The organism is Nocardia sp. CC227C, assembly GCF_030767025.1.
Classification (GTDB): Bacteria; Actinomycetota; Actinomycetes; order Mycobacteriales; family Mycobacteriaceae; genus Nocardia.
Genome location: NZ_JASITE010000016.1, coordinates 57,672 through 114,781 on the forward strand (window position 1 = coordinate 57,672; position 57,110 = coordinate 114,781).

Here is a 57,110-nt window from a genome sequence, read left to right on the forward strand (position 1 = left end):
CCGGCTTCGAGAACCACCGTGGCGGAACGAAACTCGGCGGCGAGGCCACCGGTCTGGCCCGCGTCACCCGCGGTGTCGGCAATGGCGTCGGCGACGGACTCGAGGGCGTGGTGCAGGGCTCGGTCATCGGCACCTACATGCACGGTCCCGCCTTGGCCCGCAACCCCGAACTCGCCGACTATCTGCTCGCCGAGGCCCTCGGCGTCGATTCCCTCCCGGCCCTGGATCTCCCCGAGGTGGACCAGCTCCGCCGCGAACGCCTCCGCGCCTGATCGGATGCGTTTCCCGCGCCGCACCGAGCCTGGTGTCCGGGTGGGACATTGCGAACGTGTTGAGGTGCGGGCGACGGCCCGGTAGTGTCGCGCGCGGCCATTGGTTGATGAGGAGGTGGCCGGTTGCGCAGGCGCGCCGTATTGAAGGCTGCCGGGCTGGCGGCTTTGCTGGCGGGCGTCGGGACGGGAGCCGCCATGCGCGGCGCCGGACCGGCGTCGGCGAATTTCCTGTGGCACGCGCTGTTCGAGGCTTGGGTGCCGGAAATCTTTGCGCCGCTACCGGATCCGCCCGAGCACACCGAGGCCATCGTCATCGGGTCGGGGTTCGGCGCTTCGGTCACCGCGCTGCGGCTGGCCCAAGCCGGGGTGCGGAACACGGTGCTGGAGCGCGGATCCCGGTGGCCCAACGACCCGTGGCGGGAGATCTTCACCGGCGACGACCTGCCGGACGGCCGCGGGTTCTGGCATCGGAACACCTTCACCGGTGTGACCAAGGTGCCGATGTCGTTCGCCGGCTTCGGCGGCGTCCTCGATGTGACCGAGTACCCGGGCATCGACGTGTGGCGGGCCGCGGCGGTCGGCGGCGGGTCGGTGATCTTCACCGGGGCCATGGTCGCGCCCGAGCGGCATCTGTTCGACGCGGTCTTCGGCGGCGTCGTGAACTACGACGAACTGGACCGCGTCTACTACCCGCGCGTCCGGCAGATGCTGCGGCTGAGCCCCATGCCCGCGGATGTGTACGCCTCCGCGCCGTTCACGCACTCGCGCATCTGGGACCAGCAGGCGCGGGCGGCGGGCTACCAGCCCACCGCCAACGACTCCATCTTCGACTGGAACATCATTCGCGGTGAGCTGGCGGGCACCACCCGCGCCTCCGCGATCGCCGCGCGCAGCAATCTCGGCAATTCCAACGGCGCGAAGTTCGATCTCAACCAGAACTACCTGCGCTACGCCGAGGCCACCGGCAAGACCGGCATCTATCCCGGACACCGGGTGGACGCCATCGCGCAGGACGGCGACCGGTACGTGGTGACGGTGACCAAGCTGGCCCCCACCGGCCGGGTGCTGTCCACCCGCACCCTCACCTGCGACCGCCTGTTCCTGGGCGCGGGGTCGGTGGGCACCTCCGAACTGCTGGTGCGCGCCCAGGCGACCGGTGCGCTGCCGCGCCTCAACGAGCACATCGGCGACGGCTGGGGCACCAATGGCGACGTGGTGCTGGCGCGCGGCGCGAACGCCCTCACCGGGGTCGGCAACGGTGTCCCGAGCGCCAGCCGCATCCTGGACGAGTCGGGTGTGCCGCTGACCCTCGAGAACTGGTATGTGCCGGGCATTCCCGTGGACACCGGCGCCATCGCATCGCTGGGGATGGTCCTGGACCCGACCCGCGCCCGCTTCGGCTACGACCGCGCCGCCGACCGGGTCGGTCTGAGCTGGCCCGCGCACGCCCAGACACAGGTGCTGGCCGCCTGCCGTGCCGTCGACGACCGGATCGCCGAGCGCGGCAACGCGATCGTGGACTACACGCCCATCGGCTACGACGCCCAGGCGTTCTTCACCGCCCACCCGCTCGGCGGCGCGGTGTTGGGCCGCGCCACCGACGCCTACGGCCGTGTGCACGGCCACCCGGGCCTGTATGTGATGGACGGCGCGGCCCTGCCCGGCAGCACCGCCACGGTGAACCCGTCGCTGACGATCACCGCCGTCGCCGAGCGCAATATCGAGGCCATCCTCCGCGCCGGACGCTAGCCGGGTTCGACACGAAGCGGTGGGCGCGCAGCCTCGGCCCGCTTCGGTTCCGCCCGCGGCACCGAAGCGGCAACTACTCTCGGCTTGGCTGTTTCGAGGTGGAAGGGGCCGTTGTGAGCCAGTTCAGCGGTGCGAAGGGCGAGTACCCGCGCAAACCGCCCGTGCTGTGGACAGATTTCGCCATGCTGGCACTCGCCGTCGTCTCGGTGGTGCTGGTCGGCTGGGTGACGTTCTTCCCGGTGGCGGACAGCACCTATCGGACGATCGTGGTGCTGGACTGGATCATCTGCGGCATCTTCGCGATCGAGTTCGTCTGGCGCTGGCGGCGCGAGGGCTGGCCGTGGTCGTTCCCGTTCGTCTACTGGTACGAGGTGCTGGGCATGATCCCGGTGACCAGCCCCTTCTTCCGCGGTTTCCGACTGCTGCGCATCGTGGTTGTCGTGGTGCGGCTGGCGCGCATGGCCGACCGGGCGTTCGGCGACCGGGTCACCGCCGCGGTGGTGAACCGCTCGGTCGGGACCATTGTCGAGACCATCAAGCGCCCGGTGACCGTGGCGGTCATGGACGAGGTCGCCCAGGTGTTGCGCACTGCCCATTTCACCCGCAATATCTCGGCGGCGCTGGCGGAGAACCGGGGCGAGCTGGATCAGATGATCCTGGAGACCATCCGCAGGGATCCGCAGTTGGGCCGCGTGCGCTACCTGCCCTTCCACGAGGAGATCATTCGCGGCATCGCCGACGCCAGCTTCCGGGTGGTCCTCGACGTGCTGGCCGACCCGCGCACCGACGAGCTGGTCGCTGATGTGTTGCGGGAGAACGTGGATCAAATGCGCGAGGCGGTGCGCGCGGGTGTGCGGGTGCCGGATTCGTTCGACCATCGGCCGCCGACCGCCCCGGACCGGTCGGCAATGCTCGAACGCTGACCGGCCCGAAAGACGCGGACCTCCGGCGGATTTCCGCCGCTGGCGAAATGGGTCAGGCCAGGCCGGGCTCGAACGATCCGCCGTACAGCGGCCCGGAGTACCCGCGCGCCTCGTACGCGCCGTCGGCGTAGGGCTCGGCCTCGGGCTCCGGCTCGATGCCCGCGTAGTCCTCGATATAGGCGATGAAGTTCTCCACCAGCGTCTCGCTCTCGCGATTGGCGGTGCGTTTGAGCAGCATGCCGGGCACCGGAATCGGCAGGTAGATCTCGGAGTGGTACCAGACCTCGGTGCCGTCCTCGGTGTCGGTGACCTCGAACCAGCCCTTGCCGCCCGCACCGGCGCTGGATTCGGCGACCTTCCACTCGATTCGGTCCTGGCCGCAGGTGTATTCGACCACCTGCCGGTCGGGTCGGCCCATGAGGTTGGCCGACACGTAGACCCGCTTGGGCCGCCCGTAGTCGTCGCGAGTCGCGACACGCACATCCTGGTGGGAAGGTGACCAGTCGGGCAGCCGCTCGACCGTCAGCAGCGCCTCCATCACCTGTTCGGGATCGACGTCGACAACGAATCGGTGATCTGTTTTAGTACGCATTCCAACCCTCCAGCTTCAGGGGCCGATTGTGACGAGCGTCGCTCTAGGAGTCAACCTACCGGTCCGGTAGCTGGTACCTGCGGGAACTGGTACATGAGCGAATTTCGCTGTCCGGCAACGGGATCGGACGACGCTGGGGGTCTTCGAGAATCTTCGGGAGACCGCGGTGAACTACGCGGAATCCCGGGTTCAGCCCGGTGCCTTCACCTCCCAGTCCGGACCGGGGAACACCAGGCTCTCGTGGCCGTCGTCGAAGCGCACCACATAGGGCGGTGCGCCGTCGTCTCCGCGTACTTCGACGATCTCGCCGGTGCGTTCCCGCAGTCCGACGGCGTGGGTGTGGACGACAAGCTGGTCACCGACATTCGCTCGCATGATGTGCATTATCGGTCGTCCGTGACGCGCGTCACAAGGGTGGGCGAGCCTCGAAACCTTCTTGACACCACTTTGGGTGTAGTACTACGTTCCTAATCACTACGAATGAAGTACAACAAATGAGGCGGTAAAAGTATGCGCAACCTGGTCTACTACGTGGGCGTCTCTCTCGACGGCTACATCGCGGGGCCGGGCGGGGAGGTCGACTTCTACCCCCTCTCCGACGAGATGACCGCGTGGATCACACAGCGGTACCCGGAGTCCTTGCCCACCCACGTTCGCGGGCACGTCGGACTCGCGGCCGACGCGCCCAACCGGGAATGGGACACCGTGGTGATGGGCCGCGGCACCTACGACCCGGCCTACCTGCACGGCATCACGAATCCGTACGCCCACCTGAAGCAGTACGTCGTCTCGACGACGCTCGGCTCCGTGGACGACCCGAACGTGACCGTGGTCGACAGCGATCCCGTCGAACTGGTGCGACGGTTGAAGAAGGAAGCGGGCAAGAACATATGGCTGTGCGGCGGCGGCAAGCTGGCGGGGCAACTCGTCGACGAGATCGACGAGCTGATCATCAAGAGCTATCCGGTGATCGCGGGGACCGGTATCCCGGCGTTCACCGGCAGCTTCACTCCGACCCGGTTCCGGCCCGCTCAGCGGCGGGAATTCGACAACGGGGCGCAGGTCACCTGGTTCAACCGGGCGTGACCCGTGAGGTCACGCCGGATCGGCGAGGAAGGAGAGCCGTATCTTCCGGGTCGGGTTATCGACGTTGAGGTCGACGAACGCGACGGACTGCCAGGTGCCCAGCGCCACCGCGCCGCCGAGCACCGGCACCGTGGCGTAGGGCGGGATCAGCGCGGGCATGACGTGCGAACGGCCGTGCCCGCGCGATCCGTGCGCGTGCCGCCAGCGGTCGTCGGCCGGCAGCAGATCGCGCAGCGCGGCCAGCAGATCGTCATCGCTGCCCGCACCCAGTTCCATGATCGCGATACCGGCCGTGGCGTGCGGCACGAAGATGTGCAGCAGTCCGTCGCCGCCGCCCGCGGCATCGCGTAGGAACTCCTCGCACAGCCCGGTGATGTCGTGCACCGCCTCGCTGTGCCCGGTCTTCAGCTCGAGCATCGTGCTCTTCATGGATCGCCCTCCCGAATCCGCTCATCGCCATGGTCCCGCCGGACCGTGTTCTCGCCAATAGAGGCTATGCATGAAACCCGGTCGCGTGGTCGCGACCGCACCGGTGACGGGCGGGTGCCGCCGTACCCGCGTCACCACCGAAGTCAATCTGTTCGTCATATTCGCGCGGCATTACATGGGTCACAGGCGGGAGGTAGGCGCAAAACCCCTGGACGCTCATCGGTAGGCTGGGTGCTCGATAGCAGCAATTTGTCGATCTTGGAGGATTCCACCGTGGCTCTCGTCGTTCAGAAGTACGGAGGATCTTCGCTCGAATCGGCCGAGCGCATCCGACGCGTCGCTGAGCGGATCGTCGAGACCAAGAAGCAGGGCCACGACGTCGTGGTCGTCTGCTCCGCCATGGGTGACACCACCGACGAGCTCCTCGATCTCGCCCAGCAGGTGGCCCCCGCGCCGCCCGCCCGCGAGATGGACATGCTCCTCACCGCCGGTGAGCGTATCTCGAACGCGCTGGTGGCCATGGCCATCCATTCGCTCGGCGCGGAGGCCCGCTCCTTCACCGGCTCCCAGGCCGGTGTCGTCACCACCGGTGCGCACGGCAACGCGCGCATCATCGACGTGACGCCGGGTCGCCTGCGCGAGGCCCTCGACGAGGGTGTCATCGTGCTGGTGGCCGGATTCCAGGGTGTCTCCCAGGACAGTCGGGACGTGACCACGCTGGGTCGCGGCGGTTCCGACACCACCGCGGTCGCGCTGGCCGCCGCGCTCGAGGCCGATGTCTGCGAGATCTACACCGATGTGGACGGCGTGTTCACCTCGGACCCGCGCATCGTCCCCGATGCGCAGAAGCTCGAACAGGTCTCCTACGAGGAGATGCTGGAACTGGCCGCGACCGGGGCCAAGGTGCTCATGCTGCGGTGTGTGGAGTACGCGCGCCGCTACAACGTGCCCGTGCATGTGCGCTCGTCTTACACCGACAAGGTGGGCACCTACATTTACGGATCGATGGAGGACATCCCCTTGGAGAAAGCAATCCTCACCGGCGTCGCGCACGACCGCAGCGAGGCCAAGGTGACCGTCGTCGGCATTCCGGACGAGCCGGGCTACGCCGCCAAGGTGTTCCGCGCGGTCGCCGATGCCGAGATCAATATCGACATGGTGTTGCAGAACATCTCGAAGGTGGAGACCGGCAAGACCGACATCACCTTCACCCTGCCCAAGAGCGAGGGTCCGCGCGCCGTGGAGCTGCTGACCAAGCGGCAGGGCGAGATCAACTTCTCCCAGGTGGTGTACGACGACCACATCGGCAAGGTGTCCCTGGTGGGTGCGGGTATGAAGTCGCACCCGGGCGTCACCGCCACCTTCTGTGAGTCGCTCGCGGACGCGGGCATCAATATCGACCTCATCTCGACCTCCGAGATCCGCATCTCCGTGCTGGTCAAGGACACCGACCTGGACGAGGCCGTGCAGGTGCTGCACCGCGCCTTCGATCTGGGCGGCGACGAGGTGGCGGTCGTGCACGCGGGAACGGGGCGCTGACATGAGCGGGTCAAGCGCGCAGGCGGCAGCGGAGCGTAACCACGGAGCGCTCCCGATCATGTCGAAAGGACACTGAGCACAATGGGTGTACGCGTAGGTGTCGTCGGCGCGACCGGTCAGGTCGGCGCCGTTATGCGGAAGCTGTTGGAAGAGCGTGATTTCCCGGCCGACCAGGTGCGGTTCTTCGCGTCCTCGCGCTCGGCGGGCAAGACCCTGCCGTGGCGCGGCACCGAGATCGTGATCGAGGACGCCGAGACGGCGGACCCGACCGGGCTGGATATCGCGCTGTTCTCGGCCGGTGCCACCATGTCCCGGGTGCAGGCCCCGCGCTTCGCGGCGGCCGGTGTCACGGTCATCGACAACTCCTCGGCCTGGCGCAAGGATCCCGAGGTGCCGCTGGTCGTCTCCGAGGTGAACCCGGAGCAGACCCGGAACCTGCCCAAGGGCATCATCGCCAACCCCAACTGCACCACCATGGCCGCCATGCCGGTGCTGAAGGTGCTGCACGACGAAGCCGGACTCCAGCGCCTCATCGTGTCCAGCTACCAGGCGGTGTCGGGCTCCGGCCTGGCCGGTGTGGAGGAACTGGCCTCGCAGGTGCGCGCGGTCATCGACGATGCCGAGAAGCTGACCCACGACGGTTCGGCCGTGGACTTCCCCGCGCCGAACAAGTACGTCGCGCCCATCGCCTTCGACGTGATCCCGCTGGCGGGTTCGCTGGTCGACGACGATTCCGGCGAGACCGACGAGGACCAGAAGCTGCGCAACGAGTCCCGCAAGATCCTGGGCCTGCCGGAGCTCGCGGTGAGCGGCACCTGTGTGCGCGTCCCGGTCTTCACGGGCCACTCGCTGTCCATCAATGCCGAGTTCGCGCAACCGCTCTCGGTCGAGCGCGCCACCAAGCTGCTGGAGAACGCCCCGGGCGTCAAGCTGGTGGACGTCCCCACCCCGCTGCAGGCGGCCGGTATCGACGAATCCCTGGTCGGCCGCATCCGACAGGATCCGGGCGTCCCCGACGGCCGCGGTCTGGCCCTGTTCATCTCGGGTGACAACCTGCGCAAGGGCGCGGCGCTCAACACCATCCAGATCGCCGAGGTGCTGCTCCAGGACCGCTGACGCGGCGGGTGGACACCGAGCCGTCCGATCCAGGAGGGTCGGACGGCTGCTCGTCTCTAGCGGCTCGCGTCGAACGGGATGCTCTGCGCGAGTATCTGATTCGACACCGGCATGCACTACGCTTGATAGCGCAATGCCTACGGTGGTGTCTGCCATGCTGAGGGGGGTCATGCGGGTACGTAGTCTGAGGGGATGGGATTACGGGACGGCGGGGGCTTGACTTGTCTCGCCCGAAGCCGACTCCGCTCTTCCATTTCACGCATATCGACCACCTGCAGACGCTCGTCGCGTGTGGCTTGCTGGCAGACGCCTACGCCCAGCAAGCTGGCTGTATCAGATATGAAGCTGGCAACCAGGGCATCAAGCGGAAGCGCCGGAGCCGATCGGTCCCCATTGGGCCGCAAGGTGTCGTCGCGGACTACGTGCCGTTCTACTTCGCACCCAGAAGCCCGATGATGTTCTCGATACACATGAACAACGTGGAGACCTACGGAGGGTGCGACAGCGACCTCATCTATCTACAGACAACCGTCGAAGACCTGGTCGCGCACGGTTCGAAGCTGGTGTTTACCGACCGGAACGCCACGCTGGAGGTGTGCAGGTTCTCGGATGATCTCGCATCCCTCGACTCGATGATCGACTGGCCACTGATGAGGGCGCGTATCTGGAAGAACACAGAGGACGATCAGGAGCGCCGAGAGCGGCGAATGGCTGAGTGTCTCGTGCACGGTCACGTACCTTGGTCAGCTATCAGTGAGATCGCCGTACACAGCAAGCAACACGCAGACAACATCAACCGGACGGGTAGCCTGGGAAACAGACCATCCGTTTCTGTCAGACGCAACTGGTACTTCTAGCATATGGAGTCGTTCGCCGTGATCACTCAGGCCACAGGCAACCTGCTCCGCGCCGACACGGATGCGTTGGTGAATACAGTTAACACCGTCGGTGTGATGGGCAAAGGTATCGCATTGCAGTTCCGCCGCGCGTATCCGGAGATGTTCCAGGCGTATCAACAGGCCTGTGAGCGTGGCGAGGTCCGTGTCGGCAAGATGTATGTTTGGGAAACCGGCGCGCTAGAAGGCCCTCGGTACATCATCAACTTTCCGACAAAGCGGCATTGGCGTGCACGATCGCGGGTAGAGCACATCAAGGTCGGTCTCGAAGACCTTGTCGCGGTGATCGGCGATCTGGGCATCACCTCCATCGCTATCCCACCCCTGGGGTGCGGTAACGGCGGATTAGCTTGGTCACAGGTCGAGCCGTTGATCGTTTCCGCACTCCAGCCGTTGGCGAGCCTCGACGTACGCCTCTATCCTCCGGGCGATACACCCGCTGCTGGTGACATGGTGAACGCGACTCCTCGGCCTGATATGACGGTTGGTCGAGCAGCGCTGATCGTACTTCTGAGTCGGTACTTGCGAAATGCCCTCGAGGTGACCCCGCTCGAAATTCAGAAGTTGATGTACTTCCTGCAGGTGGTCGGTGAACCCCTGAGGCTGGAGTTCTCCAAGGGGCGCTACGGGCCGTACGCCGATAATTTGCGACATGTACTAATTCTGGTCGAAGGTCATTTTCTTACCGGCTACGGCGATGGTTCCTCGCGGACCTTGGAGGCCGCATCGGTACGACCGCTTGCTGGGGCGACTGAGCAAGCTTCCCTGGTACTGGCGGATCGACCTGCAACGCGTCAGCGAATCGCTTTGGTAGACAATATTATTGACGGCTTCGAGTCGATGTACGGCATGGAGTTGCTGTCGACTGTCCATTGGCTTGTAACGCACGACCGCGGCGCTGCCATGGATTGGCGGGTGGCCGCCGATCTGGTGCGGGAGTGGACTCCTCGTAAAGCTGAGATGTTCACGGATGACCACGTCAAATCAGCCTGGGAACGGCTGCGTCAGTATGGCTTGACGTCCTGCGGCACGACGATCGATACCGTCTTGCACGGTGCTGCAGCCGCACCTCGGGAGCGGAGGGTTGTATCGGAGCAGGTCCTTCGAGGTGAGTTGGGAGCCAGGCTCGTCGAGATGATCGGTCGGTCTGGCTTCCCGTGGTCGGATATTGCGGTCATCACGTCGACGATGGGTGAGGCTGAGCAACTGCAGCGAGTCCTCGATCATGCCTGCATACCGACACTGTCTCTCGACAAGTTCGACGGGACGTACCAGAACGCGGTGAAGGTGGGAACAGTGCGCCGCGCGATCGGGGCTGAGTTCGCGGCCGTGTTCCATCCGACGCCCGCGGTTCCCCAGTCGGCTGACCAGCTGACGACCGATGAGCGAACGGCGGCGGAACTCGCAGCGCGGCAGGCATCAGCCGCAATGACCCGTGCGCGTGACTACCTCTGGGTGGGAATTGTCAAGGATGAGGACTCCCGTGAACTGACGTAGCAGGAGCTAGGCTCCACATTCACTCCGTCGCCAGTGGGCCGTGCCGGTCCAGGTGCAGGTAGGTGTAGACGGTGGTGATCAGGCAGACGATGGTCGCCAGCAGCAGGAGCCCGAGGCCGTCGGTGACCATGTTCATGAGTCCGCCGATGAGCCCGCCCAGCAGGAATGACGACCAGATCAGGAAGTGGCCCAGCCAGGCGGCGGCGGTGGTAGCGCCCGCGAGGTGGCGTTCGAGCCCCTGCCCCATTTTCACCAGGGCACCGGTGAAGTAGGTGATCGGCACCGACACCTCCCCGTTCTTCACGAACGAGGTGTTCAGCGCCCCGGTGCCGAAGGCCACGAACAGGATCGGCACCAGTTCGATGTCCGGCGCTCCGGCGGGTGTCTCCGTGCAGTAGTCGATGACCGTGGCGATGGCGAGGCTCGCCGTGGTGAGCAGTGTCGGCCCGTGCGGATGCTGGTGCCAGAAGTGCCGTCGGCACCAGGACGCCACGAATACTCCGGCCACGAAACTGACGATGAGCAGGACGGCGGCCAACGCCATGGAACTGCGCCCGTCGAACCAGTTCACGACGGCGCGCTCGGAGTTGCCGGTCATGAAGGTGACGAAGTAGCCCTCGGTGTGCAGGAGTGCCGCCGCACCGATGACACCGGCCATGGCCGCGAGCACCCAGGACAGCCGTGCTTCCGCGTCGAACATGCCCGCGTAGGGGCTGTCATCCGTTTCCGGCACAGGTAGAGCTCCTTCCGGGGGATGTGAGCGCTACCAGTCTTACCGATGCATCCTGAGAATCAGCTGTCGCCAGGCTGCATTGCTAGCAAGTTGCTATCAATCGGTGGGTGAGTGGGGGTGAATGTGAATCGGAGAATTCGGTCATCTGGGCGATGCCCGATGTGCCGGAGAGTTTCCTTTCGCGGTGCGCGCCGAGAGGACTCCCTCGCGCTCCAGGCGGGCGGTGATGTTCTGTACCGTCGGTCCCTCGCCGAAGCCGGAATACTTGGTGGTCGTCACCGCGCAGGCCGCGAACCACATTGCGGCACCACCGATTCCGAGTCCGAGTAGGAAGAACCACAGTTCGCCGGGCATGCTCACCTCTTGACGTCCGTATCGTCCCTGTCGATCGACAGCTCCCACCTATGACGTTAAACACAGAAAAATTGCGGTGCAATAAGAAAAATCCATGTTCCATACTGTGCGCCGTAAGCTCGCCCGGTCTGCAATCCTTGTCGGCAGATCCGATCGGAAGGAGTGAGCATGGATTCGTTACGGAGGCGCTGCGGGATCTGCCGGGCGCACACATCGATCCTCTGGCGGTGATCGCCGGGAAAGCCCATCAGGTAGAAGGAGTTTGACCCGGTGGCCGAAAGTACCCTTGGGGCACGGGTAGCGGAGTTGCGCCGGCGTAGAGGGCTATCGCAGAAAGAGCTGGGCGCCGCCATCAGGCGGTCGGAAAGCTGGGTGTCGCAGGTAGAGCGCGATGTACTGCCGGTCGAGCGACTGTCGGTACTGCAACGACTCGCCGATGTTCTCGGAGTCGCGGTCCGAGATCTGCGGCCGGAAGCGGCCGAACCGTTGTCGACCGATCGCGCGGGCGGCGAACGCGTGGGTTCAGCGGTCTTCGAACAGCTGCGACTCATGCTCACCGGCCATCCGGCGCTGGACCGGCTGTTCGGCGACGAGACCGGTCGCGAGCCGGTCGAGGTTCCGCAGCTGGCCGAACGCGTCGATCTGGCCTGGCAGCTGGCACACGAGTCACGGCTCGTCGAAGTGGGCAGCAGTCTGCTGGAGCTCATTCCGGATCTGGAGCAGGCGGCACGCGTCGCGGCGACGCGGCGGGAGGTGCTGGGCCTGCTGTCGCGCGCCTATCAGGCGGCGGCAACGGCATTCACTAGGCAGGAGGAGGTCGACGCCGCGTGGGTGGCGGCCGATCGGGCGCTGGCCGCGGCCGAGCGCTCCGGCGATCCGCTCAGCGTGGTGGCCGGAACCTACCGAATGGCACAGGCGTTCCTGCGGCTACAGCGGTTCGAGCAGGCCGCGCAGGCCGCGCGGACCTCCGTGGCGGCACTGGAACCGCTGGTGGACGACGATCAGCGGAGTACACCGGAGATATTGTCGCTCTACGGATCGCTCCAGCTCATGCTGGCGGTGATCGCGGCGACGGAGGGCAACCGCGCACAGTCGCGGGCGGGGCTGGCCGCCGCACGCGGGGCGGCCCTGCGGATCGGAGACGACCGCAACGACTTCGACACCGAATTCGGGCCGACCAGTGTCGCCGTGCACGCGGTGGCGGTGGCCGTCGAATTGGGCGATGCCGGTGAAGCCCTCGATATCGCGCGGGCCGTGAACGCCTCCATCCTCACCCCGGAACGACAAGCGCGTTTCCTGGTGGACGTGGCGCGGGCGCACGCGCAGCGGCGGCAGGCGCATCAGGCGCTGGAAGCCCTGCTGACGGCCGAACGGCTGACGCCCGAACTCGTACACACCCATCATCGAGCCCGGGAGGTGATGCGCGATCTGCTGCAGTTCGCGGGTCGCCGACCGTCGGAGGAATTGCGGGAGTTGGCCGGGCGCGCCGCGGTGACCCCCTAGTTCCCGGCCCGTATGCCCGGAGTGCGTGGGTCGGGGCCGAGGCATGCCACGATCAGGCAGCCCGGTGGTGCGTCGGCGAAGGGCGGCGCGAGCGGAATGTTCAAGCAGGACAGCACATTGCAGCCCGGATAGGCGGCCGGTCCGAGGCCGAGGATGGCGAGTGCGATATCGCCGTCGAAGTACCGGCGCGGGTCCAGGCGCAGGGGCGGCTCCACGTAGCGCCCCGGGTCGGGGATCCGGCTGTCCCGGAACCCCCGTAGCAGCCGCCGGAAGAATTCGTGCGGCACCTCCACGCCGTACTGCAGAATTCCGCCGACCCCCCGGTCGGTGTGGGTGCCGAAGACGCCGGTCCACACCACCATGAGATCCAGGCTGGGCACGATGTAGACATGTTGTAGTCCGAGTCCGGACATGGAATACACGTCGTCCGGGAGGAATTCCGGATTTTCCGCGCAACCCGGACCGAGCCAGAACAGATAGCCGTAACAGGAACTGGTCGCCGACGGCGTGATCGCCTGTCGCAGGTACGCATCCGACACGATGCGCCGCCCGCCCCAGTCGCCGCCCGCGGCCACCATCATGCCGATGCGGGCCAGATCGTTCGGCGGAATCATGAGATGCGCGTACCCGTAGGTGTTTCCGGAACGGTCGCGCGCCCAGTAGTAGTCGGTCGGCGGAATGCCGAGCGGATCGAACAGTTCCCGCTGGGCGAAGCGCTGCAAAGGTTCACCGACCGCCAGTTCGATCACATACGCCAGCAGGTCGACATTGCGCTGGCTGTAGACGAACCGGGTGCCCGGCTCGTAGTCGAACGGGACGCCCAATGCCTGCACCGCGCTGTTCGGGTCGATGGGGATGACGCCGGTGAGCCCCTCGGTGACGACGCCGATGCGCAGCCCGGAGGATTCGGTGAGCAGGTGCTCCACCGTGAGGGAGCGGTGCTTCGCGCTGCCGAGCCCGGGCGGCAGATAGCGGTCGATGGGCGCTTGGATGTCGAGTCTGCCCCGATCCCAAGCGATTCCGGCGAGCAGTGAGACCACGCTCTTGGTGATGCTCCAGACGTTCCAGGCGGTGGTGCCGGTCCGGTCGTTGGTCGGTCCCTCGCCGATCAGGCAGTTGTGCCGGAAGACCTGGACGTTGAGCCGATTGCGGGTGGCGGCGAAGGCGAGGGCGTCGGCGAGCCGGGCGGAGTCCACACCGGTGGATTCCGGTCGGGCGCGTTCGAATTCGCGTCCCGACGGCATGGCGCACGCGGCGCTGGCCCGCGGGTCGGGGCCGGGTTCGGCCCGCGCGGTGCCGCCGACCAGCGATCCCGCCGTGAGTAAGAGTGCCGTGACCGTCGCGAGCCCCCTGCGCACCATGTGCACAGGCTATCTGTCAAGCCCCCTGGGCAGCGGTAGAAATACCGGTCACCGCCGGGCGAATCGGCGAATCGCGTACACCCCCGCGCCCGCCGCCAGCACGGCCGCGCCGGTGAGCACCGAACTCGTCGGCAGCGACAGCCCGACCACCACGCAGCCGATCGCGCCCAGCACCGGAATCGCCCGGGGCGGACGGTTTTCCGCGGCCGTGAGGGTGGCGGCCGAGACATTGGCGATCAGGTAGTAGACCAGCACCGCGAATGAGGAGAACCCGATGGCGGCCCGGATGTCGAAACTCGCGGCCACCATCGCCACCACCACGCCGACCGCCAGCTCGGCCCGGTGCGGAACCCCGTAGCGCGGATGCACCGCCGCCAGTGCCCCCGGCAGGTGCCGATCGCGGGCCATGGCCAGGGTGGTCCGGGAGACGCCGAGCACCAGCGCGAGCAGCGATCCGGCCGCCGCGATCACCGCGCCCGCCCGCACCACCGGGGCGAGTTCCGGAACCCCCGCCGCGCCGACGGTCCGCGCCAGCGGATCGGCGTGCTCCGCCAGCCCTTTCGACCCGAGCACCAGCAGCACCGCCACCGCGACGAGCGCGTACACCGCGAGCGTCAGCCCGAGCGCTAGCCCGACGGCGCGGGGGATGGTCCGGCGCGGCTCCCGCACCTCCTCACCGAGGGTGGCGATGCGCGCGTATCCGGCGAAGGCGAAGAACAGCAGACCCGCGGCCTCGAGCACGCCGCGCGCCCCGATCTCGCCGTCCAGCCGGGCCGCGCCGCCGTGCTCGCCGAACAGGCACACCCCGACCACGGCCGCCAGCACCGCCAGCACCGCGGCCACGATGAGCCGCGTCGCCAGCGCCGACTTCCGCACGCCCACATAGTTGATCGCGGTGATCGCGACCACGGCCGCCACGGCCACCACCCGTGCGTGCTCCGGCCACGCGTAGGCCCCGACCGTCAGCGCCATGGCCGCGCAGGACGCCGTCTTCCCGACCACGAATCCCCACCCGGCCAGATATCCCCAGAACGGCCCCAGCCGCTCCCGGCCGTACACATAGGTGCCCCCCGACACCGGATACAGCGCCGCCAGCCGCGCCGACGACGTGGCGTTGCAGTACGCGACCACCGCCGCCACCCCGAGCGCGAGCAGCAGCCACGATCCCGCCGCGGCGGCCGCCGGGGCCAGGGCCGCGAATATCCCCGCCCCCACCATCGACCCGAGCCCGATCACCACCGAATCGCTCAGCCCGAGCCTCCGATGCAGCGCACCGTCCTGATTCGCCATGCCCACATGGTCGCCGCCCCGCCCTGCCCGCGCGACTCGACCCGCGCACGGGCCATCGGTCCCGGACATGCGAAGCGCCGCCAGTCGGGGGATTTCCTGGCGGCGCAGCTCTCGCAGCATGACTGCGAAGGGGTGTCGACGTCCCACAAGCGCCTCTCGGCGGGTGGTCGCTCGCAGCGACGAAGGGTGCGGCCCGGGGCTGTCCGGACGCCGACAGTGGTTCACAACGGCGAGGGTGCGCACTCTATTCCGCCGATCGAGATGTGATGTGCGCAACCGAAACCCGATGGTTCCCTGTCGGTGTGACCGTCTAGCATTCGGCGGGTACGACTCATCGGGCTGATCGCCCGCGCTGCTCCTGGGGGGATTGTGACCGACGATCCGGTGCTCGCCGAACTGCTGTCCGTGCTCGACGGCAGCCCCGATCTGCTGCCGTTGCGCGTGCGGGTCATCCAACTGCTGGCCGACCGGCGGCGCTATCCCGACGCGCTCACCCATTGCGCCGCCGCGCTGGAGCAGGATCCGGGTAACACGCAGGTGCTGGAGCTGCTGCAGCACTGCACCGCAGCGCTGGCCGGCACGTCCGCGCAGCGCCCCGACTCACAGCGGACCGAGACCACAGCCGCGTCGCCGGTGCACCCCGCCGCGGCGACGGCGGGAGAGGTGGAGTCCGATGCCGATCGGCATCGGCAGGCCTCGCACCCGGCGGGTTTCGACTGGGCGGCGGCCGAACTCGAGGTCGACGACATCATCGCGCCCGCCTTCGTCGACAGCGGTGAACCGGTGCTCGCGGCCGCCGGAGATGTCGGCTTGTTCGAACGGTCCAGGGTCACGCTGGCCGATGTGGGCGGCATGGACGATGTCAAGCGCCAGCTCGAGCTCTCCCTACTGGGTCCGCTGCGAAATCCGGAGCTGGCCAAGGCCTTCGGCACCAGTGCCCGCGGCGGCCTGCTGTTGTACGGTCCGCCCGGCTGTGGCAAGACCTTCCTCGCCAACGCGGTCGCCGGGGAGCTGGGCGCGAACTTCTATCCGGTCGAGATCGCCGACATCCTGGATATCTACACCGGGGCGAGCGAACGCAATCTGCACGGCATCTTCGAGGTGGCCCGCCGCAACGCCCCCTGCGTCCTGTTCTTCGACGAGGTGGACGCCCTCGGGCACAAGCGCAGTCAGATGTCGGGTTCGGCGACCATGCGCACCGTGGTGAATCAGCTGCTCACCGAGCTGGATTCGGCCACCAACGACAATGACGGCGTCTACGTCCTCGGCGCGACCAATCACCCCTGGGATATCGATGTCGCCCTGCGCCGGCCCGGCCGCTTCGACCGCATGATCCTGGTGGCGCTGCCCGATCCACAGGCCCGCGTGTCGATCGTGCGGCACCATCTGAAGGACCGGCCGGTGGCGGGTATCGACCTGGCCGCCATCGCGAACCGCACCGAGGGGTTCTCAGGCGCCGACCTCGCCCACATCTGCACCTCGGCCACCCAGCTCGCCATGGCGGACGCGATTCGCACCGGCACCGTCCGCCCGGTGCGCATGGCGGACATCGAGCAGGCACTCGCCCAGATCCGGCCCAGCGCGGGCTCCTGGTTCGAATCCGCCCGCAATGTCGTGGAGTTCGCCAATACCGATGGAACCTACGACGAGTTGGCCCGGTACATGAGGGAGTCGAGACCGCGCTGAGCGACGGCCCGGAGATATGCACACCGATATCGAGCGGGCGCGGGTCCTCGCCCAGCTGAACCGCCCGGAACAGGCGCGGGCCCTGCTGGCCACGGTGATCGGCGGTGAGCCCGACAATGTGGATGCGCTCGAGTTGCTCGCTGCCGTCGACTACGAACTCGACGACCTCGAGCGGGCGCTCGACCACGCGGCGTCGGCCTTGGCGCTGGCACCCGAGAACCCCTTCCTGCTGCGGGTAACGGCGCTGGCGTATCTCTCCCTCGGGTTGCGGTCACCGGACGGTTCGTCGGAGCGCCACGAACTGCTGTCCCGAGCGGTGGGCGCGGCGCGTTCGGCCGTGGAGCTCGATCCCTGGGATCCGGAATGCCACTACACCCACGGATTGGTGCTGGTCGACGCCGAACAGGACGACCACGGCGCCATGGCGGCCTTCGAGCGCGCGCTGGAACTCGATCCACACCACATCAACACCTTGCTGGTGCGGGCCTCGGTCTCGCGTCTGCGCCTCGCCGATCTCGGACGCGCCGAGGCGGACCTGCGTGAGGTGCTGCGTCTCGATCCGGAGAACGGCGGCGCGCTGTACAGCCTGGCCATGGTCGACGCGGAGCGCGGCCACTACAGGGCGGCTACCCGACGGCTGCAGGAGGTCGCGCGTCTGGACCCGAGCCGCGCCGACGTCGTGCGCGCTCGACTCGCCGAGCTGGCGGATGCCCATTCCGTCCGGCGGCGTGCCCGGCGGACGGTCGCCGAGCCCGCCGAGTCCGGTGCGGCGGTACCGGAGTCGACGCGTTCGCCTCGCTGGGCGCGGTGGGTCGCCGTCCTTATCGTCTTCCTGGCGATTCGCGGCGTGATAGCCGTGGTGTCGAACGAGGGCGGCTCGCATGAGTCGCCCACCCGTACCCCCACCACCACCTACAGTCGGCACCCTGGGTACCTCCCGCCTATGCCGCCGACCTATCTGCCACGGCCGCCGACCTTCCCCACGTACCGGCCGCCCGTCTTCCTCCCGCCTGCACGCTGAGAACTCCGCCTATCGGGGCGCACCCGACCGGCGGCAGGGCTGTCTACCTGAGGCATATGCTTTTCTGGAAACACTCAAGAATATTTTCTTGACTTATTCCAGATTAGAGGGAGACTGGGTTCATGCACACCGGGTACGACGCGCGGGAGCGTTTGCGCGAAGTCGGCCTGCGGGTTACCGCCCCGCGGGTCGCGGTGTTGGACGCGGTGGTCGCGGCGCCGCATTCGGATGCGGATTCCGTGGCCGCCACGGTGCGGGAACGGCTCGGGTCGGTGTCCACGCAGGCTGTGTACGACGTACTCAGGGCGTGCGTGGGGGCCGGGCTGTTGCGGCGGATCGAACCGGCGGGCTCGTCGGCGCTGTACGAGGCCCGCACCGGCGACAACCACCACCATCTGGTGTGCAGGAGTTGCGGCACGGTCGTGGATGTCGACTGTGCCGTGGGCGCAGCCCCCTGTTTGGAACCAGCCTCGACCCACGGCTTCGCCATCGATGAGGCCGAGGTCGTCTTCTGGGGGCTGTGCCCGGCCTGTCGTCCATAAGTTGCCTCGCAGCCCGAGGCAGCACAGCCGAGGAGACGTCGAATGACCAAGCCGACCACGACCAACACCGGTATCCCGGTCGCCAGCGACAACGAATCGCTCACCGCGGGTACGCAGGGCCCGATCCTGCTGCACGACCACTACCTGATCGAGAAGCTGGCCCAGTTCAACCGCGAGCGGGTGCCGGAGCGGATCGTGCATGCCAAGGGCGCGGGTGCGTTCGGTGAACTGGTGATCACCGGTGACGTCAGCCGATACACCAAGGCCAAGCTGTTCCAGCCGGGTGCGCGCACCGAGTCGCTGGTGCGGTTCTCCACCGTCGCCGGTGAGCAGGGCAGCCCCGACACCTGGCGCGATCCGCGCGGGTTCGCGGTGAAGTTCTACACCGAGGACGGCAACTACGACATCGTCGGCAACAACACGCCGATCTTCTTCATCAAGGATCCGATCAAGTTCCCCGACTTCATCCGCTCGCAGAAGCGCCTGCCGGGCAGCGGACTTCGCGATCACAATATGCAGTGGGACTTCTGGACCCTGCGCCCGGAGACCGCGCACCAGGTCACCTGGCTGATGGGCGACCGCGGCATTCCGAAGACTTACCGTCACATGGACGGCTTCGGTTCGCACACCTACCAGTGGGTCAATGCCCAGGGCGAGCGCTTCTGGGTGAAGTACCACTTCAAGACCGACCAGGGCATCGAATTCCTGACCCAGGCCGAGGCCGACCGCATCGCCGGGGAGGACGCCGACTTCCACCGCCGCGATCTGTGGGACGCCATCGAGCGCGGCGAGTTCCCGAGCTGGACGGTGAAGGTCCAGGTCATGCCGGTGGACGAGGCCGAGGGCTACCGCTTCAACCCGTTCGACCTGACCAAGGTGTGGTCGCAGCGGGACTACCCGCTCATCGAGGTCGGCAAGTGGACGCTCAACCGCAATCCCGGCAACTTCCACGTCGAGATCGAGCAGTCCGCCTTCGAACCGTCGAATGTGGTTCCGGGCATCGGCTTCTCGCCGGACAAGATGCTGTTGGGCCGCGTCTTCGCCTACGCCGACGCGCACCGCTACCGCATCGGCGCCAACTACGCGCAGCTGCCGCCCAACCGCGCCAAGGCCGCCGAGGTGAACTCCTACTCCAAGGAGGGCCCGATGCGCTACGACTACAACCCGGCGGATGTGCCGGTGTACGCGCCGAATTCGTTCGGCGGCCCGCATGCCGACCCGGAGCGGGCCGGTGACGAGGGCCTGTGGACCTTCGAGCCGACCGCGGTGCGCGCGGGCTACGTGCAGCACGCCGAGGACGGCGACTTCACCCAGGCGGGCACCCTGGTCCGTGAGGTGCTCGACGACGCCGCGCGAGATCGCCTGGTGGCCAATGTGGTCGGCCACGTGCTGGGCGGCGTTCAGGAGCCGGTGCTGAGCCGGGTCTTCGAGTACTGGAAGAACGTGGACAGCGATCTCGGCAAGCGCATCGAGGAGGGCGTGCGCGCCGGGCTCAACGGTCACTGAGCGAAATACGTGCTGCCCCCGGCCCTTCCGGCCGGGGGCAGCCGTCTGTCCGGGCCGCGGTCACCGGCCGCGGCGCGCCTCGAGTCCGTCGATGATCAGCTCGAGTTCGGTGTCGAAGAACTCGTCGCGACTGCGCGCCGAATCCAGCTCCCGGTGCCGGGCGTAGCTGCGGTGCAGGCGCGGGTACGGCTCGCTCATCCGCTCCGAGGCGATCATGATCTGTTCCATCCACTCCTGTTCGCCCAGCCCGCTGCGGGTGACCGTGGTGATCATGGCGGTCTCGGTGGTGGTTGCCCCGACCAGGTACGCGAAGAGGGCGTTGGTGGCGCGGTCGGAGGTGGTTGCGTCGAATCCGGCCGTCTCGAGAATGCCGAGTAGTCCGTCGGTCATCCGCATCACATTGGGGCCGAGGTAGACCAGTCCGGCCGTACTCAGCACGGCGGGCATCCACACGTGCCGCAGCATGGTGGCGCGCATGCTCCGGCTGAACCTCATGATATCGGCGCGCCAGTGCTCCGCCTCGCACCGCTCGGGCAGCCATATCTCACCGAAGATCTCGTCCACGACGAGTTCGAGCAGTTCCTCCTTGTTCGCCACATGGGTGTAGAGCGAGGTGGCCCCGGCATGGAGTCGGGTGCCGAGTTTCCGCATGCTGAGCGCGTCCAGGCCCTCGCTGTCCAGCAGTGCGATGGCCTCCGCGACGATCTGCTCCCGGTTCAGCGCCGGGGTGTCGCGTCGGGTGCGGTGCGGGCGCGTCCATACGGTCGGAAACTGCTCAGCCTTCGCTGTCATTGCCTCTCCTCTTCGGTCCGCGGTCAGCATAACCGCTGTTGGAACGCTGTTCGATGGTCCGAACAATGTCCCCCTTGCGAACACTGTTCGTTCGACCGTACAGTGTTCGCTAGCGCCGAACAGTGTACGGCGAATGAGTTCGAAGAGGGGTACGAGATGCGTGACATAGCCGGTGCGGCGGTGAATACCGAAGTGCACCAGAGAAATCCGAAACGTTGGTGGATTCTGGTGGTGCTCTGCCTGAGCTCCCTGGTGCTGGTGATCGACAATATGGTGCTGAATGTCGCCATCCCGCAGATCTCCACCGAACTGGGCGCGACCGCCCAGGACATCCAATGGATCATCGACGCCTACATCCTGGTGTTCGCCGGTCTGCTGCTCACCTCGGGCAGCCTCTCCGACCGCTTCGGGCGACGGCTCGTCATGCTGGTGGGTCTGGTGATCTTCGGCGCGGCTTCGGTGCTGGCCGCCTATGCCGACACCCCGGAACTGCTGATCGCGGGCCGGGTGCTGATGGGTATCGGCGGCGCGCTGATCATGCCGAGCACGCTGTCCATCCTGATCACCGTGTTCGACGAGCAGGAGCGGCCGAAGGCCATCGCGTCCTGGAGTGCGGTGGCCATGGTCGGCATGGTCGGCGGCCCGATCGTGGGCGGCCTACTGCTGGAGCACTTCTGGTGGGGTTCGGTGTTCGTGCTGAACGTGCCGATCGCCGTCGTCGCCATCGTCGCGGCGCTGGCGCTCATGCCGGAGTCGAAGGGGCCGTGGACCAAGCCGGACCTGTCGGGCATGGTGCTGTCGATCGTCGGCACCACCGCGCTGGTGTGGACGATCATCGAATGGCCGACAGCGGGGATCGAAGGCACTTGGGGCGCACTGCTGATCGCGGTGGCCGGTCTGGCGGCGTTCGTGGTGCGGGAGCTGAAGGCGGAGCATCCGATGGTGCCGTTGCAGCTGTTCCGCAACCGGGTGTTCACCGGCTCCAGCTTCTCGCTGGTGCTGGTCACCTTCGCCAATGGCGGCCTGTTGCTGGTGCTCACCCAGTACCTGCAATTCGTGCTGGACTACTCGCCGATGCGCACGGCGCTCGCCTTCACGCCGTTCGCCCTGATGGCGCTGGTGTGCAACGGCGTCGGCGCGGGCCTGGTCGGGAAGGTCGGTGTGCGCTCGGTGATGCTGGTCGGAATGACCGTGCTGGCAGGCGGTTTCGTGGTGCTGTCGCTGCTCACCACCGACTCCGGATTCTGGAAGCCCGCCCTGGCGATGACCTTGGTCGGCGCCGGCGCCGGTCTGGCCATGCCCGCCGCCATCGGCGCGCTGATGAGCGCGATCCCGCCGGAGCGGGCGGGTGTCGGCTCCGCGCTGAACGACACCATCCAGCAGACCGGTGGCGCGCTGGGCGTGGCGGTACTGGGCGCGGTGCTGGCCGGTACCTACGCCGAGGGGATGCCCGCCACGGCTCCCAGCGCCGCGCGCGAAAGCATCGCTCCGGCCCTGACCAGCGGCGACAGCATGCTGATCACGGCGGCCAAGGACGCCTTCACCACCGCCATGTCCGCCACCTTCCTCGGCGGCGCTGCCAGCGTCCTGGCCGCGACGGTCATCGCCTTCTTCCTGATGCGTGGTGCGAAAGCCGCCGCGGGAGAGGGGGTTCCGCCCGCATCATCCGTACGCGCGGATGCGTCGGCTGATGGCGAGGAGGAGTTGGCGACCTCCGGGTAGCGCCGAACGAGTACGGAGGGCGTGGTCAGGGGCGACGGTGATTCGCGTGCTGACACACGGCGACGAGGGCGCGGCCGCGTTCTGCGAGCAGATCGCGGACGCGCTGGTCGCTGTGGCGCGGATGCCTCAGCGCAGCAACCCGAACCAATAGATCAGGGTGGCCAGAACGAAGACGACCACGGTTTCCATATCGCTCCCACTTTTCTTGCCGCACTTGTTTCCATGATGCCCCCAGGCACCGGCGGCCGACCAGGCCATCCATGAATCAAGATCGTGCGGCGACCGGATCGTGATACACGAAAGAGCCCGCCGGACCCGATCGGCCCGGCGGGCTCTACCCTCCGCCCGCGAAACCCGACACCCCTCGTGGCCGAGTCCCGCGTTCCCACCCCGACCCGCCGCCGTCGCTCCTCCCCGAGACGACCTGGGCGGGTGCCCCCCGTGGGGCCGTCGGGCTCGGCACCTCCCCGTGCCCGAGCCCGTCGGCTCCCGCTGTGCCCGTCCTGCCCGCCGCCTCCCCGCGGCCGAGCCTTCCGGGCATCCCCCCGGTCTTCCTGCCACCGCGGCGCCGGACCCGACACCCCTCGTGGACGGGTCCGACCGACAGTGGTGGTTCGTGTTGCCCGGGCACGACCCGACACCCCTCGTGGACGGGTCGTGCCCCGGCTCCCACCCCCGGTGGTGGCTCAATGGCAGACCGCGGCGCCGTCGTCGGGCGGCTGCGCGATCATCGTGTGTCCCTTTCGGTGTTCCGGGGTGGTACCGGGTGTTCCGGTATGAGACATACGATGTCGCGCTCGGCTTGGCACCCCCTTAACAAGATCTTGCAGCCTGGAAACGGCTGGGCCCCAACAGCACCGGCGTGGCCCCCGGCACCGCGGTCCGGCTCGGGGAGCGATGCGGCGTCGGTGTGTAGCTGTCGGATAGCGGTGCACTGGGGTTCCGCGCCCGGCAGGTCAGGGTGAAGGCAAGTGTGGTGAGCGTCGGATTCCTCGCGTGCATGGCATCTGTGTAGCAGAAACGCAGGTAGATACGTTCTGGACACGCACGTACGGCGTGGCGCGCGAAACGCCGATTCCGGCGGGTCGCGGCGTGTCTTCGTCTGCTGCTCGGCGTGTGCCGATTGGTAGCGAGTTGGTAGCGAGCTGGCGCAGCCGGATTGGGTATCGTGCGCGGCGAATTCGCTCGGAGAACTTCCTATTTCAGCATCGGCGGCATTTCACATGCCGCCGATGCCCTTTCGTATGCGCACCCGAGGAGGACCTGTTGAAGTTGTGGCGATCGCGGTGGTGGCACCCCGTGCTGCCGTTCGCCGTCCCGGTCCTGGCCGTCGCGGCCGGATCCGCACCGGCGCAGGGCGAGGTGATCACCGACTACCCCGTGGTCATCGATGTCAGCACCACCCCGGGCGGCCTGTGCGACGGCCCGCTCCGGGGCACCACGTCGGTCTGGTACCCGCCCGGCATCCCGCTCCGGGCCGATATCGAATGGCGGGTGCGCGCCGGTGACCGGCTGCTGCGCGGCGGTACCGCGCGCGTGGACGGCGAGGTGCTGACCATTCCGTTCGAGATCGCCCGGCACGAACTCCCCGCCTCCGGGCCGCTGCGGGTGGATGCCCGCGCCCACCTCCCCGGCGGCGCGGTCACCGAGTTCGGCATCCCGTGGCCGCTGCATCCGGTCCGGGAATGCGATGCGCTGCACGTGGTCTCGGTCGGCGACGCGGTCACCTGGGGTCAGGTGCTCGACCTGGAACACAAGTTCGCCCACCTGACCGCCGAAACCCTGGGCGCGCGGACCGGCCGCGCCGTCGAGCTGCACGACTACTCGGTGTCCGGCGCGGTCCTCGACGCACCGACCGTGCCCGCGGGCAATGACGACGCGGGCTGTCTCGACCAGCATTACGCGCGGGAGGTGTACGGCGAAGTCGCGATGGAGTCGGTGCCGCTCGACGAACGCGTGCCGGATGTGTTCTGCCAGTTGGAGCGCGCCGCGTCGGAGGCGGCGGCGGGCGGCTACCGGGTGGACCTGGTGCTGGTGAACGGCTGTGTCAACGATCTCGACCCCTTCTACGGCATTCCGCTCGGTGTCACCCCGGGCAGCGCCGACCTGGTGAGCGCCGTGCGCCGCGAATGCGGCGGCGAGGGTGCGGATCCGGCGAATCCGGCCGCCGACGTGCCCTATTACAGCGGCGCCAAGCTCGGCTACGGCGGCCGCGGCATGCGCGCCGCCCTGGAACGCGCGCACGGGCTGCCGGGCGCGCCGAAAGTGCTGGTGTCCAACTACTTGCACGGCTTCGACGCCGAACTGCCGCCGGACGATCTGCCCCGCTGGTCGGAGTTCGTGCGATTGTCCGCGGACGCTTTCGAGCGGGCGGCGCGTGAGGCCAATGCCGCCGCCGGAGTCGATTTCGCGGTGGCCGCGGACGGACTGGTGGCGCGCACCGGGGTGCCCGGCGGCACGAGTCGACTATGGCTGAACCCCTTCGGCGACGAGTCGGTCACGCTGCGGGCGCTGACCTGTCCGGAGTCCGATCACGAGGCCCCGCAGTGCCGTATCCCGGTACTGGGGACGCCCGACGTGGAAGGGGCGCGGGAGTACGCCGAGGCGTTCCTGTTGAATCCGCGCATGCGGGAGTGGTTCGGCGGGGGCGGGCCGGCGGGGGAGGGCTTCACGGTCTCCCACGAGTCCGGGCCGGTCGGGCAGACGGTGCATTTCGACGCCGCGGCGGCGGGTAGCGCCGCCCGCGAGTACGACTGGTATTTCGGGGACGGCATCCACGTCACCACCACCGCGCCGACGGTCTCGCACACCTACACCGGCCGCGGACCCCATCGGGCTCGGCTGGTGGTGACCGATGTGGAGGGCAACCGCACCATGTACGAGGCGGGTGCGTCCATCATGATCGGCTGACGGCTCCGTCGCGCAGCGCGGCCGCCAGTTCGGCGATGGCGGCATCGGTGACCGGATAGCCCGGGAAGTAGCAGCACACCCGGGAGATGGTGTCCCCGAACCGCTCTCGGATGGCGGCCGCGCACGCGGCTGGAGTGCCGCTGACGGTGATGGCGTCGACGAGGTCGTCGTCGATGCGCGCGGCCATCTCCTGCCAGCGTCCCTGTTTGGACAGCAGATTGAGTTCGGGCTGCAACTCGGCCCGCCCCTCCACCTCGAGGACCGGTCGATACGCCGGGGTGGAACCGTAGAAGGCCAGCAGATTCCGCACCGCCCGCCGCGCGGTCTCGATCTCCGCGTCCGTGGTGCCCATGGCCACGATGGCTTCGGCGATGATCTCGAAGGGACGCTCGGACCCGTCGAGGCCCTCGGCCACGGCGGGCAGCGTCCGCTCCCGGTAGTGCCGAGCGCTGTTGAACGGCATGACGAGCACGCCGTCGGCCACCTGCGCGGCCATCTCGGTCATCCGCGGCCCCAGCGCGCCGACCAGCACCGGCGGCACCCCGCACGGATTCGGTCCCGGGGAGAACTGCGGCGGCATGAGCGTGTGCTGCCAGAACGGTCCGCGATGGTCGAGCCGCTCCCCGGTCTGCCAGGATCGCAGAATGGCCTTGACCGCCAGCACACTGTCGCGCATCCGCTCCACCGGCCGCGACCACGTGCTGCCGTAGCGCTTCTCGATGTGAGTCCGGATCTGGCTGCCCAGCCCGAGCCGGAATCGCCCGTCGGACAACAGCTGTAGATCGTAGGCGGCGTGCGCGAGGTGAACGGGACTGCGCGGGAACGCCATCGCGACATTGGTCATGAGCGCGAGCTCGGGCACCCGGGTCGCGGCGACCAGCGGGAAGAACACATCGTTCGGACCCTCGAAGGTGAAGACGCCGTCCACGCCCAGTGCGCGCAGCTGCGCGGCCCGGGTGCCCGCCTCCAGGGCGGAACCGCCCAGCCACACGTCGATCGGCAATCCCACCGGTATCTCCTCGCTTATTCCACGCACCCCTCCCGGGACCGACGAGGGTGCAACCGGTCCCGGAAGGGGTGGGGCGGCACCGCGCCGGCAGGGAAGCACAACAGCGCGGTACCGGGTCTCGTCGTCCTACATGTCGGCGGTGATGAACTCCGCGGCCTTCTCGCCGATCATGTAGCTGGGTGCGTTGGTGTTGCCGCCGGTGATGCTGGGCATGATGGAGGCGTCGGCGACGCGCAGGCCCTCGATGCCGTTCACCTTCAGCGTCGGGTCCACCACCGCGCGCTCGTCCACGCCCATCCGGCAGGTGCCGACCGGGTGATAGATCGAGTGGATGCGGTTGGGCAGTTCCGCCCGCAGCGCGCTCTCGTCCATGAGGTCGGGGCCGGGCGCGAGCTCCTCGATGACGTCACCGGCGATCGCCTTGTGCGCCATGATCTCCCGGATGATGCGGATGCCCTCGACGAGGAATTCGGTATCCCGGGAATCGGTGAGGTAGCCCGGGTCGATGAGCGGGGAGGCGTACGGATCGGCGGAGGCCAGCCGCAGTTCGCCGCGGCTCTTCGGGTAGATGAGGCTGGGGAAGATGGTCAGGCCCGGCCGCCGGTCCACCATGTGCAGCTTGTCCTCGTCCTGGTTGGGGACCGGGTAGGACCACGGCAGGGTGTGGATCTGCATATCCGGGTAGTCGCCCTCGGCGAATGCGGTCTTGACGAAGCCGACCGCCTCGAACACCGTGCGGCCCATCCACGAACTGCCCGGACGGCGCATCTCGCGCAGGATGCCGCGCGCGAAATAGGTGGGGATGCCGCGGTGGATGGCCTTCTTGGAGATGTAGGTCATGGGTACGAACAGGTGGTCGTGCAGGTTCTGCCCGACCGGCAGGTCCGCGTGCACGTCGATGCCGAGGTCGCGCAGGTGCCCGGCCGGGCCGATGCCGGAGAGCATGAGGATCTGCGGCGAGCCGACCACGCCGCCGGAGACCACGACCTCCTTGGCGGCCCGGACGACCCGGCGCGCACCCTTCTTGTCGGCGACCTCGACGCCGGTGGCGCGGCCGTTCTCGATGACCACGCGGGTGACGTGCGCGTGGGTGACCACGGTCAGGTTCGGGTTCGGCCGGTCGGTGATGAAGCCGCGGGAGGAGCTGTAGCGCAGACCGTTTCGCACGCTCTGCTGGAAGATCGAGATGCCTTCCTGCGATTTCCCGTTGTAGTCCTCGATGATCGGCGCGCCGAGGGTCTCGGAGGCTGCGATCATGAACTCCTGGGTGATCGGGGTGAGGTCCTGCTGCCGGGTGACCTCGATGGGGCCGCCCGCGCCGCGTACGTCGGACGCGCCTTCTTCCCAGTTCTCCAGCCGCTTGTAGGCGGGCAGCACCTCGTCGTAGCTCCAGCCGGTATTGCCCTCGGCGGCCCAGGAGTCGTAGTTGGCGCGGTTGCCGCGCACGAAGAGCATGCCGTTCACGGAGCTGGAACCGCCGAGCACCTTGCCGCGCGTCATGGGGATCTTGCGCTCGTTGGCGTGCTTCTGCGGTACCGAGTACTGCTTCCACACCACGCGCTGCTTCAGCTGCGGCACGGTGTGCACCATGGTGATCATGCCGGGGCTGGTGACCAACCGGGTGTCGTCCTTGCGCCCCGCTTCCAACAGGATCACGCTCGCCCCGGCCTCGGCGAGGCGGCCTGCGACCACCGCGCCGGCGCTGCCCGCGCCTACGACGACGTAGTCGGCTTCGGTTGCGGCGTCCGCGGAGCGCGGAGAAGCGGTCATTTTCGTTACCTCATCCTCGAGTGTGCCTCTGATCACTGTAGAACAAGTTCTAGTCTCAGCACACCCGGCGGAACTTGTCCAGATTCATAGATCAACTTATGTGCGGGCAGTCCGGCTCGTTCTCACTCAGTGGGATGGATGCCCATGATGTGACAGGATGGGAACGGGTTTCACGACCGGTGCCGGCGGATAGCTGGGCGGGTCGATGTGCACCGCGGTGAAATCGGTGGCCGCGACCCCTGGCCCGCGGCCGGGTCGCATGGTTCAATCTGGTGTAGAACTTGTTCCATTTTCGCATCGTGGCGGCGACAGGCCGCAGGAGGAACAATGGCTGTTCCGTCGATACCGACCGGATTCGATTTCACCGATCCCGCACTCTGGGCGGACCGAAGTCCGGTCGAAGAATTCGCCGCGCTCCGGCGCACCGCACCGGTCTGGTGGAATGCGCAGACGCCCGAACAGGCGGCCCCCTTCGGCGACGGCGGCTACTGGGTGATCAGCCGCCTGGAAGACGTCAAGGAGATTTCCCGCCACCCCGATCTGTTCTCCTCGAACGAGAAGGGCGCGATCATCCGCATACCGGGTGACAGCACGCCCGAGCAGATGGATCTGACCCGTAATGCCCTGCTGGTCAATATGGATCCGCCCAAACACACCAAGATCAGGCGGATTGTCTCCAAGGGATTCACCCCGCGTGCCGTGGAGGGATTGCGGGCGGCGCTCACCGAGCGCGCGCACCGAATCGTGGCCGCCGCCAAGGAAACCGGCGGCGGCGACTTCGTCGAACAGGTCGCCTGCGAACTCCCGCTGCAAGCCATCGCCGAACTGCTCGGCGTACCCCAGGACGACCGGCACAAGCTGTTCACCTGGACCAATGAGACGCTGAACTACGACGATCCGGAATACGGCGGCGACTCCAACGCCGCCTCCGCCGAGATCCTGGGCTACGCCTGGAATATGGCCGAACAGCGCCGGGCCTGCCCGGTCGACGACATCGTGAGCCAGCTGGTGAACGCCGATGTCGACGGCGAGGCGCTGGGATCCGACGAATTCGGATTCTTCGTGATTCTGCTGGCCGTCGCGGGCAACGAGACCACGCGCAATGCCATCACCCACGGCATGAAAGCCTTCGTGGACAATCCCGATCAATGGGAGCTGTATCGGGAGCGGCGGCCGCGCACCGCGCCCGACGAGATCGTGCGCTGGGCGACGCCCGTGACCGCTTTCCAGCGCACCGCCACCCGCGATACCGAAATCGGCGGGCAGCGCATCCGGGCGGGCGATCGGGTCGGATTGTTCTACAGCTCCGCGAACTTCGACGAGGAAGCCTTCGGCGACCCCTTCCGATTCGATGTGCTGCGTGATCCCAATCCGCATGTCGGATTCGGCGGAACCGGAACGCATTTCTGTGTCGGGGCCAATCTGGCGCGGCTCGAAATCGATCTCATGTTCAACGCCATCGCCGACGCCATGCCGAATCTGAGCGAGGTCGCCGCGCCGCAGCGGCTGCGGTCCGGGTGGATCAACGGCATCAAACACTGGCCGGTTCGCTACGCGTAGTCCGGCGGTCGGGCACCGGTCACGAACTCGTTCTAGGATCGGTGCCCATGACCGACCTACGTGAGATTCCGCTGCGCACCCTGTCCGACGAACCCACCACCCTGGCCGACCTGGCCGGAGACAAGGTGGTGCTGCTGGTGAACGTGGCCTCCAAGTGCGGCCTGACCCCGCAGTACGCGGGCCTGGTGGAGTTGCAGCAGACCTACGGTCCGCGCGGCTTCACCGTGGTCGGCGCGCCCTGCAATCAGTTCATGGGGCAGGAGCCCGGCAGTGCCGAGGAGATCCAGACCTTCTGCGCCACGAACTACGGCGTGGACTTCCCGCTGCTGGAGAAGCTGGAGGTCAACGGCGAGGGCCGCCACCCGCTGTACGCGGAGCTGACCCAGACCCCCGATGCCGAGGGTGCGGCCGGGGATATCCAGTGGAATTTCGAGAAGTTCCTGATCGGGCGGGACGGCAAGGTGCTTGGCCGCATCCGCCCGCGCACCGAGCCGACCGACGCCGCCGTCACCGGCGCGATCGAGGCCGCGCTCTGATCAGGCTCGCCGTCGTCGGTAGCGCACGGCGCAGGGCTGCTCCAGCTGCACCACCATCTTGGAGTGGTCGTTGCGGTAGCTGTCCGACGGCTGTGCGAGCTCGAATTCCCAGTCCCGCAACAGGATCGAGAAGATCGCCTTCAGCTGCATGAGCGCGAACGCCGCGCCGACACAGCGGTGCCTGCCCGCCCCGAACGGGATCCAGGTCCAGCGATTGGCGAGATCCTCCTGGTTCGGATCCAGATAGCGGTTCGGATCGAAGCGGTCCGGCTCCGGGAAGTCCTCCGGGATGCGGTTGGAGACAGCGGGTGTCGCGGCCACCAGGTCGCCCGGCGCGATGCCGTGGCCGCACACCTCGAATTCGTCACGGGCGACCCGCATCAGGATGATGAGCGGCGGATGCAGCCGCAGCGTCTCCTTCAGCGCCGCCTCCAAGCGTGGAATCTGGCGCAGCGCATGGAAACTCACGTCCTGGCCGTCGGCGTAGAGGGTGTCCAGCTCGGCCACCACGCTGTCGAGCACCTCGGGATTGCGGAGCAGCTCGATGATCGTCCACGCCGCCGTGCCCGAGGTGGTGTGGTGCCCGGCGAACATCATGGAGATGAAGATGCCGGTGATCTCGCTGGCCGAGAAGCGCGGTTGCCCCTGCTCGTCGCGCACCGACACCAGCACATCCAGCATGTCCCGGTCCGCTTTGCCCTCCGGCGGATTCGCCATCCGCCCGGCCATGATGTGGCGCACCAGCTTCACCAGCTGGTGGCGGGCCTCGTCGCGGCGGCGGAAGCTGTCGATGGGAGCGTAGGGGTCCACGTAACAGTAGGCGTCGGTGCCCTGTTCCAGCTCGTGGTAGAGCCGGGCGAAGCGGGCGTCGAGCTCCTCGCGGAACTTCACGCCGATCAGGCAGGCCGAGGAGGTGTAAATGGTCAGCTCGGCGAAGAACTCGAGCAGATCGATCTCGCCCTCGTCGCCCCAGCGCGCGACCATGCGGTCCACCTCGCGGGCAATGGTGCTGGCGTGGCCGCGCATCTGCTCGGCGCGCAGGGCCGAATTGTGCAGCATCTCCTTGCGTCGCTCCGGCGGTGCGTCGAACACCACGCCCTCGCCGAAGATGGGCTTCATGAACGGGTAGGCGGCGGCTTGATCGAGCTCGTCGTCGCCGGCGCGGAAGAAGAACTCGTTGGCCTGCGCGCCGGACAGCAGGATCACATCCTTGTCGGCGAGCCGGAAGGAGCCGATATCGCCGCATTCCGTGCGGACCCGGCGCATGAGGGCGATGGGATCGGTGCGGAACTCCTCGAGATGGCCGTGTTCGTGTTCACCGCCGGAGACCTGTCGCGGTCGCACCAGAGTCATCGGAACCTCCCACAGTACTGGCGTTGGACACCTGTCTGGACGGTACTACGGAAGGCGTTGCACGGCAAGGGATCCCGCCGAATTCGGTGCCATTTCGAAAGCTCGGCGCGAGAATTCAGTTCGGCAGTACGAGCCGAGCCGACTTTTCCAACTGATCGGCGATTTCGATATAGGACGCATAACCCATTCCGGCGCGTACCAGCGCACCGGCATAGAGCGATTCCAGCGTCTCGACGATTTCCGGATCGGCCTCGGAGCCCAGGGCGTTCACGAGTCGATTGCGGATCTCGGTGCCGATGCGCAGCCGCAGATGGGCCACATCGGGATCGGTGCCGAGCAGAGCGCTGGTCACCGCGCCGGCCAACGCCGGTTCGTCGGCCACCAGCACGGCGATCTGGCGCAGCACCGCGATCACCCGCGCGGTGGGGGCGGCATCGGTCTCGGCCGGCGGCTCGGTGGCGGCCAGTCGCCGCCAGAACAGCTCCGCGACCAGGTGTTCCTTGGAGGAGAAATAGGTGTAGGCGGTGGCGGTTCCGACTCCGGCGGCCGCGGCCACCATGCGCACCGTGAGGCCCGCGAAACCCTCGCGCGCCAGCACCTCCATCGCCGCCCGGGTGAGCTTGTCGACGGTGTCGGCCTGCTTCTCGGTGAGGCGGCGGCGGGTGGCCTCCATGCTCACCACCGGACGGGCGGAAAGGGAATCAGACACGTGTCTGGATGCTACTATGGCTCGGCTCCCCGAGCAACTCGCACGATGTTCGCGGGGTACCGATGCGGGTGCCCCGGAACCGTTTTGGATGAGGCAGGCAAGGATTTCATGACACAGGCCGCCGCGGGGATTTCCGCCGCCACCGCCGAATTGTTCGCACTCGCCGAACAGGCCACCGGATTCATGCCGCCGGAGGAGGGTCGCGCCCTCTACGACGCCGCGCGCGACCATGCCGGTGACGGCGTCGTCGTCGAGATCGGCACCTACTGCGGGAAATCCGCGATCTATCTCGGCGCGGCCGCCCGGGAAACCGGGGCGACCGTCTACACGGTGGACCACCACCGCGGCTCCGAGGAGCACCAGCCCGGCTGGGAGTACCACGACACCGGCCTCGTCGACCCCGAGACCGGCGTCTTCGACACCGTGACCGCGTTCCGCCGCACCATGGTGCGCGCCGGGCTCACCGACACCGTGGTCGGCATCCTCGGTTCCTCCACCGCCGCCGCCCGTATCTGGCGCACCCCCGTGCGCCTGCTGTTCATCGACGGCGGTCACACCGAGGAAGCCGCACAGCGGGACTACGACAACTGGGCGCACTGGGTGGCGGGCGGCGGTCTGCTCGCCATCCACGACGTCTTCCCCGATCCCGCCGACGGCGGCCGGGCGCCCTTCCACATCTACCGCCGCGCGCTGGACTCCGGGAAGTTCCGCGAACTCTCGGCGACCGGCTCGCTGCGCGTCCTCCAGCGCACCGCCGCCTGCAACTGAGCGGGACCGCACGCGAGCGACCCCGCCGTGCCGTTCGGGCCGCTCGCACCCCCGGAACCCCAGTATGCCGGGAGTGCGTCTGACGCGTTCTGGGCACGAATCGCCGTAGGCCCCGGCGGGCATGCGCGTCATGCGCTCCGCGCCCGGTGCGGTGGCACGTGTCGGTCGGTCGGCGGCGTGACGTGCCTGTCGGACCGTGCGCGTAGCCTCGGGAACGTGGAGGGATCGGTGTCCGCGCCCGCTTATCGGGAGCGACCGTCGGCGGCGGTCGCGGGAGCCGTGGTATGGACGCGGACCGTGCGATCCGCGGTCGAAGCGCCGGTGTTACCGGACGGGTGCATGGATCTGCTGTGGATGGACGGCGAATTGCGCGTCGCCGGCCCGGATACCCGGGCGCGGGAGGTCACCTTGGCGGGCGGGACGCGGATCGCCGGGATTCGATTCGCCCCGGGGACGGCCCCGGCGTTACTGGGGGTGCCCGCCCACGAATTGCGGGACGCCGGTATCGAAATCGACGCCCTGTGGTCACCCGCCGAGGTGCGCCGGGCGGGCGAGCTGGTGGGGGAGTCCGCGAATCCGGTGGCCGGATTGGAGGCGGTGGCCGCCGCACGGGCCGCGGTCGCCGAACCGGCCGATCCGGTGGTGCGGTGGATCGCGACGGAACTCGCGGCGGGCAGGTCGGTGGCGGAGACGGCGGCGGCGACCGGGTTCGGCGCGCGTCGCCTACATCGGCTGTCACTGGCGAGCTTCGGCTACGGGCCCAAGACACTGGCCCGGGTGCTGCGGTTGCAACACGGTCTCGCCCTGGCCCGCGCGGACGTGCCGTTCGCGGAGGCGGCGGCCCGCGCGGGTTACGCCGACCAGTCGCACTTCGCGCGTGAGGTGCGCGACCTCACCGGAATGCCCCTGCGCCGACTGCTGACGGCGCAGGGAACCGATCAGGCGTCCAACGCGGCGTAGAGGTCCACGCCATTGCCGTCAGGATCGTGCACCACCGCGTAGCGCTGCCCCCACACGGCGTCGAAGGGTTTCACTTCGGCGTGGTGGCCCGCCGCGATCAGCTCCTCGAAGAGGCTGTCGACGTCGGCGGGTGAATCACAGCGGAAGGCCAGGCTGATGCGGCCGTCGCCCTGCGGCGGTCGCCAGTTGGGATGGAACGAGGCGATGACCGCTTCGGTGTCCAGGGTCAGGCGGAAGCCGCCCGGCAGCTCGGCCTCCACATGGCCTCCCCCGAGGACGGGGCCGAACTCCAGTCCGAGGCGGCGGTAGAAGGTGAGGCTGGCGTCCAGATCCGAGACGACCAGGCCGATGACATCGAGTCGAGGTGCTTTCTTGGTCATGCCTCGACGCTAGAACGGCCACCACCCGGCGTCTTGAAGAAATCGGACAGCCGGGCGCGCGCCGCCCTATTCGCCGTCCGGGTTCCACACGATGCGTCCGCCCTGGAAGTCCTGGGCCTTCCCGTCCTCGTAGTCGTACTCGTCGCCGGTGGGCAGGCCGTAGCGGCCGTTCTCGCCGCCCGCGGCGACCCAGCGGTCCCGGATCGCGCCCCACACGATGTGCGTGCCGGTGGCCTTGGACCAGTACACGGCTCCACCCTCGAAGAGGTTGTAGCGGCCGTTGCCCCTGTTGGTGTTGGCCTCATCGCTGATGGGGAAGCCGAGAGGGCTGTTCTCCCAGCCGACCGCACCCCACTTGTCGCGGATGACGCCGCCGACGTAGTGCGCGGCGGTGCCGACCGACCAGTAGACCGAGCCGCCCTGGAAGTGGTTGTAGCGGCCGGGCTTTCCGAGCGTCGACTCCTCGTTCGTCACGGGGTACCCGAGTGTGCCGCGCTCCGACCCCAGCTGCCGCCACTTGTCCCGGATGAACCCGGCCACCGCGTGCGCGCCGACCGCGTCGTTCCAGTAGATCGACGCGTTGCGCTCGAAGTCCTGGTACCTGCCGCCCGCGGCCGCGTCCGCCTCCGGCCCGATCGGATCGCCCAGCGCCCCGGGACCGCCCAGCGCGTCGTATTCGACCTCGATGGCCCCGCCCACCTCGAAGGCCCCGACCGGCCGCGCCGCCGCGCCGTTCGCGCCCAGGACCAGGACCCCGGCCGCCGCCACGGCCAGCGCGAGCGCGCTCCGGGCGCGCGGGGACGACTTGCTCTCGCGACGAATCGAACTCAACGCACTACCTCGGATTCCAGGCTGGACAGCTACCGCCGCCATCCTCCAAGGCCCGGCCGCGCTCGGCAAGACGGGAAATCGGACGTCTTCCGAGATCACATCCGGATTCCGAGATCACGTCCGGATTCCGGGGCGGTGGCCCGGACCGCTGCCGACCACCCGCGAGGGAGTGGATCGACTTCGGCGGGTGAGCGCCGGACAGCGTTCGTCAACCTCGGACTTCGGCGCAGTCGCAGGTGAGGTGGTGCGTTACCGGCTGTTCCGGCAGCAGGTCGCGGAAGATGCCGTTGGCCGGGGTGGCGCGGCTCAGCGCGTCGGCGGCGAGGATCACGGCCGCACCCGTCCAGGTGGTGCGCTCCTCGGGCCAGCGTTTGCCGTCGGCGAAAACCAGGCCGGTCCAGTAGGAGCCGTCGGCGTCGCGCAGATGCTGCATATTCGTGAACAGGCGCAGGGCACGATCACGGTCGCCGAGGGCGTCCAGGGCGAGCACCAGTTCGCAGGTCTCCGCACCCGTCACCCACGGCCGGTCGGATACGCAGCGGATGCCCAGCTCGCCGACCACGAAGTCGTCCCACCGCGCGTCGATGCGGCGTCGGCCCGCCGCCCCGCGGACCGCGCCGCCGAGGACCGGGTAGTACCAGTCCATGGAGTAGCGGCCCTTGTCCAGGAAGGCATCCGGGTGCTCGCGCAGCGCGTGCCCCAGCCGCATGGCCGCGACCTCCCACTCGGGCTGGGGATCGCCGATGTGCTCGGCCAGCGCCAGGGCGCAGCGCAGGCTGTGGAAGATGCTGGAGCAGCCGGTCAGCAGCGCCTCCCCGGAACTGCCGGAGGGGCCGAGCGACCAGTGGATCTCCCCGTAGCGCCCGTGCTGGAGGCCGATCACGAAGTCCACGGCGCGGCGCACCGTCGGCCACATCTCGGCGGCGAAGGCGCGGTCGCCGGTGCGGGTGAGGAAATGCAGCACCCCGGTGGCGATGTAGGCGCAGAAGTTGGTGTCGGCGTCGGAGTTCTCCACCGTGCCCCGGCGAAACTGCATGGGCCAGGAGCCGTCCGGCCGCTGGGTGGCGGCCGACCAGGCGTAGGCCGCCCGCGCCGGTTCGTACAGCCCGGCAACGGTGAGCGCCATGGCCGCTTCGAGGTGGTCCCACGGATCGGTGTGCCCGCCGTCGAACCACGGGATCGCGCCGTCGGATTCCTGTGCGGCGGCGATGGATTCGGCGGTGCGCAGCAGTTCGGCCGTGGTGAGCGTCCCGGGCACGCCGGGTAGGTCAGTAACCGCCACGGCGCACCGCCGGTTTCGTGAAGTACAGCGCCACGCTCTTGCCGATGAGCGGGTCGAGCAGCCGTTCGGCGACCCGGGTGAGCGGCGGTGCGGACATCATGTCCCACACCAGCATTCGGTGGTACGCCGACACCAGCGGATGCTTGTCGGCGGACACGCCCACCGCGCACTTCAGCCACCAGTACGGCGCGTGCAGGGCGTGCGCGTATTCGGTGCGCACATGCCGCACCCCGCGCGAACAGACCTTCTCCCGCAGTTCGTCGGCCCGGTAGATGCGCACGTGCCCACCCTCATTGGCGTGGTATCCGTCCGACAGCGCCCAGCAGATGCGTTCCGGCAGCCACCGCGGCACCGTGACCGCCAGCGCCCCACCGGGTTTGAGCACCCGCACCAGCTCGTTGATCGCCTGGCCGTCGCGCGGGATGTGCTCCAGGATCTCCGAGGCGATCACCACGTCGAACTCGCCGTCGCCGTAGGGCAGATCGAGGGCGTCGCCGCGCACCGTCTCGGCCTTGGCGTAGTCGGGGCTCTCCCCGGCCTCGGCCATGGCCTCGAACATCACCCGCACACTGTCGAGATCCCCCGCGTTCTGATCGAAGGCCACCACGTCCGCACCGCGCCGATACGCCTCGAACGAGTGTCGTCCGGCCCCGCAGCCCACGTCGATGACCCGGACGCCGGGTCCGATGCGCAGGCGGTCGAAGTCGACGGTCAGCATGTGCGTGCCTCCTGGGTGGGCGCGCCCAGCGGCGCGATGGCGGGGCGGATGAGATGCCGGGCGATGGCCCGCTCGTAGACGGTGACCGTCTGCGCGGCGACGGCTTCCCAGCTGAAGACGGACAGGGCGCGGCGGCGTCCGGCCGCGCCCAGGTGGCGTCGCCGGTCCGGGTCGGCCAGCAGTGTGCCCAGCACCCTGGTCAGCTCGTCCACATTGCCGGGCTCCACCAGTTCCGCACAGTCGCCCACCACTTCCGGCAGCGCCCCGGCTCGGCTGGCGACCAGCGGCGTGCCGCTGGCCATGGCCTCCACGGCGGGCAGCGAGAACCCTTCGTACAGGGAGGGAATGCAGGCGATCTCGGCGGAGCTGAGCAGCCGCGCCAGCTCCTCGTCGGTGAGTCCGCTGACGGCGGTGACGATATCGGTGAGGCCGAGTTCGGCGATGAGCTTCTCCGTGGGCCCGTTGGGTTCCAGCTTGGCAACCAGCCGCAGTTCCGGGTCGCAGCAGGTGCGCAGGCGTGCGATGGCCTTCAGCAGGTGGCCGATGCCCTTGAGCGGTTTGTCGGCGCTGGCGACCGCCACGATGCGCCCGCGCACCCGGGGCAGCGGATGCGGCCGGAACAATTCGGTGTCCACGCCCAGCGGCACGGTGCGCAGCTGTTGGGGCGCCACCCCGAAGTCGGCACGGATGTCGGCCGCCGACGACGAGGACACGGTGATCAGGTCGGGCAGCCGCCGCGCCACCCGCATCTGCATCCCCAGGAAGCCGTACCACCTGCGCACCAGGGGTTTTCGCCGCCACGGAGCCGCCGCCAGATCCACCGCGCGATCGCGGGTGATGGGGTGGTGGATGGTCGCCACCAGCGGCAGGTGCCGGGCGATGTCGAGCAGTCCGGTGCCGAGGCACTGATTGTCGTGCACCACATCGAAATCCCCGGCGCGGCCGCGCAGCAGTTTCGCGGCCCGCAGGCTGAAGGTGCGCGGCTCCGGGAATCCGGCCGTCCACATGGTGCCGAGTTCCAGCAGGTCGATGCCGTCGCGGATCTCACCGGGGCGCGGGGTGCGGAAGGGATCGGACTCCCGGTACAGGTCCAGGCTCGGCACCTCGGTGAGCCGCACCCGGGGGTCGAGCAGTTCGGGATACGGCTGTCCGGAGAACACCTCCACCCGATGCCCCAGTTCGGCCAGTCCCTGGCTGAGGTATCGGACGTAGACGCCCTGCCCGCCACAGTGAGTCTTGCTGCGATACGACAGCAGGGCTACGCGCACGTCGGTGTGCCTTTCCGTGATGAAGCGTTGTGAAGCGAAAAGAGTTCCGGGTGAGGGAACTCAGTCGTGCAGTCCGAGCGGGCCGAGTTTGCCCGCCAGGCGGTCGAGGTAGGCGAAGACCTCGTCATCGGATTTGTCCGGCAGTCCGTAGAGCACGTCGGTGACGCCGGCGTCGGCCCAGCGGACCAGCCGCTCCGGGTCCGGTTTGAAGTCGAGCGCGACCACGCGGGGGACGCCGGTGCGTCCGGCCTCGCGCCAGTGCTTCATGAGCAGTGCCGTGGACGCCTGCACATCCGATTCGGTCGGGGTGGTGATCCAGCCGTCCCCGGTGCGGGCGATCCACCGGAAGGTCTTCTCGGTGCCGCCCGCGCCGATGAGCACCGGCACGTGCGGCTGCACCGGTTTGGGCCAGGCCCAGCTGGGTCCGAAGGAGACGAACTCACCGGAGTAGCTCGCCTCCTCCTGCGTCCACAGCGCCCGCATGGCCTCCACGTACTCGCGCAGTACCGTGCGCCGCTTGTTGCCCGGCACCCCGTGATCGGCGAGTTCGTCGGTGTTCCAGCCGAATCCGGCCCCGAGCGTCACCCGCCCGCCGGACAGGTGGTCGAGGGTGGCGATGGTCTTGGCCAGGGTGATGCAGTCGCTCTCGGTGGGCAGCGCCACCGCCGTGGACAGTTCGATGCGCGAGGTCACCGCCGCCGCGGTGGCCAGCGCCACCCAGGGGTCGAGGGTGCGCGTGTACCGGTCGTCCGGCAGTTCGGCACCGCCCGTGAGCGGATGCGCCGCTTCACGTTTCACCGGAATGTGGGTGTGCTCGGGCACGAAGAAGGAGCGGAATCCGCGTTCCTCGGCGGCCTTCGCGGCGGTCGCGGGCGCGATGCCGCGATCGCTGGTGAACAGGACGATGCCGAATCGCATGCGTGTCAGTACCTCTCAGTTGCCCTTGGCGGCGGTCACACCCGCGCGCCGACCGTAGAAGCTGCCGTCGCCGAGCGAACAGCCGCTGGCGTATCCACCGGCGCAGATGCCCGAGGTGACGCGACCGGCCGCGTACAGTCCGGGAATCGGCTCGCCGTCCACGTGCAGCACCCGCGAATCCAGGTCGGTGCGCAGGCCGCCGAGGGTGAAACCGCCGGTGTAGCCGCGCAGGTCGTACGCGCCGAGCGGAGTGCCGATGGGCTGGACCCATTCCGGCTTCTTGTGCAGGAACGGGTCCTCGCCCTTGGCGGCGTGGTGGTTGTACAGGTCGATGGTGGCCTGCAACGCGTTCTCCGGCAGGCCCATCTCGGTCTCGAGTTCGGCCACCGTCTCCGCCACCCAGGTGGGTGCGATGCGCAGGAAGGACATGGAGGACTCGGTCTCGAAGGCCGCTTCCAGGGCGGCCTCGTCGATGACCAGGTACGCCTGGTTGTGCTGCTCCTGCAGGACCGCCTGGCCCATCCGGCCCGGATAGGTGTCCTCGGTGATGAACCGCTGGCCCTGCCCGTTCACCAGAATGCCGCGCACGATGACCTGCGGGTCGGCGATGAAGGCGACCTCGGTGGCGTCCATGTGCGCGAGATCCGCGCCGAGGGCCTGTGCCACCCGGATGCCGATGCCGTCGTGCTCCTCCACCGTCGCGGCGGGGCGGCCGAAGATCTTGGGCGCGAACTGTTCCACCATCTGGTGCGCGTAGGCGAAGCTGCCGGTCGCCAGCACCACGCCGCGCTCGGCGCGCACGTGCACCGGTGTGCCGTAGCGGGTGGCCGCCACCCCGACAACCCGGCCGGAGTCGTCCACGATCAGCCGCCGCAGCCGCACGTCGTATTCGTGGCGCACACCGAGCTGTTCGGCGGTGTCGGCCAGCGGCTTCATGAGCATGTAGCCGCCGCCCTTCTCACCAAGCTTCTTGTCCGGGGTCAACGGCAGATGCCCGCGCGGCGCGGGGTCGGCGATGGTGTTGAACGGCGCGGCGTTCTCCCCGCCGGAGTACATCAGCCCCTGATCGGCGGGCGGCTCGTAGCCGGGCTCGCCCCAGAACTCCTCCTTGAACGGAACGCCCTGTGCGACCAGCCAGTTGTAGTGGTCGACGCTGCCCTGGCAGTAGTCGTGGATCTTGGCCTTGTCCACGCCGGGGCCGAGGGCGGCGGTGAGGAACTTCTCCATGTTCTCGGGGGTGTCGGAGAAGCCGAGCGCCTGCTGGAGCGGGGTGCCGCCGCCCAGGTAGATGAAGCCGCCGGACATGGCGGCGGCCCCGCCCCAGCCGCCGGTGCGCTCGAGGACCAGGGTGTCGGCGCCCGCGCGGGCGGCTTCGATGGCGGCGCAGACGCCGGCCACGCCGAAGCCGACGACGACCACGTCGGCCGTGTGATCCCAGGTCCGCACCTCGCTGGCCCGGAGTGGTCGCACGGTGGTTGTCTCGGCCATGTTCTTCGAATTCCTCACTGCTGGAAGGGGTTACTTCTGCCGCTCTTGCGCGATGACCTTCCCGACCTTCTGGTCGAGCGTGGTGCCCGCGGGCCAGCCCACGTAGTGGCACAGGAACAGCGCGATCTCGCGCAGCTGTTCGGCGTCCAGTTCCTCGTTGCGCAGGGCCGCGCCGAGCTGGATCTCGGCGATGTCGAACAGGCCCTGGGCGGTGAGCGCGCCGAGCAGCAGCAGCCGCCGGTCGCGGATGGACAGGCCGGGGCGCGACCAGATGTCGGCGAAGAGGTGATCGGCGGTGACCGCGAAATGCGCGCCGGGCCCGTCGGAGAACTCCCAGCCGTACACCTCGGACATCTTCTTCAGGCCGCGCTGCCGCCGCTCATCCGGCTCCGGGCCGTTGTCGCCGTGCGATGCTGTGCTCACTGCTGCTCCTTCTTCGCGACAGCGCCGGGGCCGACGCCGAGACCGGTGCCGAGTTCGCCGAAAGCCCGTGCGGCCAGCGGCAGCTCGACCCCGAGCCGGGATCCGAGCGCCAGGGCGAGCGAGAGGTCCTTCTCGCCGAGGTCGCGGACGTGGCTCAGGATGGGGAACCAGAAGTCGTCGGCGGCCACCGGTGCGGTGGTGTCGCGCAACATGATGGAACCCGGACCGCCGGTGTGCGCGTCGGAATGCCGCACCACCTTGCCGAGTTCGGTGATGTCCAGGCCCGCGGCCTCGGCCAGGCGCTGCGCCTCGGAGGCGGCGGTGAAGGCGATGAAGTGCAGCAGATTGCGGGCCAGCTTCATGCGCGTGCCCGCGCCCACCGCCCCCGCGTGCACGACCAGCGACGCCCACCGCTCGAAGGGTGCGCGCACCGCGGCGAAGGCGCTCTCGCTGCCGCCCACCATTACCGCCAGCGCCCCGTGCTTCGCCGCCGGAGCCCCGCCGCTCACCGGCGCGTCCACGAATTCCACTCCGTGTTCGGCGCATTCGGCCGCCACCGCGACGGCCGTATCGTCGGAGATGGTGGAGTGCACCGCGATGACGGTTCCCGGCTGCGCGGTGCGCAGAATGCCGTCCGGACCGGTGACGACCGCGCGCACCTGCGCGTCGTCGAGCACCGCCACCGACACCACGCCGCAGCGCTCGCCCAGCTCGGCCGCGCTCCCGGCGCGGTCGGCGCCCGCACCGGTGAACGGTTCCACCGCGTCGGGCCGGGTATCGCACACCACCAGCCCGCCCGGCCAATCCAGCAGCCGGTGCGCCATGGGCGCGCCCATATTGCCCAATCCGATGAACCCGACGGCGATCTCGCTCACGATCGGAAGACCTGTCCGCCGTCGACGTTCAGTATCTGACCGGTCACCCAGGCGGCGTCGTCGGACAGCAGGTAGAGGCAGGCCCCGACCAGATCTTCGGGGGTGCCGAGGCGTTTTATCGCCAACTGCTGCCGCACCATGGAGTCGACGATATTGCCCGGCACCACATTTCGCGTGGCCTCGGTGTCGATCGGCCCGGGCGCGATGGCGTTGACGCGGATCTTGGAGCCGCCCAGCTCGTGCGCCAGCTGCTGAGTCAGGCCGTTGATGCCGACCTTGGCCAGGCCGTAGAAGCCGGAGTAGGTCCAGGCGGCCGTGGAGGACTGGTTGACGATGGATCCGCCGCCGTTCTCCGACATCGGCTGCCAGACCGCACGGGTCATATTCAGCGCGCCGTCGAGATTCACGCCCATGAACTTCTTGTAGTAGTCCCACGGCACGGTGAGCAGTAGGTCGAGCTTCATATCGCCGTAGATGGCGGCATTGTTGACCAGGTGGTCGACACCGCCGAACTCGGCGACGGTGAATTCCACCGCGGCGGCGGCGGATTCGGGGTCGGCGACGTCCACCCGCCGGAACACCGCGGTGCCGCCGTCGCCGGTGATCTCCTTGGCGGTCGCCTCGCCACGCTCGGTGTTCAGGTCGGCGACAACGACTTTCGCACCCTCGGCGGCGAGCGCCCGCGCGTAGGCCGCGCCGATGCCCTGTGCGGCGCCGGTGACGATTGCGGATCTTCCCGTGAAGCGGGCCATGGTGGAACTCCTTCAGCAGCCGGTCGCGATCAATTTGGTCTCGGTGTATTCCTCGAATCCGGCGACGCCCATCTCGCGTCCGATCCCGGATTGCTTGTATCCGCCGAAGGGCGCGTCGGCGGAGTACCAGATGCCGCCGTTCACGCTCAGCGTCCCGGTGCGCACGCCCTCCACCACGTGCCGCACCCGCTCGGGGTCGCCGCCCCAGACCGAACCGGACAGCCCGTACGGGGAGTCGTTGGCCAAGCGGACGGCATCGTCGTCGCCGTCGTGCGGGATGACCACCAGCACCGGTCCGAAGATCTCCTCCTGCGCCACCGTGGCCGAATTCGGCAGGCCCGCGATGAGGGTGGGTTCGATGTAGTAGCCGGTCGCCGCGCCGGCGGGGCGACCGCCGCCGGTGACGATGGTGCCGCCCTCGGCGCGGGCGAGTTCGAGATAGCGTTCCACCCGGGCCCGCTGCCGCTCGGAGATCACCGGTCCGCAGACGGTCGCGGGATCGGCCGGGTCGCCGGGCGCGATGCCGCCCAGGGTGCGCGCGGCGGCCTCGACCGCCCGGTCGTAGCTCTCGCGCGGGACCAGCAGCCGGGTGCTGATGGCGCAGCCCTGTCCGGCGTGCACGCACACGCCGAAGGCCGCGTAGCTCACCGCGGCCCGCAGGTCGGCGTCGTCGAGTACGATGAACGCCGATTTGCCGCCGAGTTCCAGGAACACCTTCTTCAGGGTGGCGGCGGCGGTGGCCATCACGGCGCGGCCGGTCTGGGTGGAGCCGGTGAAGGAGATCATGTCCACGCGCGGATCGGCGACCAGTTGGGTGCCCAGGGCGTGGTCGGCGGAGGTGACGATATTGACCACCCCCGCCGGGATATCGGTCTCCTCGGCGATGATCCGGCCGACCGCCGCCGCGCACCAGGGCGTATCGGGGGCGGGTTTGAGTACCACGGTGGTGCCCGCCGCCAGGGCCGGACCGAGCTTGGCGAAGTTGATCTGGTGCGGGAAGTTCCAGGGGGTGATGGCTCCGACCACGCCGACGGGCTCGCGCCGCACCCGGCGGGCGCTCTTGATGCCCATCGGTTCGGCGATCCCGAGATCGGTTTCCCACGGGTAGTTCTCGGCCAGATCGGCGAAGTAGCCGAGGTCGCCCACCGGACCCTCCAGTTGGGGGCCGCCGGTGAGCATGCGCGGCGCGCCCGCCTCGGCGATGGTGATCTCGCGCAGTTCCTCGAGGTGCCCGCGCAGCGCGTCGCGCAGCTGGCGCAGGCAGCGGGCGCGGAAGGCGTGGTCGCGGGACCAGCCGGTGGTGTCGAAGGCGGTGCGCGCGGCGGCGATGGCCGCGTCCATATCGGCGCTGTCGGCGTCGGCCGCGTGACCGAGCACCTCCTCGGTGGCCGGGTTGACGGTGGTGAAGACACCCGCGCCGCCCGGAAGCAGTTTGCCGCCGATCAGCAGCTGTGAGCCAGCGCTGGTGACGAGGCCGTTCATCGATAGCTCCTCTGCTGTCCGGACACGTGTACGGACTATATGTTCGGAGCTCGAAGCCACGCAAGAACCTGTTTCAGTATGACCGCTCGGGCGCGGCCTCGCGATTTATGCGGAATTACGGGAATTCGTTGTCTCGACCGTGCCGCTCCAGTACCGTACAGACACATGTCCAGCTATGTGTCTTCCATGGCGGGCGGGTGCCGACGTTGCTCGGTGAACGCGTTCTCGAACTGGAGGTGTGCGCAATGACGGCCGCATCCCTGGAACCGCTGCTCTTCGACCCCTACGACTACGCCGTCCACGCCGACCCGTACCCGCTGTACCGGCGGCTGCGGGCCGAGGCGCCGCTCTACCACAATCCCGAGCTGGGCTTCTGGGCGCTGTCCCGGCACGCCGACGTCTCGGCCGGGTTCCGCGACAGTACCGGCCTCTCCAGCGGCAACGGGGTCTCCCTGGACCCGGCGGCGTGGGGGCCGCACGCCCACCGCACCATGTCCTTCCTTGCCATGGACGATCCCGCGCATCTGCGCCTGCGCAAGCTCGTCTACCAGGGCTTCACGCCGCGCCGGGTCACCGAGATGGGCGACCGCATCCGGGAGATCACGCTGCGGCACCTCGAACCGGCCCTGGCCCGAACCGATTTCGACTGGATCGACGACGTCGCGGGGCGGCTGCCCATGGACGTCATCTCCGAACTGCTCGGGGTCCCCGAGGTCGACCGCGCCGAAATCCGGCGCATGGCCGACCTTCTGGTGCACCGCGAGGACGGCGTGCTCGACATTCCGCCCGCCGCCATGGACGCCGCCCTGCATCTGGCCGGGTACTACGCCGAGATGGTCGCGCAGCGCCGTCGTTCCCGCACCGCCGATCTGACCTCGGCGCTGCTCGACGCCGACGCCGACGGCGACCGGCTCACCGACGAGGAGATCATCGGCTTCATGTTCCTCATGGTGGTGGCGGGCAACGAGACCACCACCAAACTCCTCGGCAACGCCCTGTACTGGGCGGCGCGCCATCCCGAGCAGTACGCCAAGGTGGCCGCCCATCCCGAACTGGTACCGGCTTGGGTCGAGGAGACCTTGCGCTACGACGCCTCCACCCAGATCCTGGCCCGCACCGCCACCGCGGAGCTGAGCTACGCGGGCGGCACCATCCCGGCCGGAGCCAAGGTGCTGCTGCTCATCGGCGCGGCCAATCGCGACGACGCGGTCTTCCACGAGCCCGACCGCTACGACATCGAGCGCGCCGACAAGGGCGGGCTCATCAGTTTCGGCCGCGGCGTGCACTTCTGCCTGGGCGCGCACCTGGCACGGCTGGAGGCGGAGATCGTGCTGCGCGAATTCGCCGCCCGGGTGCGGGATTACGGCGTGGACGAGGCCGGGAGTGTGCGGGTGCACTCCATCAATGTGCGTGGTTTCGCGAAACTGCCCGTCACGGTGGAGGTTCGGTAATGCCCCGATTCGCACCCCATCCCGCGCGCCGACCGGCGCTGATCGCCGGAGCCTCCTCCGGCATCGGCGCGGCCACAGCGCTCACCCTGGCCGAGCTCGGCCATCCGGTCGCGCTCGGCGCGCGCCGGGTCGACCAGTGCGAGGAACTGGCGGGCAAGATCCGCGCCGACGGCGGTGAGGCCGTCGCCCATCGGCTCGACGTCACCGACGGCGCGTCCGTCGACGCGTTCGCGACCGCCGCCGAGAACGAGCTCGGTCCGGTCGAGATCGTCGTCTCCGGAGCCGGTGACCTGGAGTTCGGCCGGATCCACGCCACCGATCCGGATGTGTTCGACCAGCAGTTGCGCGTCCACCTCGGCGGTGCGCAGCGGCTGGCACACCGGCTGCTGCCCGGCATGATCGAACGCCGACGCGGCGATTTCGTGGTGATCGGCTCCGACTGCGCCGATCGGCCCCGCCCCGGCATGGCCGCCTACAACGCCGCCAAGATCGGGGCGGAAACCCTGGCGCGCCAACTCCGGATGGAATTGGAGGGCACCGGTGTGCGCGCCTCGGTGGTGCGGCCCGGCCAGACGCTCACCGGCATGGGGATGAACGCCGCGCCCGAGGTGGTCGGGCCGCTGCTGGAGGACTGGGTGAAGTGGGGCTTCGCCCGGCATTCGCACTTCCTGCGCGCCACCGATATCGCGGCCGCCGTCGCCGCCGTGGTCGGCACACCGCGCGGGGCGCATCTGGTGCTGGTGGAGGTGCAGCCGGAAGCGCCGCTCACCTCGGACGACGGGAGCCGGTGATGCGTCTCGTCGTGGATCTCGATCTCTGCCAGGGGCATGCGGTCTGCCAGGACGAGGCCCCGGAGCTGTTCGACGTGCCCAAACAGGGGCAGGTGCGGATTCTGCGCGCCGACCCCGGTGCCGATCTGGAAGCGGCCCGCCTGGCCGTCCGCTACTGCCCGACCCAGGCGCTGTCCCTGGTCGACGATCACAAGGAGCCGTAATGCCTTTCCCCCGTGCAGAACTCGATGAGATGGTGCGCCGCTGGGTGGAGGAGAACCAGCGCTGCGAGGCCCTCGGTGACTGGAAGCCCTTGGCGCACTTCTACACCGAGGACGCCACCTACGGCTGGAACTACGGCCCGCAGCAGGAATTCATGGCCGTCGGCCGCGACGAGATCCGCGATATCGCGCTCGGCCAGGAGATGTTCGGGCTGGAGGGCTGGACCTACCCGTATCAGGAATTCGTCGTCGACGACCGCAGCGGCAGCGTCATCGGCCTCTGGAAGCAGGTCAACGAGAAGCACCGGTCCGACGGGCGGCCCTACAGCCCGGAGGGCATCGGCGGCAGCTGGTTCCGCTACGCCGGGGACTTCCAATGGTCCTGGCAGCGTGACTTCTTCGACTTCGGCAATGTGTCGGCGCTGTTCGTGGAGATGATGACCGACAACGCGCTCTCGCCCGGCATGCGGAAGCGCATCGAGCGGTCCGTGTCCGGGCAGCCGCTGCCCGGCTGGTATCCGGTCGGCAAGGGGCCGGTTCCGCAATGGTGACAACCGTTCCCAGCCGCTTCGACAGCCTCTCCCGCGCGGAGCTGGCCGTGCTGGTGCCGGAACTGCTGCTGTGCGGGCATCTCATCGACCGCTCCGGCATGGCGCACACCATCGCCGCCTTCGGACGCGAGGGGATGACGGCGGTCGCCATCGAGGAGTGGGCGCTGGCCAGCCCGGTCTACTCGCGGCGCATGCGCGAGGCGCTGCGCATTCCGGGTGACGGCGTGGACGCCGTCTTCAAGGCCATGCAGTTGGATATCGGCGCGCCACCGCAGTTCATGGACTTCCGGTACCGGGTGATCGACCACGACCACGGCGAATTCCATCTCGACCACTGCGGCGCGCTGGCCGATGTGGAACCCATGGGGGAGGACTACGTGGTGGCCATGTGCCACCACATCGAGGACCCCACCTTCGACGCCACGGCGCTGGCGACCAATCCGCGCATCCGGGTGCGGCCCGTGCACCGGCCGCCGCGAGTGCCCGCCGACCGGCATCCGGTGTGCGCCTGGACCGTCACCATCGACGACGACCATACGCCGCCGACACCGCCCGCCAATGCCGCCCGCACCGCGAATTCCCGTGCGGCGCTGCTGGAATTGCCGCCCATCGACCGGGCCGGGCCGGGGCTGCACGACTACGCGGGGCCGCTGCTCGCCGATCTGCGCTTCGGCGACTTCTCCCGGTCGGCACTGGTCCGGATGGCCGACGAGGTGTGCCTGCAACACCACCTGCTGACCCTGGGCTTCCGGGTCGCACTGGCCGAGCGCGCCGACGAGCCGACCGCGCTGGCCATCGCGCGCAAGCAGTTCACCGGTATCGCCGGACTCACCGCCGAGCGCATCCGGCGCGCCCTGGATCTCGGCGACGACATGGCGGCACTGGCGAAGGTGCTGCGCCTGCATCCGGCCTGGAATCCGGCGGCCTACGTGGGTGTCGAGGTGGCGGTCGAGACCGTCGTCGGAGCCCAGGCGGTGGAACTGCGACTGCGTCGTGACTGCGACGCCGTCGCCGACGGCGCGTGGCCCGCACTGCTCGCCCCCGACCATCTGGAACCCCTCGACGCCATGGCACGCGGCGTGAACCCGCGCCTGCACACCCGCGTGCGCGCGGCCGACGACGATCTGCTCGTCGTCGAGATAGCCATGGCCGCGACGCCGTTCCGGGAGGCGAGCGAGGTGGCCGTCACCCGGTTCAGCACCGGCGCGGACTTCACCTTCACCGAACACGGCAGCACCCCGCTGCCGCTCACCACCGGATAGACCAGAAAGCGACAAGCCATGGCGTGCAATTTCGCCGACCTGTACGAGCATTCCGTCGACGCCATGCCGGATCGGGTCGCCGTCATCCAGGGCGACCGGCGGCGCACCTTCGCAGAACTCGAGCGGCGCGCCAATCGGCTCGCCCACCATCTCGCCGCTGCCGGCGCCGGACCCGGCACCCATATCGGCTTCCTCATGCACAACAGCGTCGAGACGCTGGAGACGCTGATCGCCTGCTTCAAGATCCGCGCCGTACCCATCAATATCAACTACCGGTACCGGGCCGACGAGCTGCGCTACGTCTTCGACAACGCCGACCTCGAGATGGTGGTGCACCACCGCTGCTACGCGCCGCTGGTCGACGAGGTGCGCCCGCAGGTGCCGTCGCTGCGGCACGCGTTGGTGGTCGAGGACGATCAGGGCGGCGACGGGGTGGTGAGCACCTCGGTGCCCTACGAGCAGGCTCTCGAGAATGGTTCGCCGGAACGGGATTTCGGGCCGCGCAGTCCCGACGACCTGTTCCTGATGTACACCGGCGGCACCACCGGCCTGCCCAAGGGCGTCATGTGGCGGCAGGAGGACATGTGGCGCGTGCTCGGCGGCGGCATCGACTTCTACACCGGCGAACCCGTCGCCGACGAGTACCAGCAGTCCCGCACCGGCGCGGCGGGGGACCAGGCCATCTGGTTCATCCTGCCGCCGCTCATCCACGCGGCCGCCATGATGCCCACCTTCACCGCGCTCTGGTCGGGCAATGCGGTGATTGTCGAACCGCGCTTCGATCCGGCGCGGGTCTGGCGGGTGGTGGCCGCGGAGCGGCCGCAGGTGCTGGTCATCACCGGGGACGCCATGGCGCGGCCGCTGCTGGACGCGTACCGGTCCGAACCCGCCGATGTCTCCGCGCTGTGGGTGATCGCCTCCGGGGCGGCGCTGCTGTCGCAGCCGGTGAAGAACGAACTGCTCGCCACCTTCCCCTCGAAGATGGTGTCGGATTCCATCGGCTCCTCCGAAACCGGCTTCGGCGGTATCGGATTCGCGCAGCAGGTCGACGATCCGACGCGCGGGCCGCGGGTGAATGTCGGCCGCGGGGCGATGGTGGTGGACGACGCCGGGCGGCCCGTCGCGCCCGGCGGTGCGGGTTGGGTGGCCAAGACCGGCAATGTGCCCATCGGCTACTACAAGGATCCGGCCAAGACGGACAAGCTGTTCCGCACCGTCGACGGGGTGCGCATGGTCATCACCGACGATCGCGCCAGGGTGGAGGAGGACGGCTCGGTCACCCTGCTGGGGCGCGGGAACATGGTGGTCAACAGCGGTGGGGAGAAGGTGTTCGCCGAGGAGGTGGAGGCCATAGTCAAGGCACACGAATCGGTGTACGACGCCATCGTGATCGGCGTTCCGCACGAGCGGTGGGGACAGCAGGTCGCCGCCGTGGTCTCCACCGCCGACGGGGGTGTGGATTTCGCGGCCCTCGAGCGGCACGTGCGCGCACATCTGGCCGGGTACAAGCTGCCGCGGCGGGTCTGGGTGGCCGAGACGGTGGTGCGCACGCCGAGCGGCAAACCCGACTATCGCTGGGCCAAGGAATACGCCGCGTCGCGCACGCCCGATTACGAGGTCGTATCCCGGTGATCGGGATACATGTCCGGAACCCTGTACGAGAGCAATGAGAACCTGTTCTAATTCCATTATGGTGGAGGCCCATACCGTTCTCGGCGAACAAGTCCGCATACCGGTGCAGATCCGCGCGGCGGACGCCGGTTCCGCACTCTTCCCGGTCGACGCCGGGGCGGCCCGGCTGCTGCTCGCGGCCACCGGGCTGGAACCGGTTACCGTGCTCGGCCGGGCGCTGTGCAACCTCGCCTTCGTGCGCTACGTCGACGGCGATCTGGGCCCCTATCACGAATTCGCCTTCTCGCTCATGGCGCGCCAGCCCGGCCGCAAGGGCAGCACCGGCGCGTACATCCACTGGCTGCCGGTGAACCAGAGCTTCACCTGCGCGGCGGGACAGGAGATCTGGGGCTTCCCCAAACTCATGGCCGACATCGACATCACGCCGACCCGGCGCGGTCATCGCTGTGAGGTGGCGGTGGACGGCCGGAAGGTCTTGGCGCTCACCGTTTCCGACGGCGTGCCCGCGCCCGGCGGTGCGGGCGGAGCGTCCATCGACGCCTACACCCACCGTGACGGCGTCCTGCGCCGCACCCCCTGGGTGATGAATCCGGGCGGGGTGCGCATGCGGCCCGGCGGCGTCCGCCTCGAACTCGGCGATCACCCCGTCGCCGACGAGCTGCGCTCGCTCGGGCTGCCCCGCTCCGCCCTCTTCGCCAGCCGAATCGGCTCGCTGCGAATGACTTTCGCCGACGCCACCACGGTACTGCCCTCCCGGGAGAACTCATGACCAAGACAGCACTCGTCACCGGTGCGGCCAGCGGCATGGGCCGCATGGTCGCCCAGCGCCTGGCCGCCGCGGGCCACACCGTCGCCGCCCTGGACCTCGATGGCGAGGGGCTCGCCGAGACCGCGCGGCGCTCCCCGAACATGCACACCTACACCTGCGACGTCTCCGACACCGATCAGGTGTTCGGCGTGGTGGAGAAGGTGCGCGCCGAACTCGGCACCCTCGACCACGTGGTGCACGCCGCGGGCATGTGCCACGTCCACGCTTCCGCGCTCGACCACGATGTGGCGCAGATCCGGAAGATGATGGACGTCAACTACATCGGCACCGTGAACATGTGCCAGGCCGTCATTCCGGCCATGAAGCAGGCGCGCACCGGCACCGTGGTGCTGTTCGCGTCGGTGGCGGGCTGGCTGCCCTCACCCGGCATGGCGGGGTATTCGGCGTCGAAGTTCGCGGTCGTCGGATTCGTGGAGAGCCTGTCCTACGAACTGCGTGACAGCGGCGTGCGCCTGCTGGCGATCTGCCCGCCCATGGTGGAAACGCCCTTCCTGGAGAAGGTTCGGAAGGAGAACGCCTCCGTCCTCGGCGGTGCGGGCGGCATGAGCCCGGAAGGCGTGGTGGACGCGCTCGAGCAGGCGCTCGCCAAGCCGACGAGTCCGCTGTTCGTTTTCCCGGGCCAGGCCAAACCCACCTACTACGCCCGGCGCTTCATCCCCGGGGCGCTGCGCAAGCTGGTCGCCAGCAAGGTCAAGCCGGTCGACTGAGCACGCGCGGCATCCGTTCTGTGCTCCGGACGGATGCCACGCGTCGGCGCCGGGCGGCCTGGCTCGACAGCCGCCCGGCGTCGAACCTCAGACCGCGACCTCGTCGGCGAGGAAGCCGCCGGACTGGTGCTGCCACAGCTTGGCGTACGCCCCGTCGGCCCGCAGCAGCTCCGCGTGCGAACCCTGTTCCACGATCCGGCCGCGGTCCAGCACCACCAGCTGGTCCATATTGGCCACCGTGCTCAGCCGGTGCGCCACCACGAGGGCGGTGCGGCCGGCCATCAGCTCCCAGAGCGCCTGCTGCACCAGCAGTTCGCTCTCCGAGTCCAGGGCGCTGGTGGCCTCGTCCAGCACCAGAACCGGGGCGTCGCGCAGGATGGCGCGGGCCAGCGCGACCCGCTGCCGCTGGCCGCCGGAGAGCTTCACGCCGCGCTCGCCGACCAGTGTCTCCATGCCCTCGGGCAGCGCGTCCGCGAATTCGGTCACGTGCGCGGCCTTGGCCGCGCGCATGATCTCCTCATCGGAGGCATCGGGCCGGGCGAAGCGGATGTTCTCCCGCAGGGTGCGGTGGAACATGGCCGGTTCCTGCGGCACATAGGCGATCAGCCCGCGCAGGTCGGCCTGGGTGATCCTGGAGATGTCCTGGCCGCCGATGCGGATCGCGCCGCCCTGGATATCGGTCATGCGCAGCAGCAGCTGGGTGATGGTGGTCTTGCCGCCGCCGGAACGGCCGACCAGGCCGAGCCGGGTGCCGGACCGCACCTCCAGGTCCAGCCCCCGGAACAGCGGCCGCGCACCGGGGTAGGTGAAGTCCACCTTGTCGAAGCGCACGCCGGAATCCTCGAGGCGCAACGGCTCCGGGTCTTCCGGATCGCGTACCGCGGGTTCGCGCCGCAGCAGTTCGGTGAACTGCGCGGCCTCGGTGAGCGCGCTCTCCAGCCGCCGGTAGATCTGGTTGAACTGGAACATGATTCCCGTCGCGTTCCAGAAGTACGTGAACGCCACCAGCACCACTTCCACCCCGGCCTTGCCGCCCACCAGCCGCAGCGCCACCAGCAGGCCGAGCACATTGGTGAGCACGAACAGGGGTGCGACCACCGTGTCGATGCGCAGATTGGCGTAGTCCCAGGAGATCAGCGTCTTGCGCCGCTGCTCGGTGACCCGCCTGCGGTGCTCGGCGGCCTCCTGCGGTTCCGCGGCGAAGGCGCGCACGGTCTGCATATTCGACAGGCTGTCGGCAACGTGCCCCGACACCCGGGCGATGGCCTCCTCCCGGGCGTCCACCAGCCGCTGGCGGCGTTTCACCAACGGCGTGATGATCAGTCCGGTCGTCACGATCAGGCCGATCAGCACGAAGACCAGGCGCGGATCGTAGCGCCACAGGATCACCGAGGCGAAGATCAACGGCACCAGGGCGGCGAAGATATCGAAGACCAGCGTGTCCACGAACTGCTCGAAGCGGGTGGCGAAGCTCAGCGACCGCTTGGTGAGCGACCCGGCGAAATTGTCGTGGAAGAACGCGGCATCCTGCGCCAGCAGCCGATCCATGGCCTGGACGTACAGTCTCTCGATGCCGAGCGCGTCGGTGCGGTTCAGGCAGTGGATGCCGATGCGCCAGCACACCTCCGAGGCCAGCAGCAGCCCCGCCACGCCCAGCAGATAGGGCGCGACCGTATCGAAACTCGTGTCACCGGTGGCGGCGATCCTGGCGATCAGCCAGGCCACCACCAGGGGTGCGATGTACAGCTGACAGATATTGCCCAGCGCGGGCGCGAACAGTGCCGGCAGGGCGAAGCGCGGACGCTTCGCCAGTTCCCGGAAGTAGTAACGAAGGACCAGCCTGACAGCGGGGGCGCGGGTAGCCATCCGCCTCCTCTCGAATCGTGTTCGAGCACAAGCCCCATCCTCCGAACAGCGCCGATCGGCGTCCCGGTGTGCCTGGTGGCCGGGACGCATGCGAGAAGGGGGGATCCCCATGCTGCCCCGTGCGGCCGCCGGTCGGCCACCGAATTTCGGGAATGCCGATGCCGCCCGCCCTGTCCCTTTCTCGTCGCTGCGTCGAAACCCTCAGCGCCCTTGGAAGTTCGGCTTGCGTTTCGCGGCGAAGGCGCGCGGGCCCTCCTTGGCGTCCTCGCTGCGGAAGACCGGAAGCCCGACCTTGGCGTCGATCTGGAACGCCTCCTCCTCGTGCATGCCCTCGGTATCGCGCATGACCTTCAGAATGGCCTGTACCGCCAGCGGTCCGTTGTCGTTGATGAGTTCGGCGATCTCCAAAGCCTTGTCCAGCGCGGTGCCGTCCGGCACCACATGGCCGACCAGACCGAATTCCTTGGCCTCGGCCGCGGTGATGTGGCGGCCGGTCAGCAGGATCTCGGCGGCGAGGGTGTATGGGATCTGCCGGGGCAGCCGCACCGCCGACCCGCCCATCGGGAACAGGCTCCACTTCGCTTCGGAAACACCGAATTTCGCGCTCTCGGCGGCGACGCGGATATCGGTGCCCTGCAAGATCTCGGTGCCGCCCGCGATGGCCGCGCCCTCGACGGCGGCGATCAGCGGCTTGGACAGCCGGTAGCCCTTGAGCAGGCCGGGCATGCGGGTCGGATCGAACGAGCTCCCGGCCGTCATATTGTCGCCGGGATTGGACTTGGCCATGTTCTTCAGGTCCGCGCCCGCGCAGAATGCCCCGCCCGCGCCGGTGAGAACGCAGGACCGGATCTCCGGATCGCTGTCCACGCGCTGCCACGCCTCGGCCATGATGGACAGCATCTCGCCGGTCAGCGCGTTCTTGGACCGGGGGCGGTTCATGGTCACGATCAGCGTCGCGCCCCGCTTCTCGACCAGGGCGTGCGGTTCCTCGGCGCCGTCGGTGTTGCTACCTGTTGCAGCGGATGCGGTGGTCATCGTTGGCCCTTCTTGTCCTTGCCGTACCGGAGATTCTGGGACGAAAGTACCCGGCGACGTTGTACAGAACAATAACGTGTTCTAGTTTGGATCATGGTGACCGCCGTCACGGGCGGGGCGAGCATTGGAGAGAGGTCCCCATGGACACAACGAGTACGCGCAGTGAGTCGCGGGCGAAGCTGCCGCCGCGGATCACGGAATCCTTGATCAACCGCCTCACCGCCACGGTGACCGCGGGACAGGCGGGCGAACCCCGCGAACCGTACGAGATGATCGAGGTCTACACCGGCGATATCGTCGGCGAACTGCCGCAGTCCTCCCCGGACGACGTGCGGAAGGCCGTCGCCACCGCCCGCGCGGCCCAGCGCGAATGGGCCAACTGGCCGTTGGAGAAGCGGCTGGCGGTCTTCGAACGCGCCCACGAACTCATTCTCACCGAGATCGAGACCCTGGCGACACTCATCCAGATCGGCTGCGGCAAGTCGCGGCGCATGGCCATCGAGGAAGTGTGCGACACCCCGATGGTCATCGCCCACTACCTCAAGACCGCACGCAAGGTGCTCAAATTGAAGCGGCGCACCGGGCCCATGCCGATCATCACCTCCTCCACCGAGGAACACCGGCCCAAGGGCGTGGTGGCGGTGATCGCGCCGTGGAACTTCCCGTTCGCCATCTCCATGTCGGACTCCACCCCGGCGCTCATCGCGGGCAACGGTGTGGTCATGAAGCCGGACAACAAGACCGCGCTGTGCACGCTGTACGGCATCGAACTGCTGCACAAGGCGGGCATGCCGCGCGGGCTGGTGCAGGTGGTGTGCGGCGGCGGACCAGACGTCGGCCCCACCCTCATCGACAGCGTCGACTTCGTCATGTTCACCGGCTCCACCGCCACCGGGCGGGTCATCGGCGAACAGGCCGGACGCAACCTCATCGGGTGCAGCCTCGAACTCGGCGGCAAGAACCCGATGATCGTGCTCGACGACACCAACCTGGACGAGGCCATCCCCAGCGCCATCTTCGCCGTATACGGCAACAGCGGGCAGGCGTGCATGCACATCGAGCGCATCTACGTGCACGAACGCATTCACGACGAATTCCTGCGCCGCTTCGTCGCCGCCGCGAAGGAACTGGGCGACAAGGCCGGAGCCACCTACGACTTCGGCCCCGAATTCGGGTCGCTGGTATCGGTGGACCACATGAACCGGGTGGCGGCGCACGTCGACGAGGCCCGCGCCAAGGGCGCGACCGTGCACACCGGTGGCAGGGCGCGCCCCGATATCGGCCCTGCCTTCTACGAGCCGACGGTGCTGACCGGCGTCACCCCCGACATGGAGCACGCCACCAAGGAGACCTTCGGCCCCGTCGTCGCCATCTACTCCTTCCGCGACGAGGCCGAGGCCGTCCGGCTCGCCAACGCCACCACCTACGGACTCAATGCCAGCGTGTGGGGCGGCGACCTGGACCGCGCCCGCCGCGTTGCCTCGCGGCTGGAGGCGGGCAGCGTCAATATCAACGACGGATTCGTGACCACCTATGCCGCCAAGGGCACGCCGTCGGGCGGGGTGAAGCAGTCCGGCGTCGGCACCCGGCACGGTGACGCCGGGCTGCTCAAGTACACCGACACCATCAATATCGGCGTGCAGAAGAAGCAGATCCTCGCCGCGCGCTCGGGGATGCCCTACGAGAAACAGCTCAAGAGCACGCTGGTGACCCTGCGACTCATGAAGAAGCTGCGCATGGGCTGAGTTTCGGCAGTGGCGGCTCCGGCCACCGGGGCCGCCGCCCGCGCTAGCGCCAGCCGACGATCTCCACGCCCTTGGCGACGTCGACGCGGAAGGAGAGGTGCGTCGTCGCCGTCTCGCCGGGCGCGATCTCGAGCTTCCAGGTGATCTCGCCCAGGTCGGTGGTCTCGGTCGGCGTGGGCGAGGTGCGCACATCCTTGACGGTGATGGCCTCGTCGCGCGATACCGGAGACTGGTCCAGGACGGTGACCGCGATCGCGGTGGGCGTGTGATTGGCGATGGTGGTGCGGTATTCGGCCTCGCGGCGGCTCGTGCTCGACAAGGTGGCCTTGCTCGCGGTGCGGCGCACCAGCTTTCGTTCGATGCGAATGCGATCGTCCACGCCCAGCGCCAATTCCAGCTCCTCACCCGGAGCCCAGGTGGCGATGCGCGTGCTGCCGACG

At 68.5% G+C, this 57,110-nt stretch carries 54 protein-coding genes (2 of these 54 cut by a window edge); 28 read left to right on the plus strand and 26 right to left on the minus strand.

The genetic code is table 11. The features are described from left to right. From QMO76_RS27885 to QMO76_RS27895, 3 genes are all read left to right on the plus strand, one after another. Nucleotides 1-272, plus strand: the end of a protein-coding gene (locus QMO76_RS27885; protein ID WP_306364311.1) for a type 1 glutamine amidotransferase. 610 nt of this gene lie to the left of the window's left edge; 272 of the gene's 882 nt are visible here — the last part of the coding sequence; the start codon falls outside the window, past its left edge; it ends in the stop codon at nt 270-272. Nucleotides 273-395: 123 nt separating this feature from the next. Then, nucleotides 396-2,021 carry a GMC oxidoreductase gene (locus QMO76_RS27890; protein WP_306364312.1) on the plus strand — a complete coding sequence of 542 codons (1,626 nt, stop codon included), beginning with the start codon at nt 396-398 and terminating at the stop codon, nt 2,019-2,021. A 113-nt stretch (nt 2,022-2,134) separates the two neighbouring features. Further along, a complete protein-coding gene (locus QMO76_RS27895) occupies nt 2,135-2,944 on the plus strand; it encodes an ion transporter (protein WP_306364313.1) in 810 nt (269 codons plus the stop codon). Between the two features lie 52 nt (nt 2,945-2,996). On the opposite strand, the gene QMO76_RS27900 is transcribed toward QMO76_RS27895, so the two are convergent. Both QMO76_RS27900 and QMO76_RS27905 read right to left on the minus strand, forming a co-directional pair. Then, entirely contained in the window at nt 2,997-3,536 is a 540-nt protein-coding gene (locus QMO76_RS27900; RefSeq protein ID WP_306364314.1) for an SRPBCC family protein, read from the minus strand. Between the two features lie 189 nt (nt 3,537-3,725). Further along, nucleotides 3,726-3,911: a DUF1918 domain-containing protein gene (locus QMO76_RS27905; protein ID WP_029932816.1), complete on the minus strand. Its 186-nt coding sequence runs from the start codon at nt 3,909-3,911 to the stop codon at nt 3,726-3,728. A 135-nt stretch (nt 3,912-4,046) separates the two neighbouring features. Between QMO76_RS27905 and QMO76_RS27910 the strand changes: the two genes are divergently transcribed. Continuing rightward, entirely contained in the window at nt 4,047-4,622 is a 576-nt protein-coding gene (locus tag QMO76_RS27910; RefSeq protein WP_306364315.1) for a dihydrofolate reductase family protein, read from the plus strand. Between the two features lie 9 nt (nt 4,623-4,631). On the opposite strand, the gene QMO76_RS27915 is transcribed toward QMO76_RS27910, so the two are convergent. Next, nucleotides 4,632-5,051, minus strand: a complete 420-nt coding sequence (locus QMO76_RS27915; protein ID WP_306364316.1) for a secondary thiamine-phosphate synthase enzyme YjbQ — start codon at nt 5,049-5,051, stop codon at nt 4,632-4,634. 273 nt (nt 5,052-5,324) lie between these two features. On the opposite strand from QMO76_RS27915, the gene QMO76_RS27920 reads away from it, so the two are divergent. The 4 genes from QMO76_RS27920 (at nt 5,325) to QMO76_RS27935 (ending at nt 10,099) form a co-directional block, all read left to right on the plus strand. Next, the gene (locus QMO76_RS27920) at nt 5,325-6,590 is read left to right on the plus strand and encodes an aspartate kinase (protein WP_306364317.1); all 1,266 of its coding nucleotides are present in this window, start codon (nt 5,325-5,327) and stop codon (nt 6,588-6,590) included. Between the two features lie 81 nt (nt 6,591-6,671). After that, complete coding sequence (locus QMO76_RS27925) at nt 6,672-7,706, plus strand: aspartate-semialdehyde dehydrogenase (RefSeq protein ID WP_306364318.1); 1,035 nt, start codon at nt 6,672-6,674, stop codon at nt 7,704-7,706. Nucleotides 7,707-7,927: 221 nt separating this feature from the next. Continuing rightward, nucleotides 7,928-8,563, plus strand: a complete 636-nt coding sequence (locus QMO76_RS27930) for a DUF4433 domain-containing protein (protein ID WP_306364319.1) — start codon at nt 7,928-7,930, stop codon at nt 8,561-8,563. A 3-nt stretch (nt 8,564-8,566) separates the two neighbouring features. Continuing rightward, nucleotides 8,567-10,099: a macro domain-containing protein gene (locus tag QMO76_RS27935; protein ID WP_306364320.1), complete on the plus strand. Its 1,533-nt coding sequence runs from the start codon at nt 8,567-8,569 to the stop codon at nt 10,097-10,099. 19 nt (nt 10,100-10,118) lie between these two features. Here the strand turns inward: QMO76_RS27935 and QMO76_RS27940 are convergent, their stop codons facing one another. Together QMO76_RS27940 and QMO76_RS27945 are read right to left on the minus strand one after the other, a co-directional pair. Beyond that, on the minus strand, nt 10,119-10,799 hold the full coding sequence (locus QMO76_RS27940) for a YoaK family protein (RefSeq protein WP_306364407.1): 681 nt from the start codon (nt 10,797-10,799) through the stop codon (nt 10,119-10,121). Between the two features lie 174 nt (nt 10,800-10,973). Next, nucleotides 10,974-11,186, minus strand: a complete 213-nt coding sequence (locus QMO76_RS27945) for a hypothetical protein (protein WP_306364321.1) — start codon at nt 11,184-11,186, stop codon at nt 10,974-10,976. Nucleotides 11,187-11,456: 270 nt separating this feature from the next. On the opposite strand from QMO76_RS27945, the gene QMO76_RS27950 reads away from it, so the two are divergent. Continuing rightward, nucleotides 11,457-12,689 carry a helix-turn-helix domain-containing protein gene (locus tag QMO76_RS27950; protein WP_306364322.1) on the plus strand — a complete coding sequence of 411 codons (1,233 nt, stop codon included), beginning with the start codon at nt 11,457-11,459 and terminating at the stop codon, nt 12,687-12,689. Here QMO76_RS27950 and QMO76_RS27955 read toward each other — a convergent pair. Both QMO76_RS27955 and QMO76_RS27960 read right to left on the minus strand, forming a co-directional pair. Next, complete coding sequence (locus tag QMO76_RS27955; RefSeq protein WP_306364323.1) at nt 12,686-14,050, minus strand: serine hydrolase; 1,365 nt, start codon at nt 14,048-14,050, stop codon at nt 12,686-12,688. The genes QMO76_RS27950 and QMO76_RS27955 overlap by 4 nt on opposite strands. Nucleotides 14,051-14,098: 48 nt before the next feature. Continuing rightward, complete coding sequence (locus QMO76_RS27960) at nt 14,099-15,340, minus strand: APC family permease (RefSeq protein WP_306364324.1); 1,242 nt, start codon at nt 15,338-15,340, stop codon at nt 14,099-14,101. A 369-nt stretch (nt 15,341-15,709) separates the two neighbouring features. On the opposite strand from QMO76_RS27960, the gene QMO76_RS27965 reads away from it, so the two are divergent. The 4 genes from QMO76_RS27965 to QMO76_RS27980 all read left to right on the plus strand — a co-directional run bounded on the left by QMO76_RS27965 (nt 15,710) and on the right by QMO76_RS27980 (nt 20,095). Continuing rightward, entirely contained in the window at nt 15,710-17,026 is a 1,317-nt protein-coding gene (locus QMO76_RS27965) for a 26S protease regulatory subunit (protein WP_306364325.1), read from the plus strand. A gap of 16 nt (nt 17,027-17,042) precedes the next feature. Further along, a complete protein-coding gene (locus tag QMO76_RS27970) occupies nt 17,043-18,047 on the plus strand; it encodes a lipopolysaccharide assembly protein LapB (RefSeq protein ID WP_306364326.1) in 1,005 nt (334 codons plus the stop codon). Nucleotides 18,048-18,169: 122 nt separating this feature from the next. Then, nucleotides 18,170-18,589, plus strand: coding sequence for a Fur family transcriptional regulator (locus QMO76_RS27975; RefSeq protein WP_306364327.1), 420 nt, complete (start codon nt 18,170-18,172; stop codon nt 18,587-18,589). Nucleotides 18,590-18,631: 42 nt separating this feature from the next. After that, complete coding sequence (locus QMO76_RS27980; RefSeq protein WP_306364328.1) at nt 18,632-20,095, plus strand: catalase; 1,464 nt, start codon at nt 18,632-18,634, stop codon at nt 20,093-20,095. A 60-nt stretch (nt 20,096-20,155) separates the two neighbouring features. Here the strand turns inward: QMO76_RS27980 and QMO76_RS27985 are convergent, their stop codons facing one another. Beyond that, complete coding sequence (locus tag QMO76_RS27985) at nt 20,156-20,887, minus strand: TetR/AcrR family transcriptional regulator C-terminal domain-containing protein (RefSeq protein ID WP_306364329.1); 732 nt, start codon at nt 20,885-20,887, stop codon at nt 20,156-20,158. Nucleotides 20,888-21,043: 156 nt separating this feature from the next. On the opposite strand from QMO76_RS27985, the gene QMO76_RS27990 reads away from it, so the two are divergent. Both QMO76_RS27990 and QMO76_RS27995 read left to right on the plus strand, forming a co-directional pair. Then, on the plus strand, nt 21,044-22,609 hold the full coding sequence (locus QMO76_RS27990) for an MFS transporter (protein ID WP_306364330.1): 1,566 nt from the start codon (nt 21,044-21,046) through the stop codon (nt 22,607-22,609). A 1,266-nt stretch (nt 22,610-23,875) separates the two neighbouring features. Beyond that, nucleotides 23,876-25,519, plus strand: coding sequence for a PKD domain-containing protein (locus tag QMO76_RS27995; protein ID WP_306364331.1), 1,644 nt, complete (start codon nt 23,876-23,878; stop codon nt 25,517-25,519). Here QMO76_RS27995 and QMO76_RS28000 read toward each other — a convergent pair. Beyond that, entirely contained in the window at nt 25,506-26,522 is a 1,017-nt protein-coding gene (locus QMO76_RS28000) for a TIGR03617 family F420-dependent LLM class oxidoreductase (RefSeq protein ID WP_306364408.1), read from the minus strand. The two genes, QMO76_RS27995 and QMO76_RS28000, sit on opposite strands and share 14 nt — an antisense overlap. A 132-nt stretch (nt 26,523-26,654) precedes the next feature. Then, nucleotides 26,655-28,298 (minus strand): GMC family oxidoreductase, encoded by a 1,644-nt coding sequence (locus QMO76_RS28005; RefSeq protein WP_306364332.1) that lies wholly within the window; start codon nt 28,296-28,298, stop codon nt 26,655-26,657. Between the two features lie 327 nt (nt 28,299-28,625). Between QMO76_RS28005 and QMO76_RS28010 the strand changes: the two genes are divergently transcribed. Further along, nucleotides 28,626-29,858 (plus strand): cytochrome P450, encoded by a 1,233-nt coding sequence (locus QMO76_RS28010; RefSeq protein WP_306364333.1) that lies wholly within the window; start codon nt 28,626-28,628, stop codon nt 29,856-29,858. 47 nt (nt 29,859-29,905) lie between these two features. Then, nucleotides 29,906-30,394, plus strand: coding sequence for a glutathione peroxidase (locus QMO76_RS28015; protein ID WP_306364334.1), 489 nt, complete (start codon nt 29,906-29,908; stop codon nt 30,392-30,394). Here QMO76_RS28015 and QMO76_RS28020 read toward each other — a convergent pair whose 3' ends face one another. Next, the gene (locus QMO76_RS28020) at nt 30,395-31,747 is read right to left on the minus strand and encodes a cytochrome P450 (protein ID WP_306364335.1); all 1,353 of its coding nucleotides are present in this window, start codon (nt 31,745-31,747) and stop codon (nt 30,395-30,397) included. Nucleotides 31,748-31,862: 115 nt separating this feature from the next. Next, nucleotides 31,863-32,426, minus strand: a complete 564-nt coding sequence (locus QMO76_RS28025) for a TetR/AcrR family transcriptional regulator (RefSeq protein WP_306364409.1) — start codon at nt 32,424-32,426, stop codon at nt 31,863-31,865. A 138-nt stretch (nt 32,427-32,564) separates the two neighbouring features. On the opposite strand from QMO76_RS28025, the gene QMO76_RS28030 reads away from it, so the two are divergent. Further along, complete coding sequence (locus QMO76_RS28030; RefSeq protein ID WP_306364336.1) at nt 32,565-33,224, plus strand: class I SAM-dependent methyltransferase; 660 nt, start codon at nt 32,565-32,567, stop codon at nt 33,222-33,224. Nucleotides 33,225-33,503: 279 nt separating this feature from the next. Continuing rightward, nucleotides 33,504-34,184: a DUF6597 domain-containing transcriptional factor gene (locus tag QMO76_RS28035; protein WP_372342108.1), complete on the plus strand. Its 681-nt coding sequence runs from the start codon at nt 33,504-33,506 to the stop codon at nt 34,182-34,184. Here QMO76_RS28035 and QMO76_RS28040 read toward each other — a convergent pair. From QMO76_RS28040 to QMO76_RS28090, 11 genes are all read right to left on the minus strand, one after another. Beyond that, the gene (locus QMO76_RS28040) at nt 34,163-34,564 is read right to left on the minus strand and encodes a VOC family protein (RefSeq protein ID WP_306364338.1); all 402 of its coding nucleotides are present in this window, start codon (nt 34,562-34,564) and stop codon (nt 34,163-34,165) included. The genes QMO76_RS28035 and QMO76_RS28040 overlap by 22 nt on opposite strands. 66 nt (nt 34,565-34,630) lie before the next feature. After that, nucleotides 34,631-35,395, minus strand: a complete 765-nt coding sequence (locus tag QMO76_RS28045; RefSeq protein WP_306364339.1) for an LGFP repeat-containing protein — start codon at nt 35,393-35,395, stop codon at nt 34,631-34,633. Nucleotides 35,396-35,603: 208 nt separating this feature from the next. Next, nucleotides 35,604-36,677 carry a prenyltransferase gene (locus tag QMO76_RS28050; protein WP_306364340.1) on the minus strand — a complete coding sequence of 358 codons (1,074 nt, stop codon included), beginning with the start codon at nt 36,675-36,677 and terminating at the stop codon, nt 35,604-35,606. Beyond that, nucleotides 36,664-37,395, minus strand: a complete 732-nt coding sequence (locus QMO76_RS28055; protein ID WP_306364341.1) for a class I SAM-dependent methyltransferase — start codon at nt 37,393-37,395, stop codon at nt 36,664-36,666. Before QMO76_RS28055 ends, QMO76_RS28050 begins: the two co-directional genes overlap by 14 nt. After that, on the minus strand, nt 37,389-38,663 hold the full coding sequence (locus QMO76_RS28060; protein ID WP_306364342.1) for a glycosyltransferase family 4 protein: 1,275 nt from the start codon (nt 38,661-38,663) through the stop codon (nt 37,389-37,391). Before QMO76_RS28060 ends, QMO76_RS28055 begins: the two co-directional genes overlap by 7 nt. Nucleotides 38,664-38,723: 60 nt before the next feature. Beyond that, on the minus strand, nt 38,724-39,581 hold the full coding sequence (locus tag QMO76_RS28065) for an LLM class F420-dependent oxidoreductase (protein WP_306364343.1): 858 nt from the start codon (nt 39,579-39,581) through the stop codon (nt 38,724-38,726). 15 nt (nt 39,582-39,596) lie between these two features. Further along, nucleotides 39,597-41,069 carry an FAD-dependent oxidoreductase gene (locus tag QMO76_RS28070; protein WP_306364344.1) on the minus strand — a complete coding sequence of 491 codons (1,473 nt, stop codon included), beginning with the start codon at nt 41,067-41,069 and terminating at the stop codon, nt 39,597-39,599. A gap of 30 nt (nt 41,070-41,099) precedes the next feature. Further along, a complete protein-coding gene (locus QMO76_RS28075) occupies nt 41,100-41,423 on the minus strand; it encodes a carboxymuconolactone decarboxylase family protein (RefSeq protein WP_306364410.1) in 324 nt (107 codons plus the stop codon). A 65-nt stretch (nt 41,424-41,488) separates the two neighbouring features. Beyond that, on the minus strand, nt 41,489-42,328 hold the full coding sequence (locus QMO76_RS28080; protein WP_372342109.1) for an NAD(P)-dependent oxidoreductase: 840 nt from the start codon (nt 42,326-42,328) through the stop codon (nt 41,489-41,491). 35 nt (nt 42,329-42,363) lie between these two features. Further along, complete coding sequence (locus QMO76_RS28085; RefSeq protein ID WP_306364346.1) at nt 42,364-43,119, minus strand: SDR family oxidoreductase; 756 nt, start codon at nt 43,117-43,119, stop codon at nt 42,364-42,366. 12 nt (nt 43,120-43,131) lie between these two features. Beyond that, nucleotides 43,132-44,601, minus strand: a complete 1,470-nt coding sequence (locus QMO76_RS28090) for an aldehyde dehydrogenase (RefSeq protein WP_306364347.1) — start codon at nt 44,599-44,601, stop codon at nt 43,132-43,134. Between the two features lie 245 nt (nt 44,602-44,846). Here QMO76_RS28090 and QMO76_RS28095 point away from each other — a divergent pair, with 245 nt between their 5' ends. From QMO76_RS28095 to QMO76_RS28130, 8 genes are all read left to right on the plus strand, one after another. Then, on the plus strand, nt 44,847-46,052 hold the full coding sequence (locus QMO76_RS28095; protein ID WP_306364348.1) for a cytochrome P450: 1,206 nt from the start codon (nt 44,847-44,849) through the stop codon (nt 46,050-46,052). Next, entirely contained in the window at nt 46,052-46,843 is a 792-nt protein-coding gene (locus QMO76_RS28100) for an SDR family oxidoreductase (protein WP_306364349.1), read from the plus strand. The genes QMO76_RS28095 and QMO76_RS28100 overlap by 1 nt, the downstream gene beginning before the upstream one ends. After that, nucleotides 46,843-47,046, plus strand: a complete 204-nt coding sequence (locus tag QMO76_RS28105) for a ferredoxin (protein ID WP_306364350.1) — start codon at nt 46,843-46,845, stop codon at nt 47,044-47,046. Before QMO76_RS28100 ends, QMO76_RS28105 begins: the two co-directional genes overlap by 1 nt. Then, entirely contained in the window at nt 47,046-47,594 is a 549-nt protein-coding gene (locus QMO76_RS28110; RefSeq protein ID WP_306364351.1) for a nuclear transport factor 2 family protein, read from the plus strand. Before QMO76_RS28105 ends, QMO76_RS28110 begins: the two co-directional genes overlap by 1 nt. Further along, on the plus strand, nt 47,588-48,856 hold the full coding sequence (locus QMO76_RS28115) for a hypothetical protein (protein ID WP_306364352.1): 1,269 nt from the start codon (nt 47,588-47,590) through the stop codon (nt 48,854-48,856). Before QMO76_RS28110 ends, QMO76_RS28115 begins: the two co-directional genes overlap by 7 nt. Nucleotides 48,857-48,874: 18 nt before the next feature. Next, nucleotides 48,875-50,488, plus strand: coding sequence for an acyl-CoA synthetase (locus QMO76_RS28120; RefSeq protein ID WP_306364353.1), 1,614 nt, complete (start codon nt 48,875-48,877; stop codon nt 50,486-50,488). Nucleotides 50,489-50,549: 61 nt separating this feature from the next. Continuing rightward, nucleotides 50,550-51,257, plus strand: coding sequence for an acetoacetate decarboxylase family protein (locus QMO76_RS28125; RefSeq protein WP_306364411.1), 708 nt, complete (start codon nt 50,550-50,552; stop codon nt 51,255-51,257). After that, a complete protein-coding gene (locus QMO76_RS28130; RefSeq protein ID WP_306364354.1) occupies nt 51,254-52,024 on the plus strand; it encodes an SDR family oxidoreductase in 771 nt (256 codons plus the stop codon). The genes QMO76_RS28125 and QMO76_RS28130 overlap by 4 nt, the downstream gene beginning before the upstream one ends. Before the next feature lie 87 nt (nt 52,025-52,111). On the opposite strand, the gene QMO76_RS28135 is transcribed toward QMO76_RS28130, so the two are convergent. Together QMO76_RS28135 and QMO76_RS28140 are read right to left on the minus strand one after the other, a co-directional pair. Then, the gene (locus tag QMO76_RS28135; protein ID WP_306364355.1) at nt 52,112-53,890 is read right to left on the minus strand and encodes an ABC transporter ATP-binding protein; all 1,779 of its coding nucleotides are present in this window, start codon (nt 53,888-53,890) and stop codon (nt 52,112-52,114) included. Nucleotides 53,891-54,091: 201 nt separating this feature from the next. Further along, nucleotides 54,092-54,925, minus strand: a complete 834-nt coding sequence (locus QMO76_RS28140; protein ID WP_306364356.1) for a crotonase/enoyl-CoA hydratase family protein — start codon at nt 54,923-54,925, stop codon at nt 54,092-54,094. A 140-nt stretch (nt 54,926-55,065) separates the two neighbouring features. Between QMO76_RS28140 and QMO76_RS28145 the strand changes: the two genes are divergently transcribed. Next, nucleotides 55,066-56,670 (plus strand): succinic semialdehyde dehydrogenase, encoded by a 1,605-nt coding sequence (locus QMO76_RS28145; RefSeq protein WP_306364357.1) that lies wholly within the window; start codon nt 55,066-55,068, stop codon nt 56,668-56,670. Nucleotides 56,671-56,713: 43 nt separating this feature from the next. Here QMO76_RS28145 and QMO76_RS28150 read toward each other — a convergent pair whose 3' ends face one another. Then, nucleotides 56,714-57,110 carry the 3' portion of a mucoidy inhibitor MuiA family protein gene (locus QMO76_RS28150; protein WP_306364358.1) on the minus strand. 1,169 nt of this gene lie beyond the right edge of the window, so the window shows 397 of its 1,566 coding nt (coding positions 1,170-1,566); its start codon lies off the right edge, out of view; its stop codon occupies nt 56,714-56,716.

Coding starts and splice junctions, on each gene's coding strand:
- QMO76_RS28100 (WP_306364349.1), top strand. CDS start 46,052: ATGCCCCGATTCGCACCCCATCCCGCGCGCCGACCGGCGCTGATCGCC.
- QMO76_RS28065 (WP_306364343.1), bottom strand. CDS start 39,581: ATGCGATTCGGCATCGTCCTGTTCACCAGCGATCGCGGCATCGCGCCC.
- QMO76_RS28140 (WP_306364356.1), bottom strand. CDS start 54,925: ATGACCACCGCATCCGCTGCAACAGGTAGCAACACCGACGGCGCCGAG.
- QMO76_RS28085 (WP_306364346.1), bottom strand. CDS start 43,119: ATGGCCCGCTTCACGGGAAGATCCGCAATCGTCACCGGCGCCGCACAG.
- QMO76_RS27915 (WP_306364316.1), bottom strand. CDS start 5,051: ATGAAGAGCACGATGCTCGAGCTGAAGACCGGGCACAGCGAGGCGGTG.
- QMO76_RS27960 (WP_306364324.1), bottom strand. CDS start 15,340: ATGGCGAATCAGGACGGTGCGCTGCATCGGAGGCTCGGGCTGAGCGAT.
- QMO76_RS28120 (WP_306364353.1), top strand. CDS start 48,875: ATGGCGTGCAATTTCGCCGACCTGTACGAGCATTCCGTCGACGCCATG.
- QMO76_RS28135 (WP_306364355.1), bottom strand. CDS start 53,890: ATGGCTACCCGCGCCCCCGCTGTCAGGCTGGTCCTTCGTTACTACTTC.
- QMO76_RS28020 (WP_306364335.1), bottom strand. CDS start 31,747: ATGACTCTGGTGCGACCGCGACAGGTCTCCGGCGGTGAACACGAACAC.
- QMO76_RS28130 (WP_306364354.1), top strand. CDS start 51,254: ATGACCAAGACAGCACTCGTCACCGGTGCGGCCAGCGGCATGGGCCGC.
- QMO76_RS27900 (WP_306364314.1), bottom strand. CDS start 3,536: ATGCGTACTAAAACAGATCACCGATTCGTTGTCGACGTCGATCCCGAA.
- QMO76_RS27905 (WP_029932816.1), bottom strand. CDS start 3,911: ATGCGAGCGAATGTCGGTGACCAGCTTGTCGTCCACACCCACGCCGTC.
- QMO76_RS27925 (WP_306364318.1), top strand. CDS start 6,672: ATGGGTGTACGCGTAGGTGTCGTCGGCGCGACCGGTCAGGTCGGCGCC.
- QMO76_RS28115 (WP_306364352.1), top strand. CDS start 47,588: ATGGTGACAACCGTTCCCAGCCGCTTCGACAGCCTCTCCCGCGCGGAG.
- QMO76_RS28010 (WP_306364333.1), top strand. CDS start 28,626: ATGGCTGTTCCGTCGATACCGACCGGATTCGATTTCACCGATCCCGCA.
- QMO76_RS28015 (WP_306364334.1), top strand. CDS start 29,906: ATGACCGACCTACGTGAGATTCCGCTGCGCACCCTGTCCGACGAACCC.
- QMO76_RS28090 (WP_306364347.1), bottom strand. CDS start 44,601: ATGAACGGCCTCGTCACCAGCGCTGGCTCACAGCTGCTGATCGGCGGC.
- QMO76_RS27970 (WP_306364326.1), top strand. CDS start 17,043: ATGCACACCGATATCGAGCGGGCGCGGGTCCTCGCCCAGCTGAACCGC.
- QMO76_RS28080 (WP_372342109.1), bottom strand. CDS start 42,328: ATGGGCGCGCCCATGGCGCACCGGCTGCTGGATTGGCCGGGCGGGCTG.
- QMO76_RS27940 (WP_306364407.1), bottom strand. CDS start 10,799: ATGTTCGACGCGGAAGCACGGCTGTCCTGGGTGCTCGCGGCCATGGCC.
- QMO76_RS27955 (WP_306364323.1), bottom strand. CDS start 14,050: ATGGTGCGCAGGGGGCTCGCGACGGTCACGGCACTCTTACTCACGGCG.
- QMO76_RS27980 (WP_306364328.1), top strand. CDS start 18,632: ATGACCAAGCCGACCACGACCAACACCGGTATCCCGGTCGCCAGCGAC.
- QMO76_RS28005 (WP_306364332.1), bottom strand. CDS start 28,298: ATGACCGCTTCTCCGCGCTCCGCGGACGCCGCAACCGAAGCCGACTAC.
- QMO76_RS27935 (WP_306364320.1), top strand. CDS start 8,567: ATGGAGTCGTTCGCCGTGATCACTCAGGCCACAGGCAACCTGCTCCGC.
- QMO76_RS28040 (WP_306364338.1), bottom strand. CDS start 34,564: ATGACCAAGAAAGCACCTCGACTCGATGTCATCGGCCTGGTCGTCTCG.
- QMO76_RS28110 (WP_306364351.1), top strand. CDS start 47,046: ATGCCTTTCCCCCGTGCAGAACTCGATGAGATGGTGCGCCGCTGGGTG.
- QMO76_RS28145 (WP_306364357.1), top strand. CDS start 55,066: ATGGACACAACGAGTACGCGCAGTGAGTCGCGGGCGAAGCTGCCGCCG.
- QMO76_RS27945 (WP_306364321.1), bottom strand. CDS start 11,186: ATGCCCGGCGAACTGTGGTTCTTCCTACTCGGACTCGGAATCGGTGGT.
- QMO76_RS27990 (WP_306364330.1), top strand. CDS start 21,044: ATGCGTGACATAGCCGGTGCGGCGGTGAATACCGAAGTGCACCAGAGA.
- QMO76_RS28070 (WP_306364344.1), bottom strand. CDS start 41,069: ATGGCCGAGACAACCACCGTGCGACCACTCCGGGCCAGCGAGGTGCGG.
- QMO76_RS28055 (WP_306364341.1), bottom strand. CDS start 37,395: ATGCTGACCGTCGACTTCGACCGCCTGCGCATCGGACCCGGCGTCCGG.
- QMO76_RS27985 (WP_306364329.1), bottom strand. CDS start 20,887: ATGACAGCGAAGGCTGAGCAGTTTCCGACCGTATGGACGCGCCCGCAC.
- QMO76_RS28095 (WP_306364348.1), top strand. CDS start 44,847: ATGACGGCCGCATCCCTGGAACCGCTGCTCTTCGACCCCTACGACTAC.
- QMO76_RS28075 (WP_306364410.1), bottom strand. CDS start 41,423: ATGTCCGAGGTGTACGGCTGGGAGTTCTCCGACGGGCCCGGCGCGCAT.
- QMO76_RS28105 (WP_306364350.1), top strand. CDS start 46,843: ATGCGTCTCGTCGTGGATCTCGATCTCTGCCAGGGGCATGCGGTCTGC.
- QMO76_RS27975 (WP_306364327.1), top strand. CDS start 18,170: ATGCACACCGGGTACGACGCGCGGGAGCGTTTGCGCGAAGTCGGCCTG.
- QMO76_RS28030 (WP_306364336.1), top strand. CDS start 32,565: ATGACACAGGCCGCCGCGGGGATTTCCGCCGCCACCGCCGAATTGTTC.
- QMO76_RS27910 (WP_306364315.1), top strand. CDS start 4,047: ATGCGCAACCTGGTCTACTACGTGGGCGTCTCTCTCGACGGCTACATC.